This window comes from Ruegeria sp. CE12 (assembly GCF_056537525.1).
On sequence record NZ_JBQFRS010000003.1, the window covers coordinates 57672 to 115028 of the forward strand.

The window sequence follows — 57357 nt, forward strand, 5'->3', positions numbered from 1 at the left end:
TTCGGGATCTATCGAGATCGACGGGGCAGATGCCACGGATGTACCGCCCGCAAAGCGCGGGCTTGCCATGGTATTCCAATCCTATGCACTTTATCCGCACATGACGGTCCGTAAGAACATCGCCTTTCCACTGCGTATGGCGAAGCTGGATCAGGCCGAAATCGATAAACGGGTCGAAGGTGCGGCGCAGGTCTTGAACCTGAGCGATTATCTGGATCGAAGACCCGGTCAACTATCTGGTGGTCAGCGCCAGCGTGTGGCCATCGGTCGTGCTATTGTGCGCGAGCCAGCCGCGTTCCTGTTCGACGAACCGCTGTCAAACCTTGATGCTGCTTTGCGAGTCGGGATGCGATTGGAAATCAGCGAACTACATGAACGTCTGGCGACCACCATGATCTACGTTACCCACGATCAGGTTGAAGCCATGACCATGGCTGACAAGATTGTGGTACTGCAGGCCGGCGTGATCGAACAGGTTGGCACCCCGCTGGAGCTGTATCGCACACCCCGGAACCTGTTTGTCGCCGGATTTATCGGGTCGCCGAAAATGAACTTTATCGAGGGTGAAGAGGCCGCGAAACATGGTGCCCATACAATCGGTGTGCGCCCCGAGCATATCGCGGTTTCTGACAGTGAGGGGGCATGGTCCGGCGTCGTTGGTGTATCGGAGCACCTCGGATCAGACACGTTCTTCCATATCCATGAAACTGGTCTGGCCGATACGATCACCGTCCGCGCAGATGGCGAAGTTGGGTTCCGCCACGGGGACCGCATTCATCTGACACCACGTACAGACGTGATCCACCGGTTTGACGCGAAAGGTTTGCGGATCGAATGACACGTCTGACAGGCAAAACCGCCCTGATCACTGGGGCCGCGCGAGGCATCGGGTTGGCCTTTGCCAAAACCTATGTGGCCGAGGGCGCTCGTGTCGCCATCGCCGATATCGACATCCAGCGCGCACAGGATGCGGCCGCCGAGATTGGTGAGGCTGCTATCGCCATCGAGATAGACGTGACCAAGCAGCAGAGCATAGACGAAGCTATCGCAAATACCGTCAGCCGTTTCGGTAACATCGACATTCTTATCAACAACGCAGCCATCTTCACTGCTGCACCAATCGTTGAGATTGATCGGGCCGACTACAACCGTGTGTTTGACATCAACGTCGCTGGCACGTTGTTCACGATGCAGGCCGTCGCTCGCCACATGATCGAACACGGAACCAAAGGCCGGATCATCAACATGGCCTCGCAGGCTGGACGAAGGGGAGAGCCTTTGGTCGCTGTATACTGCGCCAGTAAGGCTGCAATCATATCCCTGACTCAATCGGCAGGCCTGAATCTGATTTCTCATGGGATCAATGTGAACGCGATTGCCCCAGGCGTTGTTGATGGCGAGCACTGGGACGGCGTTGATGCGTTCTTCGCTGAGCACGAAGGCAAACCACTCGGACAGAAAAAACGGGAAGTGGCTGCTGCTGTCCCCTACGGTCGAATGGGCCGCGCCGAGGATCTGACCGGGATGGCGGTTTTTCTGGCTTCTGATGATGCCAAATACATCGTCGCGCAAACCTACAATGTCGATGGCGGAAATTGGATGAGCTGATGGGTCCTGTGGTGAACTCAAAATCTCCGGTTCGGCTGCGGCGCGATAGTTTTTCAGACCTGCCGCCGACTGTAACGACTCCGACCTATATGTCCTCAGACTTGTCACCCGGTATTGTCCATATCGGAGTTGGCAATTTTCACCGCGCGCATCAGGCTTGGTATATACACCAACTGATGCAGCAGGGTCTGGCTCATGATTGGGCGATCATCGGAGCAGGTGTGCGAGCCTATGACGCCGAGATGCGAGAGAGGCTGCTTGAGCAGGACTGTCTGACAACACTGATCGAACTGGATCCAAATGGGATATCCGCCGAGGTGATTGGTTCGATGACAGACTACCTGCCGATAGAGGAGGATAATGCCACGCTGATCCTCAGAATGGCCGATCCATCCATCCGAATTGTATCGCTAACCGTAACCGAGGGCGGGTATTATCTGGATGCCAACACTGGCGCTATCAACTTAGCTCATGAAGATATCCGTCATGACGCGGAAAACCCTAACCAGTCTCGCACAGTGTTTGGTGCTATTGTTGCGGCGCTTAGGCAGCGTCGGGCGAATGGGGCGAAACCGTTTACTGCTTTGAGTTGTGATAATCTTCAGGGCAACGGGGAGATTCTGCGAAACTGCGTTGTTGGGTTGGCACGTTTCTCAGACCCTGAACTGGCTGATTGGATTGACCAGAACGGAGCCTTCCCCAACTCGATGGTAGATTGCATTGTGCCCGCAACGACTGATCAAGTGGTCTCGCAATGTGATGCACTTGGCATCGATGACCGTGCCCCGGTCTCGCACGAGAACTTTCGCCAATGGGTGATCGAGGATGATTTCAGCGCAGGGCGGCCGCGGCTCGAACAGGTTGGAGTAACCCTGACCGACGATGTTCATAGCTATGAGACTATGAAACTGCGCATTTTGAATGGGGGTCACCAACTGCTCGCCAATGTCGGGGAAATACTGAATGTCCCGACGATTGCAGACTGTATGCAGGACCAGGATATCGTAGCATTTTTCAGGAAAGTTCAGACTGAAGAAATATTGCCTCATGTCGAAGCCGTCCCTGGAACCTCGGCGGAGCAATACCTAGGGTTGGTTGAGAAGCGATTTGCAAACACAGCGATTCACGACACGACTCGCAGGGTCGCGTTCGACGGATCCGCGCGTCATCCAGGTTTTCTAATTCCGTCGCTGCGCGATGCACTTGAGGCGGGCTCTTCGGTAAATGGGCTCGCGTTGGCCGAAGCGTTCTGGTGCCGGATGTGCGCAGGTGTTCGTGAAGATGGTTCTGAAATCGCTCCCAACGACCCCCAATGGGAGAGCTTGCGAAAAGCAGCGTTGGCATCGAAAACTGACCCAGAGCTTTGGCTCGAGCAGCGCCGATATTACGGAGATTTTTGCCGTAGCACACAATTTTCCGCTGCCTTTGCGTCCTGGCTGACCGCAATATGGCAAAATGGCAGCCGGGTAGTCATCGCTGATTATGCCCCTAACCGCCTGAAATCACGATAATCAAATATGCAAAGCGCAATCAATCATGGGTTCATCCAACGTATTCGACAATCAAAACAATAAAGTTCTCGGCCACAACCAATGCGCTTGTAGTAGGCCTTTGCATACCGACCACTGAGCTTGTTCTCAGCGCTACAAGCACCTGGCACACCTAAACCGGCCATTCGCACCGTGAGCAATGACCATTGGGGACCAAACAACAAAGTCTCATAACAACGCGAGCGTTTCTGTCCGATACAATTTTGCCAAGGCCACATCAGAGTTGCCTCCGTTTGCTTTTACCAGCCTCAAACCGCTACTGGAACTTCCTGGAAATCGATCCTCTTAAATTCTGGCAATTGCGAGGATCGGCCCAGGGACTTTCCTTCGTGCATATCTCTCAGGCTTCACTCTTGGGGTTGCGCCGACCAAATTTCGAATTGTTCCGAGCGCCATCCAATCAATGATCATTTAGATACGATCTGTTGCGTGTGGCGGGCCAAGTTCATGGCGGTGGAAAACTTGGCAAATCAGGTCTATTCTTTGGGTATTATAAAAATCGCGCGCGCTCGTGATGGATAAGGCCCGACAGCGCCAAGTGCGAAGCAGTCAATCTATGAGAGACCGGCAAAAACATGGCGCTTGAGGACCCCTTCACAGACCTCAAAATAGAAACGCAACGAGCTGGATTTTATAAAGGATACAGCTTGCCGATTGCATTGGTGAGCAAGTTTTCGGTTTCGCTGCTGGTGCTTTGGGCACTGGTGTGGCCATTGTCAGCAAACGATACATTGCGATCGTGGAAGTCCGGCTTGCTGGCCGAATTCAATACCTTCTACAACCTTTCGGTCGGCCTGTTTGTAGTTTTCCTTTTACTTGTCGCGCTCATTCCTGCAACCGGGCGAAAGCGGCTCGGAGCCGAAGGAGATATGCCCGAATTCTCGAACTTCTCCTGGTTTTCAATGATGTTTGGTGCGGGTCTTGGCGTGGGTCTTATGGTTTATGCAACCGCTGAACCGCTTGGGCTGTGGGAAACCAATCCATTGACTGTATCCGGGTCAGTCACACCCAAGAGCGAAGAAGCGATTGAAGGAGCTTACCGCTACACGTTTTTGCACACCGGTTTTCACGCATGGGCAATATATGTGGTCACCGGTTTGAGCCTTGCCTACTACGCCTATACCCGCGGAATGCCTCTGACTATCCGCACCGCACTGACTCCGTTGCTCGGAGAGTATTCCAACGGTTTTGCAGGTCATGTGATCGATATACTCGGCGTCGTGGCGACGATACTCGGCGTGGCGGTAACCATCGGCTATGGCGTTTCGCAACTGGTGGACGGAGCCTTTCTGATTACCGGCGCGAGTTGGCTCGTGGAAAATCCGCTAACTACAATGAAACCCTCGACCGCCGGCCTGATCACGGCGTTGTTGGTGGTCATGATCATGTCGACACTGTCTGCCGTCTCTGGCGTGGGACGCGGTGTCAAATACCTGTCGAATATTAACCTCTTGTTGTCTTTGGTTTTGTTGGCCGTATTCATTGTTTTTGGCTCATTTGGATTTGCCGCAACAACCTACGCTGCGGCTCTGGTCGACTACATCAAAAACTTCATCCCAATGAGCTTTCAAGCCTACCGCCCGATTTCGGAGGTTGAGTTTGCATCAGTATTACCGGCTGAGGTGGCCCCATTTGTCGGAGAGTTATTCGCTGGTGCCACAGATGCCTGGGGAACGAAGGCAGCCTTTCTTGAAGGTCTGAGCAACGATGCCGCTGCTCTTTCCGACGCGGCCAAAGCTGCGGCTTACGACGCGGGCACGCAAGGACGATTGTTTGAATGGCAAGCCGGATGGACAACTTTTTACTGGGCTTGGTGGATCGCGTTTTCACCCTTCGTGGGTCTTTTTCTGGCGCGTATCTCTAAGGGCCGAACAGTGCGCGAGTTCATTTTTGGCGCGGTCATTGCGCCATCGCTGGTTTGCTTCGCGTGGATGGCCATTCTGGGCGGTGCCGCCATCGATATGGAGCTAAATGGGGATGCGAATGGGGCAATCCTTGCCGCATCGACGACATCGAAACTGTTTGTTACGCTGGGTGAAATGATCTCGGGCAACTTTCTCACGGTCATGAGTGTCATGTGTGTGCTGTTGACAATGACATTTCTGGTTACGTCAGCCGACTCTGGCATCCTAGTGATGAACACGATCATGTCCGGTGGGTCTGAAGACACCGGCTTGATTCATCGTATTATCTGGGGTGTTCTTCTGACCCTTGTCATTGGAACTTTGCTTATCGCGGGCGGCGGCGGACTAGAGGCTTTGACCAATTCGATGATCATTGGCGCGCTACCGTTCAGCGTTGTGTTGCTGCTCATGTGCGTCTCTCTGGCCAAAGCGATGATCAACGACCTGCGTCGGCTGAACTACGAGGCGCAATCAGAGGGGTCGCCGGGCTCACAATAGCCCGTGGTTAGTCCTTGAGACTTCCGGTTTAGTTCATCCAAGGATCGACCGGATTTCAAAGTGTTTTGGAAACACTGACTGCAGTACAAACAGGCAGATTTTCAAAGCCTCCTCGGGATTGAAAATCTCAGAGTGCAAATGATAGTCGGTCCAGAGCCCTTCCAACAAAGCAATCAATGCGTCTGTTGCAAGTTTAGCGTCGACGTCCTCGTATTCACCGTCGCGCTTTATTTGCTCCAACAGCTCCAGGATCACCGTGCGGAAGCGTTTATCTCGCGAGTCGATAAATGGAAATATGTGGGGGTTCGATAGCGCTTCGGCCCGGAACGAAAACCAGATCGCAACGTCCCGCGCATTTAGGACCAACGGGTCGAAATCAGCCTTTAAGATAGAAATCAATTTCTCAGTAGGGCCCAACTCTGGATTATCAGCGATTGCCTTCCACTGTCCCGCATAGCGCGCCGATAGCTCCTCTGCTACCGCAAGCAGCAGCTTCTCTTTCGAGCCAAAGTGCAGGTTCACCATTCCCCGCGACAACCCTGACAGCTCCTGGATTCTTGCCGAAGTTGTCCCGCGAATTCCGTATTTATGGATGGCGTCTGCTGCCGCCTGGATCAGCTGCTTTCGGTTCTGCAGCTTGCTCAGATCTCGGGCATTGGTTGGGATATCGGGCTCGGCAGAAATGTCAGTTTCCTTTGGTGATGTACTTGCCTTTTGCTTTTCGCATCTAGCGAAGCAGGAGTTCAAGGATTGACATTGAATGAATGTTTGTTCATTTTGTGAATTGTGTTACATTGTGGTGCCGCATGACCCTTTTGAACTCGGACTTTCAGTCTGTACGTGACTGGGACAACAGACATTTCCTGCATCCATGGGAGGGGATGTCGTACCTAGGCCAAAATGAACGAACCTTTGCCGAAAGCGGTCGTGGTATCTACGTCGTGACGGAGGACGGCAATCGCCTGATAGATGGACCTGCAGGCATGTGGTGCGTTCAATTGGGTTATGGAAACACCGAGATTGCCGATGCGATGGCCCAACAGGCGAAAGAGATGGCGTATTTCTCGCCTTTCAATAACGCAAACTCAGCGCCGGCCAGGCTAGCACATGAGATTGCCAAACGAACGCCGGGCGACCTGAACCATGTGTTTTTCACAACTGGCGGCTCTACTGCAGTGGATAGCGCGTTAAGGTTTGTGCAGTTCCGCAATAACGTGCTGGGAAAACCTGAAAAGAAAATCGTGATCTCACGCCAAAAAGCGTATCACGGTTCGACGTATTTGGCCGCCTCGGTATCTGGCAAAGAGCGCGACAAAGGGTGGTTGGATCAGGCAAGCCATCTGGTGCGATTCCTGCCGAACGTAAACCCGTATATACGCAATCCAGCTCAGACGGTTGATGACTTTCTGAACGAGAAAGTTGCTGATCTAGAGAACACGATCCTGCAGACCGGGGCAGACAAGGTCGCTGCTTTCATCGCCGAACCAATCCTGTGTTCGGGTGGGGTCATTGTACCTCCGAAAGGGTATCACCAGCGTTGTCTTGAAATCTGTCGGAAGTACGATGTCCTGTATATCTCAGACGAGGTCGTGACCGGATTTGGGCGGCTTGGACATTGGTTCGCATCTGAAGATGTCTTTGGAATTCAACCCGATATCATTACCTGCGCCAAGGGGATGACGTCTGGCTATGTCCCCATGGGGGCCTGTATTATCTCTGACCGTCTGATTGCAGATGTGAGCGGAGAAAACGCACAGGACGCTACGTTTTCAAACGGTTTCACCTATTCAGGCCACCCAGTAAGCGCAGCTGCAGGTTTGAAGACCATCGAAATCATGGAGCGTGACGGCGTTCTGGAGCATGTCCGCGCGATCACGCCGCTGTTCGAAGAGCGTCTTCAAGCTCTGTCAAACTTACCGCTGGTCGGCGACGTCCGTGGTATGGGTCTGGTTGGCTGCGTTGAGTGCGTTGCGGACGCTGAGGCGGACAACCTTTTGGATCTGGATAAATCCGTTGGCGCATTGATTGATCGGCATTGTCAGGAGAACGGGCTGATCTTGCGGCCGATCATCAATATGTGTGTGTTTTCTCCGCCGCTGATCATCAAGGAAGCCGAGTTGAATCAGATGTTTGACATCCTTGAAAAAGGCATCCGGCTGGCAACCGAAGACCTGACGCGCCAAGGCGCATTCACAAACTAGAGACGTTGTTGAAGCCGCTTCGCAACCTTATTCGTTGCGAAGCCTTTCCTTTGCACGGCAACTTTTACTCAGCGCGCATCGCTTCACGCGGCAATTTGATCGGGAACCTGGACCGAACCTCTTCATCCATCTTGCTGCCAAAGTAATTCGGATAGTGATTGGATAGGATATCGTCCACAACGGACCGGCTCCGCTCGAACATGTCCTGACGACCGGCCTTCTCCCAGGTGTCGGTCAGTTCTCGGTCCATGAGGGTTGGATAGACGTACTCGGTTTCCATGTATTGCAAGGTCTGCGCGTTACCGAGGAAATGGCCCGGGTCGATTGCACATTCATGGATAACGTCAACCGAAAGCGTGTCATCGCTCACCTCAATCCCGCGAAGCGTTCGCGAGATCATGCCCGCAGCCTCGTTGTCGATGACCATTGACTCAAAGCTACAGCCCATCAGGCTGCCAAGCATCCCGCCAAATTCGCAGAGCCGGTTGGCCCCCGCATGAGCCGCCAAAGCGAAAGTTAACGCCTTTTCCAGACCATACTGTGCATCAGGTATCTTGGAATCCGTCATGCCGCATCCGACGCTGGTCGGTAGGTTGTAAAAATTGCCCATCTGGATCGCCGCCGCCGAGATCAACGCCTGCTCACCACTGCCACCTGTAAATGAACCAGTGCGCAGGTCAGTAATAAATGGCCAGGCTGCAAAGACCACCGGAGTCCCCGGATTGATCAGGTTGGCGATGGCGACACAAGACAGGGTCTCGGCCACAGCTTGCGCCAGAGTACCAGCCAACGGCGCAGGAGATGTCGCCCCTGCCTGTGGCGGAACGGCCAGATCGCAGACAAGGCCCATCTTTGCCGTATCAATCAGAATTTCCAGATTTTCGCGCCCGAATCGAAGCGGTGAGACGATGGGACAGCCTCCAAAAATCACAGAGGGCTTTTCAAGGAACTTGCCCTCCCCACCCGATGCCAGATCGAACAGATGAATAGCGTCTTTAATATGCTCACGCGTGCGGAATGTCAGACAGGATGGTTTCTCACTGCCCGCAAGAATGGCATAGAGCATGCTCATGTCATGCTCGTAGTCCTGAGGCACATCCGTTGCCAGAACCGTATCACCGGTCATGTGAATGTTGTCGAGCCGGTCAACCAGACGAGTGAAATCGTAGATGTCCTTGAGGGTTGATGGTCGGTAACTGCGCGTTTCCGCGTCAAACGTTGTCACTGCCGTGCCGGAGTTTGCGTAATACACCTTGTCCTTGGTGCAGTGCATGTCGTCCTTACCAGCTCGCGATCCGCGTGCATGGACATAAAATTCGCTGGCGGCCTTGGCCAACAGGTCTTCCATCAATGCCCGAGGAAAGCACAACCTGCCATGCTCATTCACTATCGCCCCTTTGGGCAACACGAGATCAAGAACTTCCGGCGTGGGATCCCCTACCCCAGTACGTTCCAATATGCTGAGGGCAGCCTCGTGAATGCGCGACATGTCCGCGTCTGAAAGTGGCCTGTATCGCCCACCAGAAATGCCCGGCCAGATTGCTTGCGAGGCGGCGTTACTGTTCCGCACTGCGGCTCGTGCTTCGCGCCCGCCCCCGCGCCGTCGTGATCTGCGCTGAGTTAACTCTGTCATGTTTAGTCTCCGAATTCTGAGCGTGTCAGATCATGCTGAAATAGTTGCGATAGAAACCGGGAATGCTCCATTCCATCTCGGACAGCGGTCCCGGGACGAAATGGTATGAATTCACGCCTTCCTGATTGTGCCGGATGATCCGTTCGTCATCGAGCGATGTGACATGCCAGAGCCACGTCAGCGCATCCTTATCATAATCCCGACCCTCTTCTGCGTCGCCGCGCACGTACCAGACGATCTGAATATCCGTTTCCTGCAGGGCACGCGGGATGAACCGATACCCAACCACGTGATCTGCGTAGACGAGGAAATAGTTGAGCGTCCCGATCCCCAAATCGGTGGCGCCGCCATCGTGACCTTTCAGTTCACCCAATGGCGGTGACAAGGGTGCGCCATCTTTACTGCCTGTCGAATAGCCGGGGAACAGCGGGTAGCGCCGCCAATAAACATCAGCTCCTGGCGCGACCGCGTTTTCTCCGGTCAGGTCCAGCTCCTCAGAAGGTATTCCAGCTTCTTCCATCCGCTCATGAAGCGCCCCGCTGAACTCCAGAACCTGCGCAGGGTCTTTCAGGGAGTGGCTGCGTGAATAATCCTGATGTGACGGCGCGCAGTGGTAGCATTCCAGATAGTTCTCAAGGGCCAGTTTCCAGTTCGCTGGAACCGGGTATGACGCCTCATGCGCGACCTTCAGGTTTTCAAAATCGAACGGCTTTGAAAGCGGAGACAGCCTCTCCAAGGCAGTATCCAGCGGCGGGGCGTTTTCAGCCGCGCAAACAAAAATCAGGCCCTGGAAGATCTTTACTTGAACTGGGAACAAACCGTACTGGCCTGGGTCAAAATCCGGCCCCATTGACCGCCCGTTTCGCAGTTTGCCGTTCAGGTCAAAGGTCCACGCGTGATAGGGGCAAATGAAATTGCGCGCTTTGCCTTTCTGTTCAATGCAAACGCGCGATCCCCGGTGGCGACACACGTTCTGATGCGCGCGCACTTCACCCTCGCGATCCCGAACAATGATCACGGACTCTGGCCCGTAGTCGAAAAGAAAATAATCACCCGGTTCAGCGACCTGGCTGACATGGCCGACCCAGATCCAGTTGCGGTTCCAGAATGTACTGATATCGTTTTCGTATACCGCCTGCGACGTATAGAAATAACGCGGTAAGGCGAACCCTTCCCGCTGCGCTTCCATCAAGTCGCGCATTACTTGCAAGTCATCCTTTGGCATAGCGCACCTCACACAGGTTCAAGGGAAACGAGTTCCCGGCGGAAAAATTCGCGGTCGATAGCGACCGCATCGCGTTCGAAGTTCCGGGCAGCCATGTGACCCGAATATACTGCGTCCGCGATCAAGCCGGGGTTTGCGGCATCTCCGATCAATTCCAACGTAGTCAGCGGGTTGTCGGCCAAGCTTCGCAGCTCATCGTAAAGGGTGGTTTCGCGCGCGCGCTGCGTCACTAAGACCACAGAACCACATCCTTTGGTCTGTTCTCGTCCTGTGTAGACACATTGCAAAGTCGCCTGACTCGGCGTCACTCGGTCCAAGGTATGAGACAGAACCAGTCGAACGCCTTTTTGCAGCAGGCTACGTTGTACTCTGGCTTGTTCCAACGTCAGTTCAGTAAACGGCGAAACCAATGAGGCCGGGGTTACAAAGACGACCTCACGTCCAGCCTGGGCCAAATGATCCGCCAATACGCCACCGAGGTAGGCCTGATCATCATCATAGATCAAAATTGGACCGCCCTCCGGCATTACCCCTGACATGATGTCATCCGGAGTAAAAATCTGAGACCCGGAACCAACTGATATGCCCTGAAACGCAGACTTCCCGCGGCCATCTCGCCGCCACGATGCACCAGTTGCCACAAACACATTCGGAATGCCCAGCTCGACAACCTCGTTTGCTGACAAACGACTGTCGGTGAACAGCTGCACGTTCCCGCGTTGCTGAAGGTCAAAAACCCTGTGATCAGTAACGCGTTTCCACGCGGATAGCCCGGTCAGGCTGGATTCTTGCAACACACGCCCGCCAAGCTCTTGCTTAGTTTCCGCCAGAGTTACCTCATATCCCCGGCGCGCCAGTTGCATGGCGCATTCAAGCCCCGCGGGACCACTGCCAACAACAAGCGCGGTTTCCTCTTTCCCCCGGCTTTCTATGATCTCAGGATGCCAATTCCGCCGCCACTCTTCGCCCATCGTCGGATTTTGGGTGCACCGGATGGGGACACCCAAAGAGTCGGATGAAACGCAGATATTGCAGCCGATGCACTCTCGGATTTCTTCGATGCGACCTTCCTTGATTTTGTTGGGAAGAAACGGGTCAGCAATGGATGGTCGCGCCGCGCCGATAAAATCAAGAATGCCTTTTTTGACCAATGACACCATCAAATCCGGAGAGGTAAGGCGCCCGACGCCCACCACTGGCTTGGAAGTCACCTGTTTGACGAATTCGATGTATGAGGTTTGAAATCCGTCTCGAGGTTCAAAGCGGGTCGTTGCGGAGTCATTGCTCCAATCCGCGACGTTTACATCCCAGAGATCTGGCAGTTCTGCCAGCAATTCGACGACGGCACGACCTTCTTCCTGCGCTTGCATCCCATCGGGCCCGAGCATTTCATCAACCGCAAACCGAAGAGCTATGGCACAATCATCTCCGACTTCTTCTTTGGTCTCTTCAAGAAGTTCTCGTGTTAGCCGCACTCGGTTCTCTAACGAGCCGCCGTATTCATCCGTCCGGTCATTGAACTGCGGCAGCAGAAAGTGATGCGGCAGGGTCATGTGATGGCCGGCATAGACATACACAATGTCAAAACCCGCCTCACGTGATCGTCGTGCTGCCGCGCGGTGCCACATACGGAACTCGCGAATATCAGACTTGTCCATAGCCCGAGCCTGTTTGGGATACGCGGTCTGCAGGGCGAGTTCTGATGGTGCCAACAGGGGCGCCCGGCTCAGGTGGTTTTGGGCATGATGACCATTATGCGCCAGTTCAATCGCCGCCAATGACCCTTTCTCGTGTACTGCTTCTGTCATCAGGCGCAGCGCCGGAACGTCCCGCTCATCCCAAATCCGGTTTTCAGCGTAAGGGGACAGGTCAGACGTAGGGTGAATCTCCGTCTCTTGATTAGACACAACAGCCCAACCACCTTCGGCCTTCATCGCCCGCATGGCCGCTTCGGCCTGAGGTCGTAAATGCCCCAAACCGTTGCAGTGGGGAACCTGATAGAACCGGTTTCGGGCCGTCACTGGCCCGATCTGAACCGGTTCGAAGAGAACAGAGTATCCGTCAGCGCCTGACATTGCCGCGCATCCTCCAGAAATTCGGAAATCGTTTCGAGGGAATGGAAGAAACTCTGCGCTCCCACCATTCCCGGTTTTGTCGTTAAGGTGCCCTTAGAAGCCCGCTTTGATACGTTCGAATTCTTTCAGCATCTTGGCTTCCAGCTCGGGGTTTACCGCGTCAAAGAAGAGGCTTCCTTCAAAGAAGCTGTCCACGTCTGAAAACCCATAGGTTTCGATTAGTGCCGGATCGGCCTGCGCAAACGCATCCTCATTGGCGTGAGCGTATCCCCAGCTTTCGATGATGTACTTGCCGCTGGCAGCCGAACTCAGTGCGTTCAACATGTCATAGACCTGTTCATCCGACTGTTTGGCAGATTTCAGATGCACATAGCCGCAAACCCAGGTGGCGATGCCCTTGTCAACATCACGCATCATAACTGCGGGGGTTTCGTTCCAGATCAGGTTCAGCTCCGATTGGTTCCAACCCCAACCGAGTGTCACTTCTCCACTGGCAATTGCCTGATCCAGCTGCCCTGCGTCAGACCAATAAAAGCGCACATTTGGATGAATCGCGCGTAGGTAGTCTGCGGCTTTCTGGAATTCTTTATCGCTCATATCCGTGTAGCTGGAAGCACCGGTCGCCAGTGCGGCCATGGCAAACGCGCTGGAGGCGGCGTCCGGAATAGCAACCTTGCCCTGATAGGCTGGATCCATCAGCAATTGCAGCGATACATCGTCAGCCGAGATCATATCGGTGCGATAGATAAGGCCGGTGTTGCCCCATTCGAAAGGCACCATGTAGGTCTGCCCGTCGATTGTGATGCCATCGACCTCTTTGATCTTGGGCATCAGCTTGTCCCAATTCTCCAGCTTACTGGTGTCGATCGGCTTGATCATGTCTGCCGCCACCCATTTCCTGAGGGCGTCCGTGCAGGGGTGGGCCAAATCGGCTTCAAACCCGGACTGAAGCTTGGTGAACGCTTCTTCTACGCTGCCGAAATAAGTGTAGCTGGGCGGGCCGCCGTACTTTTCGACATAGTCGCCGTAAAAGCCCTGATCCTCATATCCCGACCAGTCAAAAACGGTCAGATCAGCTGCGTTGGCCAAAGCCTGGCTGGCCGTAAAGGTGGCAACCACTGCTGCCGTAAGTGATGCTGTTTTATTCATTTGTCTCCTCCCACAGATTCATGACTCACGTTTACCCAGATCGATCACCGAGGCGCTTTGAACGCCAAGCCAGACGGTATCGCCCCGGCTGTGATCGACTGTGTGAAAGTAGTTCGGTACTGCGACGGCGATGCTGTCCTTCAGACCATCGACACGCACATAGTAGTGGACGCTCTCACCATAGAAGGCGACGTCCGACACCTCGCCCTGAACAAGAGCATCGTAGCCATCCGGTTTATCTGCGCTGATCTCCAATTGCTCGGGCCGAACGCCGACAAGAAGTTTCCTGTCATGCATCTGAACGTTTGGATTCACCCCAATCGTCATCTGCCCAAACCCCTGAACAGTTACCTCCAGCGTTTCAGAATTTTCAGCCGTTACCTCGGCATCCAGAAAGTTCATCCCGCCGATGAAAGACGCCACCTCCCGGTTGCACGGTTGGGAATACAGAACTTCGGGCTTGTCGACCTGCTTGAGTTGCCCAGCAAACATGACACCTATGCGATCGGACATGGTCATCGCCTCGTATTGGTCATGAGTGACCATGACGAAAGTAATTCCAAGCTTTTGCTGCAGACGGCGCATTTCCAGCTGCATGGCTTCGCGCAAGTTCTTGTCCAGCGCGGAAAGAGGCTCATCCAACAGCAGCACTTTCGGCCGCATAACCAACGCACGAGCGAGCGCCACGCGTTGACGCTGACCGCCCGACAACTCATTGGCCTTGCGGTCCTGCAAGCCTCCAAGCTCGACCATCTCAAGCGCTTCGGCAACGCGCTCCTTGATTTCCTTGCGCGAGAGCTTTGTCTTGCGCAAACCGAACCCGACATTGTCGCCAACATTCAGGTGAGGAAAGATCGCGTAACTTTGAAACACCATATTGGTGGGGCGTTTGTTGGCAGGCACCTCGCCCATTATGCGCCCATCAATCCGGATCTCCCCTTCTTCGTGATCCTGAAACCCTGCGATGATACGGAGAGCCGTAGTCTTGCCGCAGCCCGACGGCCCAAGCAGCGAAAAAAACTCACCCTCTTTCAAGGTTAGGTTCAGATCAGACACAGCCACAAAGGACCCAAAGCGTTTTTCAACACCCTGAATTTCGATGATGTTCTGTTCGCTCATCTTGTTCATTTCCTTTGGCTTCAATCCGAGGACTGGGTGGAACGGCGGCGGAAATACTCGGCAATCAACAGCAGCAGGACCGAGGACATCAGAAGCAGAGACCCCAATGCCAACGTGTTGGGCAGTTTTGCCGGGAAGCGGATCTGGCTCCAGATATAGACCGGCAGCGTCGGGCTGTTTCCGGACAGGAAAAAGGCCAGAACGAATTCGTCAAACGACACGGTAAAGGTGACCAGAAGGCTGGCGATTATGCCGGGTGCAACAATGGGCAGAGTGACCCGCCGAAACGTACCCACAACGCTTTCTCCAAGGTCAAAGGCGGCCTCTTCCAACGACTGGTCGAAATCATCAAAGGCGGATTTCATGATCGATACAGCGAAGGGCAAGGCCACAAATACATGGCCTAGTATAACGGTGGTCAGAGAGGGCTTCAGTCCAATGCTGATGAACAAAACCAGCATTGAGCTGGCGACAATGATGCCGGGAATGACCAGCGGAAGCATGACCAATCCTTCAGACACTTCCCGCCCCTTGAACCGATACCGGACATAGGCACGCGCTGCGAACAGACCCAGCGAAGTTGCCATAACAGCGGTTACGCTGCCGACGATCAGCGAGTTTACCATCGCCTGCAGCAGCGTATCCTGCTGTCCAAGTTGCGCGTACCACTTCAACGTGAACCCCTTGAGAGGGAAGGCCACAATAGTTCCATCGTTGAACGAAAACAGCGGCAGTAGCAGCACTGGCAGATAGAGGAACACCAAATACGCAACAGCATAAACAAGAAGCCAGGGAAACCTGATAACTTTGGTCATCTGATCCTCCTGCCCAGTGCCGTGACGATGACCACAAAAAGGATTGCCACACAGCCCACAGACAACATCGCCAGAAGTGAAAGAGTTGCACCGAGTGGCCAGTCATTAGCCGCGCCAAACTGCACCTGTATCAGGTTCGCGACCATCTTGCCTTGTGAGCCACCGACCAGAGCCGGAGTGACGTAGTCCCCAACCGTGGGTATGAAGATTATTAAACATGCTGCAATGACCCCCGGCACGGTCAAAGGCAGCGTCACGCGGACAAACCGCTCCAATTTACTGCAACCCAGATCAGTGGCCGCTTCCAGCAGGCTCCGATCAATCTTTTGCAAAGAAACGTAAATTGGCAGGATCGCAAACGGTGCCCATGCATGTGCTAGGGTGAGAACCACGGCAAACTCATTATACAGAAGAAAAGTCAGTGGCTCCTGAATCAGGCCCAGAGAAATCAGGGCCGAATTCATCACACCATTAAAGCCGAGGATCAGTTTCCAGCTGAATACGCGCAGCAGATAGCTGCTCCAGAACGGAATGGTGATCAGCAAAAGCCACAGCGTTTTCTTCTGCGTCCTGAACGCTATGAAATAGGCGATAGGATACGCCAAACAAACCGTTGCAAGCGTCACAGCACCCGCAATGACTATTGAACGGATCATCAGGTGGCGCACCAGCGGATCAGTAAGTGCTTCCTGATAATTTGCCCAGGTCAGCGTTCGATCAATTTCAACGTAGTTTTGCGTCCAAAAACTATAGGCAACCAAAATGCAAAGCGGGACGGCAACCAGCAAGCCAACGTAAAGCGTCGCAGGCGCGCTTAGTGCAAGGCCTTTGCCCGTCTCACTTCTTATGACTCCAGCCATGCTTCCCTGCTGACTTAACTTTCGGTGGCGCGGTGATCTCGATCACAAAATGGACAATCGTCCATTTAAATCTGGAGTTTTCAGGTAAGCTGTGTCAACTGATATTTTCACAAGCGGCACTGGCCAAACTGCCAAGAGACGCTAGAACGCGCTGCAAGAGGCTGAAAACAAACAAGATCACCGGAAGAAATGACTGGAAAACGCCAACAGATACGTGAACGAAATCGCCTTACTCTTATCGAGGCCGTGCTCGACTCAGTTGCGGAAAAAGGAATCTCCGAGACGTCAGTCAGCGAAATTATTCAACGCGCCGACCTGTCCCGCGGCATGATCCACCTACATTTTGGCGGCAAGGACAACCTTGTTGACGAGGCTGCCCGGCACTCGTCCGAGCAGTATTACAACGGTATATATGCCCTGCTGGAAACAACCGGACAAACGGGTCAAGAACACATTGAGATGATCGTCAGAGGAGACTTAAGTGAAGCCATCCTCAACAAAAAGAACGTTTCAATTTGGTACGCATTTCGCGGGGAAGCCCGAAACAGAGCAGCGATAGCAGCCTTTTCAGATACACGCGATGCAAAGCTTCGGAATCTGGTCTTCAATGCATTCGCGCGAATTGCGAAAGAAGCCGAAATCGAACATGCCAATCAGGTTGCACGGGATGCAACCCACGGCACACTCGCCATGTTGGAAGGCATGTGGACCGACTATCTGCTCCACCCGGATTCATTTGATCGCACCGAGGCAATGAGAATTGTTTTTCGATTTCTGCAGGCAATGTTCCCCAAACACTTTGACCTAAGCGGTGCCCTCTTACTTGAGTGAGATTTGGGACCAGTTTCCTAACAGGCGCTTAGGAAGTGGATAATCTCCATCTTTAAATCAACACGATGACAGCATCGTACGCGCGCACGAAATTCATTTGAACCGACAGCAATGGGCAACTTTTTCGTCACGCCGAGCCGGTCTCGTTCCGATCCCGATGAAGCGGTTTGTGTTTCACACCCAGTTGCCCCACCTCTCATCGAGATAAACCTTCATATCAAAATCGGGACCTTTCTGACCCAACCCGGTCTGCTTCAATGATGAGCAAACTAACAACTACCTCATCACCGGACCATTGATCACCAAAGACTGCATGTTGAGATGTGCGTCGACCAAAAAATGCTCCATCAGGTTCTGGCGTGACAGGACATCTGCCGGTTTTCCTTGGTCGACGATGATTCCGTTGCTCATCAAATGCACATGATCGCAATATCGTGCCACTAAATTCAAATCATGCAGGGTCATAAGAACCGTCCGGCCTCGCCGTTTAACCTCGTTCAACAGCACCAATTGGTAGTGGAGATCAAGATGGTTGGTCGGCTCATCCAGAATGTAGATTTCCGGGTCACAGGCCAGCAACTGAGCAAAGTAACACCGCTGAAGTTCTCCGCCAGACAGGCGATCGGCAGGCTGGTTCCGCTTTTGGATTAGCCCCACCAGCTTAAGTGCTTCATCTCTGCATAGAACCAGATCAACTCCGTCCAGGCCAAGAGCGGACAGACCAATTTCAATGATATCCGATGGGGTCAACCCGGCCAGCAAACCAGAGCTTTGCACCAACGCACCGCATTTCCGCGCCCATTCGTGATAGGCATAGTCTTCAATATCGCGACCATCTGCAGCGATTTCACCTGCTGCAGGGCACTCAGCGCGGTAGATCGTACGAAGAACAGTGGTCTTACCCGCCCCGTTAGGACCAAGCAAACAATGCACCTCTCCTTTGGGGACGGCCAGAGAAACGCCCTGAACATATGGCCTGCCACCGACGTCAACCGACAGGTTGCGGATATCGAGTGCGGGATCAGACTGCACGGCGCAACCCTCTCAGTATCAGGATAAAAGGCGGTGCCGCAAACAGCGCCAGGAGCACACCAAGCGGCAGTTCCTCGGGCGCCAGCAGGGTTCTACATAGAAGGTCGACAGCAATCAAAACAATCGCCCCCAGCACCATCGACAGGGGTAGTAGAACCTTGTGCCGCGCACCAACCAACAGCCGCGCCATATGTGGCACAATCAGGCCGATAAAGCCGACGATACCGGCGACGGAAACCGCCAAACCGGTCAGCACAACCGTTGCCACGAATATCATGACACGCAGACGCCCTGTGCGAATTCCCAGTGCCTGAGCGCGCTCTTCCCCCAACAAGGTCGCGTCCAGAGCATTTGCGCGCATCAGGAACATGCCAGCAATCACCACAAGTGCCAGCGCAAGCAAGGGCAACTCTCGCCACTCTGTGCCCGCCGCCGTACCCATGAGCCAGCCCAGAGCGTTACGGGTAACATGTGGGTCCCCAATATATAGGAAAAAGGCCGTCACCGACTGGAACATCAGCGAGACTGCAACGCCCGCCAGTATAACAATCAGCGGATCAAGCTGACGCCCACGTTGCTGAGACAGTCCAAGCGTCATCAGAAACGCCAGCGCTGCACCTGAAAACGCGATCAGGGGGACACCGACGGTTTCGGTCACTTCGGACGGCAACCAGATGATCGCCGCGACCGCTGCCGCAGAAGCACCGGATGACAGACCCATCAGATAGGGGTCTGCCATCGGGTTGCGCAGGGCCGTTTGCATCAAAGCGCCAGCAAGGGCGAGCCCGGCCCCGATCAGTCCAACTGCCAATACGCGCGGGATGCGCCACTGCCACACAATCAGGGACAGCCCCCGCGGGGCATCCTCATTGCGCATCAGAATGGCTACACGATCCGACCAGCTTATGTCGGCTGTCCCCCACAGAATGCCCGCAATGGCGACAAGCACCATTACGACCATAGCCGTGGGAAACAGGACCAGGAACCGGGATTGCATTTACTCGAGTTCCGCCAGTTGGGCGTTCAGGTTCTCAACACCATCGGCAAAACGCATCCCGAGAAGGGTTTCAGAGAACGGAACTGTGACGAAGCGACCCTCTTTAACAGCGGTCAATTCGGACAAGACCGGATCGCTTTCCATATAAGCACGCTTTTCGTCCGCCGAAGACCAGCCCGCGTCGATCAGCAGGATCACATCGGGGTCTGCCTCGACCACGCGTTCCCATGCCAGATCGACCCATGTGCCTTCGACATCGTCACTGATGCTTTTCAGCCCGGCGGTTCTTGCGACCAAAGCAGGCCCTCCGCAGCAACCGATCGAGTAAGGTGTCTCATCGCCACTGTCGTAGATAAACGCCGTACGGCCAGCCCCTTCCGGGTCAGTCTGAACCGCCTCGATACGCACACGGGTCTCAGCGATCAGCTTGCCCGCGCGATCTTCAACATCGAAAATCTGCCCGATCTTTTCGATGTCGTTCAGGATCGGTTCGATGGTCAAAGGTACATCCTTCGGATGCGCTTCCTTGCAGGATGCGTCAACCAGGTAGGTACCGATTGCCAGATCATGCCATTTCTGCGCTGATCCAAGATTGTCTTCGGAAAATGCGGACCCAAAACCCGCGAACAGAAAATCCGGCTCATTGGCCAGTACCACCTCTCCAGCCGGGTATTTCTCGGCCAGGACCGGGACGGACTCAAACGCCGCTTTCCACTGGGCTGGCATTTCATCGTCCAGATAAGCGGTACCAACCATCGAACCTTCAAGCCCAAGCGCCAGCATCACTTCGGTCGCTTGCTGGTTCAGGGTAATCGCCCGTGTTGGCGCCTTGTCGAAGGTGTAATCGATCCCGCAGCTTTGTACGGTGACCGGATCGGCCTGGGCTGTAGCCGCGACAAATCCAAGCGGCATGATGAATTTAAGCAGGTTCATGGGTATCTCCTGTTTGATGAATAAGCAGTGATCGAGGAGTGGTTCCGGCGCAAAGCGCCTGAGAAACAAAGGTCCGGATGTCGTCCAGGCTCTCCACGCGATACCAATCGCCGTGTGGATAGTGGACGATCACTGGCCCGGCATTACTGGGAAACAGGCAGCCGGTTGTGGTCACCAGACATTCAGAACTTTTACCTGCATGGCCGATTTCTTTTTTGAGCGCATCCACCAGATTGGGGGCGTCTTTCAGGTGACATCGCGGGCCTGCACAAACGAGTAGATGGTGGCGAAAGGCAGGAGGGCTGTCCCACCCTTTGCCGAGCTCACCGGAAGGTTTCGGCCTAATCGGTTTCAGCAGAACATCTGCATTTGCGGCAGCCCGAATGACGTCTGAATCCATTTGCAGCGGTTTGGCGAAGAACAGCTTGGGTGTGTTTTTTGTCCGCCTGTGCAACCAGCTTGCTGCCGCATTTGGCAACCAGTTTTCGAGGCTCTGGGAAAACGGCAAGCCAATTGGACGCAACTCGATGCGCTTGGCTCCCTGCTCCGTGAGATCATCTAGAGCATGCCAAAGCCCATCACCGGATGCCTCCAACCTGACAGCGCGGGCTTCTGTAGGCGCGGCCTCAATCAGAGCGTTTGCAAGGTGGCAGAACCGGGATTGGCTGACGTAATTTGCCGAAATCAAATAGATAAATGCGTCCATCTCTGCCCCGAAACAGGAGGCAGGTCGGCACAATGCACTGGCCCGAAGATATCCATCATCTCATCCTCCTCGGGCCCTCCGCCCGGTTGGTTACATCCAGATGATGGCAGGTCTCCTGACTTGCGGATCAAAGCTTGCCGTCCCTTCCCGGATCTTGGGCGATCCAGTGGCTCTGACGGGTTGCTCACCGCTTACAGTTGCGGGGGCAGTTTCGGATTTGGACAAACGTCCGCACCGAATTCCCTTTTATCCTTGCGGCAATCACCTCAAGGAACCATCACGGCGAAAAAACACAAGCAAAGTTGATTCGACAAGAGTACGTGCTTGCTGATCGCTGGTATTTTGCCAGAACCTGCACGAGCGGACAAAGAAGTTCGCCACACTTCACTCTATATATTGACAACTTGCCCTGGTGAAACCCAATATAGTGTTGCTTCGGTTCTTTCGATTCCTGTCGAAAGCTAAGAGGGAAACCGGTGAAAAACCGGCGCTGCCCCCGCAACTGTGAGCGGAGAGTTCGGCTGAACACGCCACTGAAAGCACGCTTTTGGGAAGGCCAGACCGAACGATGATCCGCGAGCCAGGAGACCTGCCGCAAGCTCGAATGATAACCACGAACGGAGGGTTCGGGGGCGTTTGACGGGCCTGTTTGCCCATGGCGTCCTCGGCTTTGATTAAAAGGACAGAGGATAAATGAGCATTACCGTATATTCCAAACCCGCCTGCGTACAATGCACCGCGACCACCCGAGCGCTGGATGCAAAAGGCATCAATTATGATGTCGTGGACCTGACGCAGGACGACAGCGCCATGACCCATGTGACCGAGCTGGGCTATCGCCAGGCACCAGTCGTTGTGGCCGGCAGTGACCACTGGTCGGGCTTTCGCCCGGACATGATCGCCCAACTGGTTTGATCTATGACTGCGCCGATCCCGGCGCTGGTCTATTTCTCATCGAAATCCGGAAACACCCACCGCTTTATCTCGCGGCTGGGCCTGACCTCTTTCCGCATTCCAACTGGGATGGACCCGCTGCCGGACCCTGAAGATCCTTATGTTCTGATCTGCCCGACCTATTCCGACGGCGAAGGACGCGGGGCGGTTCCGAAACAGGTGATCCGCTTTTTGAACGACCCGGCCCGCCGCGCCGGGATCATCGGGGTGATCGGTACAGGCAACCGTAACTTTGGTGCGACATACGCCTTGGCTGGTCGCATCATCGCCCAGAAATGCAAAGTGCCGCTGCTGTATTCGTTCGAGCTGGCGGGCACTGACACAGACATCGCCCGCGTCCGCGCAGGGCTGGAAAAATTAGGGAGACACCAATGCTCGACAGCAGCGTAAACGAGCAGGACTATCACGCGCTGAACGCGATGCTGAACCTCTATGATGGTGAGGGGAAGATCCGCTTTGACGCGGACCGCATGGCCGCGCGGCAGTATTTCCTGCAGCACGTGAACCAGAATACCGTGTTCTTCCATTCGCTGGACGAAAAGCTGGGATACCTGGTGTCCGAAGGCTACTATGAAGAGGCCGTGCTGGACCAGTATTCCAAGAACTTCATGCGCAAGATCTGGGATGCGGCCTATGCCAAGAAGTTCCGTTTCCCGACCTTTCTGGGCGCGTTCAAGTATTACACTTCGTACACGCTGAAAACCCGAGATGGGCAGCGCTATCTTGAACGCTACGAAGACCGCGTCGTCATGACCGCTCTGGCGCTGGCGCGCGGAGATGAGGCGCTGGCCATGTCTTTCATGGAAGAGATCCTCGAAGGCCGCTTCCAACCTGCCACACCGACTTTCCTGAACGCAGGCAAAGCCTCACGTGGTGAGCTGATTTCATGCTTCCTGCTGCGGCTTGAGGACAACATGGAGAGCATCGGTCGCGGCATCAACTCGGCCCTGCAACTGTCCAAGCGCGGCGGAGGTGTTGCGCTGCTGCTGACAAACATTCGCGAACATGGCGCGCCGATTAAGGGCATTGAAAACCAGTCCTCGGGCGTAATACCGGTGATGAAACTTCTGGAAGATAGTTTCTCCTACGCCAACCAGCTGGGCGCGCGTCAGGGCGCTGGGGCCGTCTATCTGAACGCGCATCACCCGGACATCATGCGCTTCCTCGACACCAAGCGCGAAAACGCGGACGAGAAAATCCGCATCAAGACGCTGAGCCTTGGCGTGGTGATCCCTGACATCACTTTCGAACTGGCGAAGAAGAACGCCGATATGTACCTGTTCTCGCCCCATGACGTGGAAAAGGTCTATGGCGTGCCGCTCTCGGAAATCTCGGTGACCGAGAAGTATCACGAGATGGTCGATGACAAGCGAATCCGTAAATCCAAAGTCAACGCGCGGGAATTCTTCCAGACCATTGCTGAGATTCAGTTCGAATCCGGTTACCCCTACGTGATGTTCGAAGACACGGTGAACCGGATGAACCCTATCGCGGGCCGGATCAACATGTCGAACCTGTGCTCAGAGATTCTGCAGGTCAATGAGGCGTCCGAGTTCAACGATGACCTCAGCTACTCCTATCTGGGGACGGATATCTCGTGCAATCTCGGTTCGCTGAACATCGCCAAAGCGATGGATGGCGGCGATCTGGGTCGTACCGTCGGAGCCGCGATCCGGGCGCTGACGGCGGTGTCCGAGATGTCGGCAATTGACTCGGTACCGTCTGTGCGCCGTGGCAACGATGAAAGCCACGCGATTGGTCTGGGTCAGATGAACCTGCACGGATTTCTAGCGCGCGAACATATCCACTATGGCTCGCCCGAAGGTGTTGAATTCACATCCGTTTATTTTGCCACCGTGGCCTATCACGCCATTCGCACCTCCTGCGATCTGGCGCAGGAGCGCAAGACATCGTTCAAGGGGTTCGAGGACTCTGACTATGCCTCAGGCACCTTCTTCGACAAATACACCACCCGCGACTGGCTGCCTGAAAGTGATCGGGTGAAGGCGTTGTTTGACGGCATGACCCTACCCACGCGTGATGACTGGGTGGCGCTGAAGGCTGATGTGATGAAGCATGGCCTCTATAACCGCAACCTTCAGGCGGTGCCGCCGACCGGGTCGATCAGCTATATCAACAACTCGACCTCTTCGATTCACCCGATCGTGTCCAAGATCGAAATCCGCAAAGAGGGCAAGATCGGCCGCGTCTACTACCCAGCTGCGTTCATGAACAATGACAACCTCGAATACTACCGCGATGCCTATGAGATCGGCCCCGAAGCGTTGATCGACACTTATGCGGCGGCGACCGAACATGTGGATCAGGGCCTGTCGCTGACCCTGTTCTTCCCGGCCGAGGCCACGACCCGCGATATCAACCGCGCTCAGATCTACGCATGGAAGAAAGGCATCAAAACCATCTACTACGTGCGTCTGCGCCAGGAGGCCCTTGAAGGGACCGAGGTGCAGGGCTGCGTATCCTGCTCGTTGTAAGGGGAAACGATATGAAAGATATGATCCAAACCAATATCCCCCGCGCCATCAACTGGAACCGGCTCGAGGATGACAAGGACCTTGAGGTCTGGAACCGTCTAACGGTGAATTTCTGGCTGCCCGAGAAGGTGCCTCTGTCCAACGATATCCAAAGCTGGGCCACCCTGACCGACCACGAAAAGCAACTGACTATTCGTGTCTTCACCGGCCTGACCCTGCTGGACACGATCCAGAACACGGTCGGCGCCCCTGCCCTGATGCCCGATGCCGTCACTCCGCATGAAGAGGCCGTACTGACCAACATCGCCTTCATGGAGGCGGTGCATGCGCGAAGCTATTCTTCGATCTTCTCAACGCTCTGTTCGACCAAGGAAATCGACGAGGCGTTCCGCTGGTCCGAAGAAAACCCGCATCTGCAGGCCAAGGCCGAGGCGATCCTGAACACCTACGCGCCCGGAAACGATCCTTTGAAACGCAAGATCGCGTCGGTGTTTCTGGAAAGCTTCCTGTTTTACTCCGGCTTCTACCTTCCAATGTATTGGTCCAGCCGTGCAAAGCTGACCAACACCGCCGACCTGATCCGGCTGATTATCCGGGATGAGGCGGTCCATGGTTATTACATCGGGTATAAGTTCCAGCGCGGGTATGAGAAGCTGTCCGAGGTGGAACAGCAGGAGCTGAAGGACTATGCCTTTGGTCTGATGTTCGAACTCTACGGCATCGAAAACCAGTACACCGAAGAGCTGTATGACGAGATCGGCCTGACCGAGGATGTGAAAGTGTTCCTGCATTACAATGCCAACAAGGCGTTGCAGAACCTGGGTTTCGAAGCCCTGTTCCCGCCCGAAGTCTCCGAAGTGAACCCGGCCATTCTGGCGGCACTTAGCCCCGACAGTGAAAACCACGACTTCTTTTCGGGCTCAGGCTCGTCTTATGTCATTGGCAAGGCTGTCGCCACTGAAGACGAGGATTGGGACTTCTGATGCCGAAAGACACGTTAGCAATCGTAAAGGAATGGCACGAGGCGTTCGACGTACCGGTCGTTGACGCCCCGTCGATTCCCAATGAGCGCGCGCAGATGCGGCTCGCGATCCTCGAAGAGGAAGTGGCCGAGCTGCGTACTGCAGTCGAGGCTGGTGATATGATTGAAGTTCTGGATGCGCTTTGCGACATTCAATACGTGCTTGACGGAACGTTTCTCGAGTTTGGCCTGCACGGCTTCAAGCAGGAAGCGATGGATGAGGTTCATGCCTCAAACATGTCCAAACTCGGGGCCGATGGACGGCCCGTACTCCGCGAGGACGGCAAAGTACTGAAAGGGCCGGACTTCCGGCGGCCCGATCTGGCCCGCGTTCTGCGGCGGACATAGTCAACGCATCGAAACCGCAGCTGGTGTCAGCTAAACTGCGGTTTCGAATTTGATACCAATCAGAGAAACCTCGACTTCGACCTTGCTGATGGGGTTCGAACAACATGTCAGAAAGTTACCCGCCTCGATATCGCCTTCTGAGAACCGCCATTGTGAACCATGGGAGCCTCTCCAGCGGCCTTCTTAACCTTGCAGGTGCCACGCACTCCGAAGGTGCAGACCGAAAACCAGTTTGAACAAACTGGGTTCTTGCCATCCGCCAAGAGTCACAACGGTTCGCCCTAGCTTAAAGCGATCGTCTCCTACTTTCCCCACGGGATATGTCTTTGAAGTTGACTAGCGATTGCGTGCTGAGGTTACTGATGCGTACTTCCCGAAACTTGATTTAAAGCGGCAAGAGTTGACTTAACGTCGGCAACTCCGACCGCGCAAACTGGTTTGTGAACAACAAAGCTCCAACGGGTTCCGACAGGGTTCAGAATGGTGACGTGAGTGGCGGGTCCAGGGCAATTGGGGTCATCACATTCCACTTCAACAACGGTAATCAGAGTTAGCGGTCCAATCTCGATCCATTCTCGAACCAGTTTCTTTACTCGTTGGACATGCCAAAGCGTGGCCGCCCTTCCTTTGATCTGACCCGCAAAGCTCACAGCTGTGTCGGATTTGGCGCATCGCCGTAGACCGCTGTGGGGTCAAATGTCTTTCTATCTTCCGTGAAAACCAGCGATGTGCCCGCATCGCCCTCTGTCGGAATGGCCCGATAGAAACAGGACCGATACCCCACGTGACAAGATGCGCCAGATCCAGCGACCGACACGCGGAGCCAGATGGCATCCTGATCGTCATCAATGCGCGCTTCCACGACCCGTTGAATGAGTCCAGATGTTGCGCCTTTGTGCCAAGGCACCTGACGAGCACGGCTGAAGTAATGTGCCTCACCAGTTTCAAGAGTCAGCCGCAGAGCATCAGCGTTCATCCAGCCCAACATCAAAACTTCACCGCTTTCGGCATCGGTGGTGATACAGGGCATAAGCCCATCAGCGCCGAATTTGGGCGACAGCGCCGTGCCCTCTTCTACTTCCTCAACCGAATGGCGGGGGGAGAATGAAATGTTGTCCACTTGGACATCCTTATTTCTATTATGTTATTTCATAACAAGCATGATCAGTATTATTTCGCAACCTGTAAGAGCGACACGACGTTCACAATCTTATCTCTCTCACATTTTTCGATTTTAGTTTGAGACGGGAAGTCTATCTCCGGGAAAAAGACACTCAAGGCTGCAAAAAGTTACGATGCCGCGTAAATAGACGATCCGGGTTTATACGCTGGGGTCGCCAATTGCTTATCCGAAGCCCACAATGATCTTTGGTTGGATCGAAACATATTGCTCAAATGATATTGAAGCCTTGTTTTCACTCTATCCCAAAATACGCGGTCCATGTGCCCACTATGCAGTACGAGTTTTTTGAAACGTCCGTGATAGATGCGCGGATTGTTAGATATTACCGGCGAACTTGGGTTTGACCTGCCGGGTCGACAGTTCACTCGATCACGCGGACCGCACCCTCGGGACCATAATTACTGGTGGGCACTACACGGTTACATTCAGAAACACTAGCGAGGTTCAGATTCTTCCCGCGCCTTTCCAATTCATGTTCATCGATGTGGAAGGTGGGTGGCGAATATTGGGCAAGCTTTGAGCGTACTCTATACAACTACTTCCAGCGGATCGTGGTCGTCGCAATGGCCATCATGCGGGTGCTGCAGCCGACTATCAACCAAATAGCAGGTGTGGCCCACAAGAGGCACAGCCTCGTGTCCGCTACCGGATCCATGCACATGACTTTCCTCATAGCCAAGATGGTCAGAGGAGATGGAGGGCGCACGCCCTGAACATATTTCCAGAAAAACTTAGGGCTGCAGAAGAGCAGGCCAACAGGCGGAAGCTGTTGGTACGGACGCCTTTTCAGCCGATCTTCGCAAGCTTGTAACGTCCGGCCTTGCACGCCTTACGGACAGCCTTGATCCGCCCTGCGTCAATTGCCAGGCCAGTCATCTCGTTTTCCTCTAATTCGAGATTGGGGTTTCTAATCTCTGCGCTGGGCCTGCCACCCGACGAGGCTGAAACACGCAAACAAAATTGCGGCTACGCAGACGATTGAAGGACCGGCCGGTGTGTCAAAAACATAGGCTGCGCGCAGCCCTGCTACGGCGGAAAACGCGCCGATCGCCGCTGCAATCAAGGCCATCGTTTCTGGTGAACGTGCCAAATTGCGTGCGGCTGCGGCGGGAATGATCAGCATTGCTGCAATCAGCAAGACCCCCACGACTTTGATCGCTACCGCAACAGTTACTGCCAGGGCCAAGGTCAGGATCAACTGCTCGCGCTTGGGATCAAAGCCGCTGGCATAGGCCAGTTCTTCATTCAGCGTCGCTGTCAACAGTTGGGACCACCGCCATGCGATCAGCGCCACGACCAGCGCGGCGCCACCCCAAATCACGATAAGATCCGAGCGAGATACCGCAAGGATATCGCCAAAGAGATACGCCATAAGGTCAATACGAACACCTGACAGAAACGAGACAGCAACAAGACCGAAGGCAAGCGCGGAATGCGCCAAAACCCCCAACAATGTGTCCATCGCATACCCCCGGCCAGCCAACAGCGTTACCGTCAGCGCCATGACAAGCGCAACCGCCAATGCCCCGGTAAAGACCGACATCTGAAACGTCAGAGACAGCGCAACACCGAGGATCGCAGCATGTGCTGTGGCATCTCCAAAATAGGCCATCCGTCGCCAGACGACGAAGCAGCCAAGCGGAGCTGCTGCAAATGCAACACCAACACCCGCGAGTGTTGCGCGCGTCATAAAATCATCAAGCATTATTCTGCTGCTTCCTGAGAGTTTTCACAGTGGTCGTGATTGTGGTCATGATCATGACGGTAAAGGGCCAGCGCGCCACCTGTTCCTGTTCCAAACAGGGCTCGGTATTCCGGGGCTGACGCGACAACAGCCGGAGATCCTTCGCAGCATACATGACCATTCAGGCAAATCACCCTGTCCGAAGCACTCATGACCACGTGCAACTCATGACTGATCATCAGAATTGCACAGCCGGTTTCGCGTCGCACATCCTCAATCTGACGATAAAATGCCGCCGATCCCGGTTGGTCGAGCCCCTGGGTCGCTTCGTCCAGAAGCAAAACATCTGGCCGATTGATCAAAGCACGGGCCAGCAATACGCGCTGGAACTGCCCCCCGGACAATTGTGACATCTGGCGTTTCAGAAGGTGCGGCACGCCTGCGGATTCAAGAGCATCCTCGCATTGTTTTCCGGAAACGCGGTCGGTCAGACGCATGAACCGTTCGACAGATATCGGCAAAGTCGGATCAATATGCAGTTTTTGAGGTACATAGCCGATTTTCAGGCCCGGCCTCAAAGACACTTTCCCCGCAGATGGCTTGGTCGCGCCGATGATGGCCCGCAACAGGCTGGTCTTGCCTGATCCGTTTGGACCTACAATTGTGACAATCTCTCCGGGCTCGATGCTCATGTCTACATGGCGCAGAACATTGTTGGCACCATAGCGTACGCCGAGATTTTCAACGGTGATAAGGGTCATCTCTACGCCTTTTTGGTGCAGTCCGGACAGATTCCCTCGGCTTCTACTACCGTTCGCTCAATCTCGAAACCCGCCGCGCGTGCAGCCGCGCCCAAAACACCTTTGGCCGGCGCGGAATGCGCCTCGGCCACGGCATCGCATTTTCTGCAGATCATGAAGGCTGGCGAGTGGGCAGCGCCAGGGTGCGAGCAGGCGACAAACGCATTCAACCGTTCGATCTTGTGAACGAACCCATTTTGCACGAGGAAATCAAGCGCCCTATAAGCCACCGGCGGTTGAGATCCGAACCCCTCCTCGCGCAGGCGATCAAGAATGGCATAGGCACCAAGCGCCCGATGCTCCTGCAACAGCAACTCCAGAACTTTCCGGCGAACAGGGGTTAGGCGTAGACCCTCTTCTTTGCACCGCGCTTCCGCCGTCGACAAAGCGGTCTCAACACAACTCTCGTGGTCGTGTTTCTGGAATCCAACCGTGGCCGTTTCGTCGACCGGAACAGGGTGCGTATCGCTTGTCATGTTATTCCATATCATGTATGCCGCTCGTAACGTTATAAAATCACATAGAGGTTCTGATGTCCAGAAAGCTTCTCCCACTATCGATCACGGCTGCTCTCATGGGTGGGACGGCTATGGCGGATGTTCCGAATGTAGCGGTCGATATCGCACCAGTCCATTCGCTGGTAGCACGGGTTATGGAGGGGGTTGGAACACCTGAACTTATTGTACCACCCGGCGCATCTCCGCATGAGTATAACCTGCGTCCTTCTGAAGCTTCGGCATTGCAAGAGGCCAATCTGGTATTCTGGATTGGTGAGGACCTGACGCCGTGGATGGAGGGTGCGATAGACACCCTTGCAGATGGCGCAACCGTCACGACTTTATTGGAGTCTGACGGCACAGTTCTTCTCGATTTCCGTGAGGGTGCATTGTTCGAGGCCCATGACCACGGAGAAGAAGATGATCATGGGCATGATGAACATGCTGAAAACAAGAGTCATGATGATCACGACCATGGTGACGAGCATGCAGAAGAGGGCGAGCACGATCACGAAGCGCATGGGGAAGATGATGACCACGATCACGAGGAACATGCCGAAGATGAAGGTCACGACCATGATCACAAAGATCATACGGAAGGCGATGACCATGATCATGAAGAGCATGCCGACCACGAAGGGCATGATGACCATGACGGACACGCACACGGCGAACACGACCCCCACGCCTGGCTTTCTCCGGCAAACGCTGAAATCTGGTTAAACCTGATCGCAGCACAGCTTTCGTCAGCTGATCCCGACAATGCAGGCACCTACTTTGCGAACGCTGCAGCTGCGCGTGAAGAAATGGCTGCGCTGTCTGCCGAAGTGGCCGAAACGCTTGAACCTGTCCGTGGCGGCAGCTTTATCGTCTTCCATGACGCTTACCAGTACTTCGAAGATGCGTTCGACTTCCCGGCCTCGGGTGCAATCTCGATCGGTGACGCAACTGACCCAAGCCCGGCTCGCATTGCCGAGATTCAGGCGCGCATCAAAAACGAAGGCATTGATTGCGTTATGACCGAACCGCAGTTCAACCCGGGCATCGTCGCAACCGTTCTGGATGGAACCGAAGCCAAAACCGGCGTTATTGATCCTTTGGGATCTGATCTGGAACCCGGAGCGGCGCTGTATCCTCAAGTTATCCGCAACATGGCCAAAACACTGGCGGAATGTCTTTAACCTCCAGCCCGGTCGGTGCTTAAACATTGGCCGGGCTTAACAACGTCAGGGGCGACACAGAGTATTGGTGCATATGTTGTAAGTGATCGTGTTACCCCTGATGCATTAGGACAGAGCGCTTTAGTTAACTCCCTGCCAACACATTCCCGCCAAAACCACGATAATGTCTTGCTCTGCTTGAACTTTCATTTCGTGATGTTATCACGTATTTAAACAAGGAGAGAGCAGTGATTTCGCAAGCAGCATATGGTGCTGAACCCAACAAGGACCGGCGAATACCTGTCACCGTTCTGACTGGCTTTCTTGGCGCTGGGAAAACCACCTTGCTGAACGCGGTGTTGGCAGAGACATCTTCCGGAAAAGTCGCAGTAATCGTGAATGAGTTTGGTGAAGCCGGCCTGGATCACGATCTGATCGAGTCTGTCGAGGATGAAATCATCCTGATGCAATCCGGGTGCCTGTGCTGTTCAATTCGAGGAGATTTGGCAGGGACAATTGCGGATCTGATCGAACGGCGTGACGACGGCTTTCTTAGATTTGAGCGGATCATCATAGAAACCACCGGACTTGCCGACCCTGCCCCAATTCTGCAGACACTTTTGATCGACCCCGAATTGGCACGCACAACTCGCATGGACGGATTGGTAACAGTCGTCGATGCGGCCAACGGGTCCAAAACCTTGGATGCACAGTTCGAAGCCGTCTCACAGGTCGCGATGGCCGATCTGATCCTGCTCAGCAAAACAGATCTGGTATCTGCCAAGGTCACAGATGCTTTGTCCATGCGACTGAACGGGTTGAACCCTACAGCCCGGATCGAACGGCCGGTCGCTGGGCAGTTCGACCCGAAGCAAATGTGGGGATTGAGCGGCCTGCGTAAGGGTGTGCGTCAAGAAGATGCGATTGCATGGACAACATCGGCGCCTGAACCAAAGATTGACCCGCTCGCAAACCTTTCGGGTTTATCCAAACCCAAGCCGGTGTCGTTTGCACCGACACCTCATAATACCCGGATCAGTTCTGCTTCGATCGTTCTGGACACGCCAATCAAGGATTCAGCCTTTGATTACTGGCTGGACACGCTGATCACCCTCAAGGGCCCAGACATCCTGCGTGTCAAAGGGATCGTGTTTCTCGAGGGTATCGACGTGCCGTTTGTCTTTCACGGCGTCCAACACATTTTCGACCCGCCGGTCCCTTTGAAGAACTGGATCGGAGACGACCGCCGCTCTCGCATCGTGGTCATCGCGCGCGATCTGACCCGCCCGGAATTGCAACGCAGCCTCGACATGCTGCGGGCGCATCAACCCAAAACTGGGACAAAAAGAAGAAGTGTTTCTAGGCCATGACTGATACCCGACTTCCCGTCACCGTCCTGTCCGGCTTTCTTGGCGCCGGTAAAGCCACCCTGCTAAACCACGCCCTAAACAGCGCGTCGCCGTCGTGAAAGCGGTAAACCTGCTCAAAGATTATTTCAGCCATGAATTCCTGTGTAACCGCAGCGAGACAAACCATTCCGTGGTCGATAGCGAGACCATTCTAGCTCTGCGGCGCGGCGATCTACCTGGTGTGATCCGCGCGAAAGGGCATTTCTGGATTGCTATGCGGCCTGAGTGGGTCGCCAAGTTTTCCCTCGCCGGCGCTTTATCGAGCGTGCAGCCGATTGGAACATGGGGGTATCTGTCCCTGACACCCGATGGCCCGAATGCGCGACCACAATATGGCGACGCCGACAGTCTTCGAATTTCCAGTGTTGGATCGACGCGCTCGAACCGACATTTAACCTGAACGAGGCCGACTGATGAGCCGCAATCTTGGCCAGACGAAAATCCGAAAACGACGGCGCAGCGAGAACCCAATGCGCGAATTTGACAATCTTCCGCCGATTTTGCGCGCCTGGGTTTCGCAAGCGGCTTTGCCCTGGCGGCCACGCTCAGTCCTACGCGCCTACAACACTGCGCTTGCGCGGACCGGGGATCAAAGCCGGGCTCTGGAAGAGTTGAGGCGTCTCGAAGCTGCACAACTGGCAAAAGACGACCGATTTGCAGCCAGCGTGTATGGCTAGCATGGAGCGGAGAAGGTCAGATCAATATGTCTTTCATCTCTTGATCACGAACAAACTGAACGAGGCAGGTTTCAGCTCCCAAAGCTGCAACTTTTTCCTTAACAGGCATTGGCCGTACTGTTGATGTCGCCTCGCTCCGTCCCGCTAGTTCAAGCGCAACCGCAAAAGCTGCGGGCAATGGCAAGCAGTCTGTTTTTCATAAACAACGTTTGGCTACGTGCTGCAAATCCCTCAAGAGTGTAGTTTTCTCGTCGCTCCATTCCTGCGAAGAGCAATTTTGAATGTCATTGAGCTTGGACCAAAGATTATCTTGACCAAGTATCGCAGCAGAACCACAAAGCTTATGTGCCCTTTGTTTAAGCGCTCTGCTTAACTCATCGGAAGCCTTCAGATCCTCAATGAGTTCAACAAGTTCACTGTTCAACTCTTCGCAGGCTTCACGATACTTATCGTCCCCAAATCGGGTCTTAAAGTCATTCTCAGAGTCGTTGATACCGGTTCCGTTGGCATTTAAGACCCTCGCCAATTCTGATTGCAGCGCAGCCAATGAAACCGGCTTAACCAACAGCCCTCGAAATTCTGCTGCTCGTATGACTTCGTGATCTTTTGGGGCTGCATGAGCCGTAACTGCTATCGCTGGCAAATTGCCCCACTCGATATTCAGTTCGCGAACTTTTCCGAGTGTTTCGATACCATCGATACCGGGCATGCTGATATCCAACAAAAGTACATCAAATCGCTCGGACCCAAGACGTTCTAAGGCGGCGTAACCAGTATCAGCCTCAGCAACCGAAAAGCCAAGATCTTCAAGCATATCGGTCAAGATCATTCGATTGATTTCATTGTCGTCTACCACCAGCGTTTTCAAACCCTGATAAAGCTCTGCCCGTGGCGCGTCTGTGGAATCCGGTTCGCTCGTGACATCAGATCTTGAGGTTGGCAGAGGCAGTCGCATTGTAAACAGGCTGCCTTCTCCAAGCACACTATCCGCCGTGATGTCGCCACCCATCGCTTCGACTAGTCTTTTGGTAATAGCGAGCCCTAATCCAGTTCCGCTCGTCTCACGTGCAAAGGCGGTATCGATCGTGACAAATTCATCGAAGATAACGTCCAGATAGTCAGGTGATATCCCGACCCCGGTATCTGCAATCCGAAACTCAACCAGATCGTCATGCCGAAGCCTTTCGACTTCGATCGTGACTGATCCATCCCGCGTAAATTCGATTGCGTTACCTAGCAGGTTCACTAAGCATTGCTGCAGCGCAGTTCTGTATCCAAGAACGTCGATAAGTTCTTCAGATAGAACATCGACCTTCAGGTTGTTGCCACGCGCATCTGCGTTCGCCGACAGGCTGTCGGCTACCTCGTGGACAACCTCCATTACGTCAAAGCTTGATCTGTCACGCAAGGCATTGCCTGAACCCAGTCTGGAAAAATCCAAAACATCAGTCACATGCGACAGCAGCAACTTCCCCGACACTTCGATAGAATGAAGATACCGCTTTTGCCTATCCGTCAGGTTGCTCTGATCAATCAATGCGGCAGAACCGAGTATTCCGTTCAACGGTGTACGCATCTCATGGCTCATCACGGTTAGCAGATCGGATTTGGCCTGTTCGCTTTCCCGCGCCTTGTCTCTTGCAGTGCGTAAGTCTTCCTCAGCTTTGAGTTCCTCAGTTATATCCCGAAGGAATGAGACAAAGACTTGCTCTCCGTCGGTTTCGGCGAGCGATATGGAAAGCTCCACTGGAAAAGTTTCCTGCGATTTGCGCAGACCCTCTAACCTGACACGCCCAGCGCCGATTACCTTTTGCTCGCCGGTCTCGAGAAATCGCGTCATGCCTTTTCGGTGCAGGGCGCGCAGGTGTTCTGGAACGATAAGTTCAGCCATATCGGCACCGATTGCCTCGGCCTGACTGTACCCAAAGACATCTTCGGCGGCGCCGTTGAATTCAAGAATTCTTCCAGAAGTATCGACCACCAACACCGCATCCAGTGACGAGGTAATGGCCGCTTCAAATCGGTTGCGAGCCGACTGGCTTTGCCGGGCAAACAACTGCCCCTGCCGGAATAATTTGATGAGAACTGCAAAAGCTAAAAGCAATGCAACAAAAAGTACAACAAGCAATGATGCCATTCGAGTTAGTGTGCTGGCCAACTCAGCACGTCGGGTTGCATTTTCCTGCGCAAATCCCTGAATACCGCCCAGCGCAAGCTCGCGCACTTCAGGTCGCAGTGTTTGAATCTGCGCCCGCAGATCAGGAAGTGCCGCGCGCAGCTGGTCATCCGGCCCATCAATCAATGGTGTCAGCCTGGATAAGAAGTCTTCAGTGGCTTGCAAGGCTGGTTGCGCGGCGGCACCCCCTCGCAGAAATGAAAACAGCTCGCTATTAAACAGCGTATCCGCTCGGCTAAAAAAGATATCGAAACGGTTGCGTACAGCGGACAAGTCACCATTGGAACGTGATGAAGCATCAATGACCGAGACTTCGAACCTAAGCAGCTCGACTTCGAGCTGAGACATCAACCAGCTGACGTTGTCTGTTTTTGCGGTCGAGAGCGCGTCGAGATCTGATTTCACCTCGCGCCCAAGGGAAAGCACGATAGCCAGACTCACAACCAGCAAGCCTACAAAGGCAAAAATGGGCCATCTCTTCATGCTCATGAAAGGCGCTTTAGTGTCGATGGCCTTCTCCTCGGTACTTACTGTGCAACGACTTCCAATCGATTGAGTTGCCAAATGCTGCGGGCATAAATTTCTTCGGACTGATAGGCCTCGTTAGCATCGTAAGGGTAAATTATCCACAAAGGTCCTTTGTCGCGTACTGACATCGCCTTGCCATCGCGCAAGTAGGCAACGATCGGGCCAACATCTGTTGCATCACTGGTGGGAATGGTGACGGCGTAGTCATTCAAAGCCACCGCTCGTATGATCCCCTGCTCTGCCTGGACATGGTCCAGAAGCACATCAAGGGAAACTCCTTCAAAGCTCTGCGTACCCTCTGTCCAGATCGTTGTGGTATCGATTGACTTACTGGGCAATGCCTCAAGGGCTTTCCTGTCGAATGTCCAAGTGTTCTTGTTTCCTTTGAGACCGACATCGCCCGACACCGTAAGAAGTACTTCATCCGCATATGCCGCACTCGCAAATGAAATGGCGAGTGTGGCGCAAAGTGATTTTAAAGTTCTAAGCATGCGAGATTGTGTCCGTGAGTAGGTGAACCTTTGTCAAAACGTTTTTGACACAGCCCCGCAAAACGTTCTCAGACGCAATAGAATAGCTCGCTATACTTTAGGATAGTTCAGCGCACCAAAGGTCACACCATCAGCCTAATTTGCGAACTTTCGACATCCCAAACCATGCAATCAAAGTTGTCGCTGAGTGCGATAATGAGGCTTTGGCAGCCAGCGTCAAAGAGTAATAGTTTAGGAAAACAACATGAATTTGCAAAGTTCGTCAAATAGTAACCCTTTTGGTGGTTCAACTATTCCGGGTGCGATAAAATCGGATCAAAGCATTTGTTCAAGGTCACCGATATCGATGCGAATTCTATTGGCTGATGATCACGGTTTGGTCCGTGACACGATCTCATCCTACCTCGAAACCGAGGGGCGCGCGGCAGTTGTTGCCGTACCCGACTACATGGCTGCGATGAAATTGCTGTCATCCGAAGATCCATTCGACTTGGTCCTGTTAGACTTTGAAATGCCGGGCATGAACGGGATCGAAGGGCTTTCAGACGCAATTCGCCAATTCCCTGAACAGGCTTTTGCGATATTGAGCGGGACGGCACCAAACAAGATCGCACAGGAAGCAGTCGAAATGGGCGCCGTTGGTTTCTTGCCCAAAACCATGGGCGCCAAATCCCTGGTCAACGCGGTGCGATTTATGATCGCCGGCGAAACCTTCGTCCCGGCCAGTGTTCTAAGTATGGATGGCGATGTCAAAGAAAGCGACTTTTCCCGTCAGCTCAGCCAGCGGGAAAAACAGGTTCTACGCGGATTGTGCCGTGGGCAGTCCAACAAGGAGATCGCGCGAGAGCTGGATCTTCAGGAAGTCACGATCAAGCTGCATGTTCGGACCCTTTGCAAGAAACTCAATGCAAAAAACCGGACCCAGGCCGCTCTGATCGCTCGGGATGCAGGATTCGAGTGACCCGGGTCCGCAGGGGGGGACTTCAGAATAGAAAGTGATCGTAGAGTTGGTCGAAATCCGACGCTACGCCTTCAAGGATCAATGTCGTATCCGGTGACAAAGTTACGTAGACATCGGTCCCGCCCACGATTTCAGCGTTGGCATTAAACCAGTCAGATGTATCAGCTCCGCCACTATCGATGTTGAGCGCACGTAGATCGAGTAAATCGCCATCGCTGAGCGAAAAGTCTGTGATCGTATCGGTCGACCCGTCCAGATCCTCATCGCGGAAAATGAACCTGTCCGCATCTGCGCCACCGGTGGCTTGATCATCTCCTGCGCCAAGGTAAAGCCGATCTTTCCCTGAACCTCCGTCCAGAACGTCGTCACCGCTGGAGCCATTCAGATAATCGTTGCCAGCACCCCCATTCAACTCGTCATCGTCAGAACCACCCTTCAGCGTGTCGGAGCCCTCACCGCCAGCTAATGTGTCGTTTCCGGATCCGCCATCCAGAGTATCCGCACCGAGACCGCCTATCGCGGTATCATCACCGGAGCCCCCAGAGAGGCTGTCGTCGCCCGCACCGCCATCTAGGTCATCGTTGCCAGATCCTCCGGTTAGCGTGTCTTTTCCGTCGTCCCCGGACAGAAAATCATCACCGGATCCACCTGACAAATTATCACTGCCATCGCCACCGTTCAGGACATCCGCGCCAGACCCGCCATCGAGTTGGTCATCGCCTGTGCCACCGAACATCTCATCATTGCCCGAGCCACCGTCCATAACGTCTTGGCCGTCTTCACCTCGCAATGTGTCAGCTTCGGATCCACCGCGGAGTGTGTCATCGCCCTGACCGCCGATGAGAATGTCAAAGCCTGAACCGCCATCCAAAATGTCGTTGCCGATCCCACCATCCAGCATGTCGTGCCCAGCTGAGCCCATCAGTTGATCGTCGCCCTGACCGCCGAACAACGAGTCATCGTCTTCTGTAAGAACATTGCCAAACTGGTCATACCGCACACCGTCTTCGTCATATTGCGAGACAATGCCGCTAGCGGCACCGACGCCCGCTCCACCGTGCAGCAGATCGTTGCCGTCATCCCCTTCAAGCACGTCGCCTGAACTACCACCCGTCAGGGTGTCTGTGCCAATCCCACCGTATAGGGCATCGCTACCAGCATTGCCCGAAAGGTCATCATCGTAGCTCAAAGCGCCTTCGGTAGTCGCAACAAGTGTCAGATCCTTGACCAAAACGCTTGCATCCAAATCGACGGGCGCAAACGGACTGGTTGCTGTCGGGTCGGCGGCACCATCATTCGAATACGATTTCGGCGCCTCTTCGATAAGGTGCAAACTAGCCTCGCCGGTCACATCATCTACGATGACCTGGAAAATCGCGCCTGTTGCAAGTGTCGAGTCATCCATGTCGTGGTCGCCTGAGTTGCCACCAACAAACAGGTTTCCGTCTGCGTCAATGATTGCAGCTCCAAACGTCATTAGCGGGACCCCATTCAGGACTTCACCGTTAATCACTGTCGATGTGACTGAAACCGTTCGAAACTCTGGTTCGCCCGAAGAGATATCAACGATCAACATAACCGTAGCTGCACCTTCGAAACTTGGGCGAGAGACACCGTAGAACGACTGTGAGGCCGCGTCGAACGCAACATCGTAGACTTTGAAATCCACAAGATCGGATGGCAACTTGTATACTGTGGTTACCGGGTTTCCATCCGCATCGAACTGATCGACATCAATGACTGCGATACGGTCCATGCTGGATTGGAAAGACCAAAGATTGCCCTGATCGTCAAAGTCTCCAGTCCAAGACCGATATGGTGTGCTGCCAACACGGTAACTGTTTCCTTCGGCATCCAGCATCACCAAATCAGAGCGGCTAACCACCTGCCCCAGTGAATCCACTCCGTCGCCTACTGCGATGGCATACAGAAGGTCGTCTTCCGTATTGTAACCCATTGAGTTCACATTGACCGTGCCCTCGACGCCCGCCATTTCATATGCTTGGGTTTCGACATCAAACACATGCAGTGTTCCATTTAGAACCTGATAGAGATTTGATTGCCCATCGGCGAATGCGGAAACCGTCACGGTTTGTCCGCCAATCTCGACATCCTTGTCATAATGAAACGCAGGACCGGACGTATCAATTTCTGGACCGTTGCCTGACACATCAATCGATCTGATCGTTATGGTCGAGCTGTCATCGTCAGCCGTGAATTGAACGGAATGAGATCCGAAAGCACCGCTTTGAGAAGAAAACTCGGCGACCACCTCACCATCGACCAGCACTTCGACGGCAGCCCCGGAACGACCTGCAGCAAAATTTGTCGCAAGATCCAGGTGCAGTTCATAGACCCCGCCCGCTTCGGTCGTAATCTGCTGCTCCATCTGCTGGTGGCCGTTTGGAAGATCAACCAATCCCCATTCGCCGTTCTCAGCGTAGTCGGAAAAACTGACAGCACCTTCTGTGCCTTCCAACAAGTTTGCCTCGGCATAGTCGCCGTGCAACACATCATCGCCGGCTTGCCCTTGGATCTCATCGTTTCCGGCAAGCCCTATCAGGGTCTCCTGCTCACTTCCGCCAACAAGTTGATCGGACAAACCCGTTCCTGAAATTACATTTGAAGATACCGCAGGCATCATTTCACCTCTTACTTTCAGCTTATTGGAGTAAAAATTTACCAACCGATGCCGTCGATCCGACGGTTCACCGGGTTCTCGGGGAACAAGCGCACCACATCCACGACAGGCATCTCCGGTTTACTGGAAACGGCGTTCTGATAAGCGGGGTTGCGGTGGCAAACGATGACAGCCTCGGCCTGTTCCATTACGTCTTCTATGCTGTCGCAGAGCATCGATTTGATGGATCCCGCGAGGCTTCGAATGCCAGAGCCAGCGTGATGCATGTAGGCTTGCAACCCACTCAGAGGGGTTTCTTTTGTCACCGCCGGATCATGCAGGACCAACTCCACCCCCTCGGCATGGAGCTCGGCCATGACTTCCAGAATAGGGCTTTCGCGCAGATCGTCGGTGCCAGGTTTGAAAGCCAGCCCCAGAACCCCAACACGCTTGGCCCCCGTCTTTCGCAGCATCTCGGTCGCTTGATCGATCTGCTCTCGATTTGAGCGGTCAAGGTTGCCGATCATGGGCAGTTCGACACCCAGTTCTTCGGCTATATGTGTTACCGCCCGCACCTCTTTCGGCAGGCATGAGCCGCCATAGGCAAAGCCCGGCTTCAGATAGTAAGGTGACAGGTTCAGCTTTGTATCTTGGGTAAAGACATCCATGACCGCGTGGCTGTCCACACCCAGCGGCTTGCACAAGCGTCCGACTTCGTTGGCAAAGCAAACCTTGGTCGCGTGCCATACATTGTCGACATATTTGATCGTCTCAGCCACTTCGACCGTTGTCAAAATGGGATTTGGGTCAACCGGCGTGAAGATGCGCTTCATGACTTCCGCCGTGCGAAAATCGTTGGTGCCAAGCACTGTTTTCGGAGGGTTATGGAAGTCATCTATGGCGACGCCTTCCCGCAGAAACTCAGGATTGAAGCACACCCCAAAGTCCTGGCCCATCTTCTTTTCTGAAAGCCGCTCAAGGATCGGAACCAATACGTTCATCGTGGTTCCGGGCGGGATCGAACACCGCATGGCAAAGATGTGGAATCCATCCTTTTGGCGAAGGCCAACTGCCATCGAGCGGGCTGCCTGTTCTATATAGCTATAGTCGCAGCCTCCATCCGGAGCGGTTGGTGTTCCTACCGATACAAAGGTAACGTCGGTTTCGCGTACAGCTGCGCTCAGATCGTCCGTCGCAGAGATCAGCCCCTTTTGAACGCCTTTTTTGAGCGTTGTGCCGAGATTTTCTTCGTGGATCGGGCTCTCACCGCGCGCAATCTGACCCACTTTATCGGGGTCGATATCAACGCCTATGACCTCGTGTCCAAGCGACGCCAAACATGCAGTTGATACGGCCCCAACATACCCCAGCCCTACAACACTGATCCGTGATTTTTGCGAAGACACCGGGATTACTATTTCGGCGTCGTTCTGCGCAATCTTTCTGAGTTCCATAGAAATACCTCCGATTTGAATTCAAGTTAACGCACTGATAAAATTGCAAAAACATATCGAGGGACTATGCGAAGTGCTCAAATGATGCCGGACCTATACGAATGGTCACCGATCCCATACGAGAGAAAAAACCCGCGTGGGGTTCCACGCGGGCCAGTTTTCAGGAGGGAAGGTATTTGGCGTTTCAAGCTACGGCGACACGGTCATAGACATCCTCGTATCTGACAATATCGTCTTCACCCAGATAACATCCTGATTGAACCTCAATCAGATTCAGTGGCAGCTTTCCCGGATTCTCCAAACGGTGCACGGCACCCAGCGGAATGAAGGTCGATTCATTCTCGGAAAGCAGGCTGACATTGTCACCGACAGTCACGCGCGCAGAACCACTTACAACAACCCAGTGTTCTGCACGGTGTACATGGCTTTGTAGTGAAAGCTTGGCACCAGGTAAGACCATAATCCGTTTGACCTGAAACCGAGGACCCAGCGAAAGGGTTTCATAATAGCCCCACGGTCGATGACACCTGCGGAACATCTCGGCCTGGTCAGACCCTTCGTTGCGCAATTCGTCCACGACCTTGCCGACTTCGGCGCTGTGCGACATGTCCGCGACCAAAATTCCATCGTCGGTTGCGACTGCGACTATGTCTTTCAAACCCAGCCCGACCAACTTGATATCCGGGTTTTCCGACCTCAGCAGGCTATCGCGGCAATCAATGGCGGTCGAGTTTCCAGAAGTGACATTCGCCCCCTCATCGAGCTGCCCCTGATCCTTCACCGATTTCCAACTGCCCAGATCGGACCATCCGCAGTCCAATTCAAAAGCCACAACACCAGTTTCGACATGCTCCATCACCGCATGATCAAACGAGAGGCTCGGACACTTGGAAAAGGCGTTTTGGTCCATTCGGTAGAAACCAAGATCCCTTTGACCAAGCGCCAATGCAGCCTCGACCGGTGCAGACATTTCAGGGGCATGAGCTTCGAAAGCCTTTAGCACAGTATCGACCCTAAACATGAAGATCCCGGCATTCCACAACCAGTCACCGCTTTCCAACATGCCATTCGCGGTTTCGACATCGGGCTTTTCCGCAAAAGTAGATATCAGCAGTGCACCTTGGTACCCTCCTGCGACTCTCAGGTAGCCGTAGCCCGTCGCGGCATGATCGGGTTTGATGCCGAACGTGACGATCTTACCGCGCTTGGCTGTTTTCTCCGCCCGCACCATAGTTCGACGGAACGCGGATACATCCTCAATTGCGTGATCGCTGGGCAAGACAAGCAGGACCGTTTCCGGCTCTTCCTTGTAGCGCAAAGCTGCGGCCAAAACCGCGGCGGAGGTATTGCGACCAACTGGTTCAATGATCAGTTCAGATTTTTCGGCATCAATATCTGCCAACTGTTGCTGTGCAATAAACCTGTAGTCTTCGCCCGTCACGATCAGCGGTGCAGAAAATCCGGGCTCGGATACACGTTCGATTGTTCTCTGAAACAGGCTCTGCTCACCTGCCAGCTCCACGAACTGCTTAGGATAACTCTTACGAGAAACGGGCCAGAGACGGGTGCCGGAACCACCAGCAAGGATAATCGGCTGAATCATTTGAAACCTCTTCATTACAAGTCTGATCTCAGGTTACCGACCCTTGTGTTTAACATTGTGTTTCATAGGCTTAATTCACCTATCGAAAGGATAGGTCTGCTAGCCGAACGGCATCTCGATCAGACCAACATAGATCAGGATCGCGGTTAGAAACGTCAGGATTGCAGTGGCCATCTGGAACTTGGCAAAACCGCTTTTGAGCGTTTCGACAAAGCCCGACCCACCGCCTGAGCTTTGATTGCCTCTGTTCGACCATTTCTGTTTGGACAAATGAAAGATCATGTAGATTTTGACCGTCGCATTGATCACTTGGTTGAGATACAGGATGAACGGCCAACTCATGTCCGCGCGCCTGCTGTAGCCGAACAGGAACAGACACAGCACGATCCGTGAAAACAGCACCCAGATGATGCAGTTCCAGAAATAGCCCGGCGCGATCATGCTGCCGACTACGGCCATGACCGGACTGACCATCATGGTCCACATGGCGATCCGTTGATCAACGACACACCACCAGATGAAAAATGGCATTGCAGTTGGTCCAAGAGCGATCGCGCGGCTTCCGTTCCGCAGCATGTTGCCCGACCAGCGGCGGAAGTTCTGAACCATCCGCATGAGGCCGTTTTCTTTGATGACCTCGATTGTGTACACAGTTGCATCCGGCACGTAGGTCATTTTCGCGCCTACGCTCAGCAGCCGATACCAGGTTGATTTGTCGTCCCCGGACAGAAACCGGAAGTTGCCCCATAGCCAGTGATGCAGATGGTCTGCTTCGATCGTGCGAATGAACTTCTCGTCCAGAATATGCCTGGCTCGAAAGACGCTCATTCGACCCGTCAGTGTCAAAACGCGGCCCGACAAAGCATGGCTTTGCATCGCGAGACGGCGTTGAGCAAATCGCATGTCCAGCCATTTAGCGATCCAAACCGGGCCATAGCAGATGACCTCTTCATCTGTCGTCAGCGCCTGCAGCTCTGGATCACTTGCAAACATTGGCAGGGTTTTGCGTAAAACATCCCCGCCAAACAGGGCGTCTCCGTCCATGAAGATCACCAGATCATCAGGGTGTGCGCCAGAGCGGCAAATGGCCCGAAGGATCAGGCCAATCGCCATCCTTTTGCCCGGCTGGTTCTGACGGACAAATACAAGTGTGGCCAATTCGTCCGGAATATCCTGCGCATAGGTTTCAACAAAGTCGCGGATAATCTGCTCGTCATATGCGCTGCCCGTGCCGATATAGATCGTTGTCGGAATCCGTTCGCGCCGGATTTGCCCAAGTATCGACCCAACGACGCGTTTGGTGATCGAGGGTTCCTCAAAATACGTTGTCATCTGGATGTGGAGACGCTTGGGCCGCCATCCTGCATCCCAAAGCGCGTCGGCGCGACGCCGCATTCCCGGCCATTTGGCTTTAGCGTAAATTTGGGCCCTCAACGCATGGGTAAACCACCAGCCAAATCGCCAGAACCCGAGTGTTCCAAGGACCATCGTGACATGCAAAACGCTTGGGTTGAAAAACCGGTTCGGCACATTCGCCAATAGCCAAAGCAGCCCCATGAACAACAACAGAAACAGCGTGAATTGCGGTAGAGACCACTTGCAAAAATAGTTGGGAACATCTGATTGCAGTTGCCTCAATCGCCGCGCCAGATCCTTGTCGAACTCATACTCAGTCATGGGGTTGGCCACTACGAGGGTCCATAGACTTTATCCAAGTGGTAAACCGTGTTCCCAACTGTCTTTTCGCTTCCAGATTGACCGGGGCTCCCAATCGCAATTGGGTTTTGGTTTGTCGTGACGACAGGCCGGTTGGACGAACAGTAACAATAATCCCGAACTCTCCGGGTCGCTCAGGGTTGTCCCCGGCGCGCACATCCCAGACCTCTCCGGGGATACTGATCCTCTCACCCTTTTCGTTGAAACCGATCGTTGCAGGCATTCCGATGTAAATTGTCTCGGCAAACCGCTCAGACACCCATCCGATAGTCATGCGGGGCTCAGCAGTTTCGAAAATCAGTTCTTCCGGAGTGCCGCGAAACGGTTGTCCCGCGCTGACAGTGAAATCCTGAACCACCCCGTCTGTGGTCGCACGAACATGGTTGCTTTCTATTATCTGTTGCTGTGCTTCTTTGGTCGCTTCCAACGCCTTTACTGCAGACGAGCGGTTTCGCTCTTCGGCTTTCAGCAGGTTCGTCACAATAAGAACGGGGTCTACAGACTGCGCCAGATCCGGATTGCGTTCGCGAAGGCTGAGCCATTGGCGTCGCATATCGTCAAACCCACCATCCTGCACAAACTCAGCGTAAAAGCGCATGGCGGTAGCAACCCTTTCGGCCAGAATTTCAGAGCTGGATTGGGACTGAAGGTTCTTTAGGGCGTCATTGACATTTGAGAGCTCTGCGCGCGCCAAAGCCAATTCCGCTTCTGTTCGTTTGAGTGCCGCCTCTGCTTCCGCGTCGTCCATTAGGAATAGAAGATCGCCCTCCAGCACCTCCTGCCCGGGTGTCACCGCAATTTGCTTGATGTAACCTTTGGCCGGAGGGAAAGAGGGGATCATGGGTGCCAACACCCGACCATGTTGAATGTCGATCCGATCCAGGTTGGTAAAGATGTTGTTGCCTATGACGCCGACAACCGCCGCAGCGATCAGAAGGTAGGTCGCCACATTGAAAGCAACACGTAAAGAACGTGGAAGTAGCCTCACGGGTTTTCGGGATTGCTCGCCTTCAGTTTCCTCCATCGGCACCAAATCAACCGGAGTATCGAGGCTGGTTATCACGTCGCCGCTGCTGGCCATTCGCCCAGACAAAAGCGAGCGATAGAAGAGCGCCAGAGTCTCGCGTTGTCGACCGCTCAGGCCTTCCAACTGTACTGTGGAATTCGAGTTTGGCTTGGATAGGCGTACCGGGAAACGGATATCGACTCCCTGAAATGGTACGCTGAGTGTAGCAGCCTTGGGACATTCTGGCGCATCGTCGGGCCATTCCAATCCCGCAAGCGACCAGCGTTCAATCGTGACCACGGCACCAGAGGGTGTCTCCACGATCAGCGGTGCTTTTACCTTCCAATCCAGGTCCGACCCTGGCGTTTCGTGTAATACTCGCAATGTCGCCTCAGAACGCTGTTGATAGACCTGAGCTAGCAACAGATCACGGCTTCTGACGGACACACGGACGCATATCTCTGCGCAAAAAAGATAACTTCCCATACTAAAGTATGTTGTGAAAAATCTTCTTAGGTCGGATCAGAACCTCTCACGGCGTTACCTCAAGCGAGCTATCAACGGTCAAGCGGGTGGCAAGTGAAGCGATCAGTGATTGAGTGGTCAGATCATCAGCGGATCCAACGCAACATCACTTCATCCGCCGATATAACAGCCATTGTTCCTGTATGCAGGGAACTTCAACGATGAGCCCAATGCCGCCGTTGGTCACACTTCGGTCTTTCGCTAGTGCAGCAAGTCGCGAACCGCAAAATTGCAGACGTCAAGTGTCAACTGGCAAAGACGGCTTACCGGGACAAAGCTCACTACTGCTATAGGTAATCTAGCGATCGCTCTCGCGGTGCTTCGATCAAAACCCCGATCTCAAATCGACATGAGCCACTTCTTGAAGATTCTCACCGTGGCTCGTTCCTGATCGCCAGGGCGGCAAACGAAGTAGAGGCCACGATCCAGTGGAACGCTGCTTTCATCGAGCCGGACTAGCCGGCCGAGCCTCAAATCCCTCTCTGCCAAGAGATGTCTCGCCAACGCTACGCCCTGTGCATCAATCGCGGCCTCCAAAAGAACAGCGCTATCCACATACTTGATACTTTGCGAGTTGATCTGATCAACGTTCAGTCCGACTTGCGCAGCCCAGCTTTCCCATCCGACGTTGAAGGCATCGTGCAATAGTGGGAGAGCAGCCACTTCCTCGGCCCGCATTGGTATCCGCGTTTTCTCAACAAGAGCGGGCGCGGCCACAACGATCAGTTCCTCTTGCCTTATTTGCTCATGATACAGGCCGTCCCATCGAGGTTCACCAAACCGCAGGGCCACATCGACCTCAGATGTGTCAAAATCTGCATAGGCATCATTGGTGTCCAGCAACAATGCGATACCCGGGTGCTCTTGCTGAAACGAACTAAGCAGCGGAACAAGCCATTTGAGCGCAAGCGACGTCGACAATGACACCGTAATCGACTGACGGTGATGTAACCGCTTCACCTCCATTACACCCAGTTGCAAAGCCGAAAACGCCCCGCGTGTTGATTGATACAGGCGCTCTCCGGCTTTGGTCAGTTCAACACCATTGGGGCGGCGATGAAAGAGCGTCACGCCAAGGTGCAGTTCCAGCAGCTTGATCTGACGACTGATCGCCCCGTGAGTGACGTTTAGAACATCCGCCGCCTTGGTCAGGCTGGAGCGGGTTGCGGTTTCATCAAAGGCCTGAAGGGCACGAAGGTGTCTGAGGTTTTCCGCCATGTGAGAAAATCTAACAGCGAACTGCCAAAAACTCGATAGGTTCCTTTGATTTTAGAAGGTTAGAGTACTTTCGGCTCAACAAACCTCACACAATTGGCACTCATTGAAAGGAAAGATCATGGCTGAAACCAAAGTCGCACTCATGTCAGGTACAGGACAGGGCATTGGCCGGGGATGCGCTATTGAAATGGCAAAGGCTGGCTACAAGGTTTCACTGATGTCACCGTCAAATCGCTCGGTCGAACTGGCGGAGGAACTCGGCGGCATCGGCCGGCGCGGATCTGTGCTGGATGTTGATGATCTTCAGGCGATGATCGACAACACGATGAGCAAATATGGGCGGATCGACGCTATCGTCAGCAACATGGGGCACGGCGGATCGGTGCCAGAAGCCATCAAGACAGTCGGGTTCGATCCCGATTTTGACGGGCCGCTTTTGGAACTCAGCGACGAGTTGTGGCACGAAAGCCTGGACATGTATGTGCTGAACGTTGTGAAGATCGCACGGATCGTCACACCCATTCTGATCGAACAAGGTGGGGGTGCATTCGTAAACATCTCGTCCATGAACGCCCTCGAGCCACGCGCGCCCTACCCCATGAGCATGCTGCGCGGCGCATTGCACAGTTTCTCAAAGCTTTACGGGGATCGTTATGCCCGGCACAACATCCGCATGAACAACCTGCTCCCCGGGTTCTGCGAGAACGTCAACCTTTCTGAAGAAGCCCGCAGGTCCATACCGGCGCAGCGGCCTGCGACATTCGAGGAAATAGGACAGGCTTGCGTGTTTCTCGCCAGCGATGGAGCCCGGTATATCAATGGTCAGAGCATCTTGTCCGACGGCGGGATGAACCGTGCGGTTAGGTAGAAATGAGACGGTGAAAGATGATTGTTAAGGCACTCAAAGATATCCTTGGAACAGATCGGGACGTTTCCGGCCCGGGTTGGAAAAGCAGAAGGTTGCTGCTTGCCTCAGATGGAATGGGATTTTCGCTGACGGATACGATCATCAAAGAGGGTGCGGTGCTTGAACTTGAATACACCCATCATCTAGAGGCTTGCTATTGTATCGAGGGCAAGGGTCAGATCAAAGCGTTTGGCGGAGAAGTCTGGCAACCCCTTGAGCCATTTACTCTCTATGCTTTGGATCAACATGACAGGCACCTGGTGCAAGCCATAGGCGCTGATCTTCGGCTTGTCTGCGTCTTCAACCCGCCTCTCAGCGGGCGTGAAGTACACCGCAAAGATGGAAGTTATGCGCCAACTGACGCTTGATAAGGACAGTGATGTCTGGGGCGGAAATGCAACTCTTTCAAGGTGAACTGGACTCTCTGCGCTTTTCACTGCCGCAGGTCGCAATCCGCATGTTCGGGACGTTCGGCGCGAGGTGACGAATGGTGGGTGAGTTTAAAAACCTGCCGTCCACGCGGTGTTTTTCCAATGCCCGATTTGAAGTTAGAAGTTCAAATCGAGACGCCGCCTCTTTCCCTTGCACACGTCGTCAAAGGTCGTCTCTACTTTTTTCCACGACCTCAATAAAAGCGACCGCTGCAGGCGATGGTGTTGCGTGAGGATGCATCGCGAGACCAATTTTTCGTGTCCTGACTGAATTCAGCGGTTTGCTGACCCAGCCCTCTTTACCGTTCGTTGGTGGCAAGGCCATCTCGGCCACTACCGACACGCCCTGATTGCGTGCAACCATGGTCAAAGTGCTGAGCATCTGCGATGTCCGGTACCGCACATTTGGGCTGAGACGTGACTGCGTGAACAGACGACGAATGATCCGGGCAGAACCAGATTCCGGCATGATAAATGGCATCTCGCACAGCTGCTCTAACCGGATAGAAGACTGCCCGGCCAAAGTGCTGTCAGCGGCAACCAAGGCGACAAACTGGTCCTGCGCCACAGGCCATGTCCGGAAGCGTTCATCTGGTAAAACAACAAAGCCGAGATCAATGCGCCGGTCTTCGATCCACCGAATGATCTCCTCATCAGCGGCTTCCTCAACCAGTACTTCAATGCCGGGATGGATTGCATGAAATGCTTCGAGAAGGCGCGGCAAAATCTGCAACGATGACGTCGCACCAAAAGACCCGATACGCAATCTGCCGGTCTGCACACCACGATATTCCGAAGCCTCCTGATGCATGGCATCAGCCAACCCCAGAATTTCGCGCGCACGAGATAGAAGTCGTTCGCCCAACGGTGTCAGTTCGATTGGCGATACGGTGCGATCAAATAGCCTGACGCCAAGCTCATCCTCGAGACCTTTAAGCGCATGGGACACTGCGGGCTGGCTGATGCCAAGCCGCAAGGCGGCAGCTGTAAATCCGCGCGTTTCTGCAAGAGTCGCGAAAATTTCAAGTTGACCAAAAGTCATAAGTAAATACTCATTTGACTATGACATAGTATAACTGAAATTCGACATGGGCAATCCGGTGTTTTAGGTGTCTCCATGTCCCATGCTTTGTCATATCCCATAGCCTCGCAGAACGCTTTGATTTACGTCCGGCTCACGATGGTGGCCTTCCTGTGGGGTGGCACATTTGTTGCTGGTCGCATCGTCTCGGGTGAACTGTCCCCGCTGGTCGCTGCAACGGCTCGGTTCGGCTTGGCAACGCTGGTCTTGCTTTTTCTCGTGTGGAAAGCGGAAGGTGGTTTGCCTCGCCTCACCTGGCGGCAGAGCGTGTTGATGGGGCTTCTCGGGCTATCCGGCGTCTGCCTTTACAACCTGTTCTTCTTTGCCGCTCTGACTGAGATGCCGGCTTCGCGAACAGCACTGTTTGTTGCATGCAATCCGATAGCCGTGTCTCTAGCCGGAGGGCTGCTTGCGCGGCGGCTTCTACCGATTGGGCAAGTTGCCGGGATTTGTGTGGCGCTAGCCGGGGCTGTGATCGTAATTAGCGGAGGGGACGTTGCCGGACTGATGACTGACGTCCAGCAGAGTTTTGGACGGGGAGAACTGTTCATGCTGGCTGCGGTAGGCAGCTGGGTGGGCTATACGCTTCTTGGACGCAAAGCGCTTGGAAGCCTCTCGCCACTGGCGGCAACCGCTTGGGCTGCATTATTTGGGTCTATGTTACTGGCATTGGGGTTGCCGCTGGCCGGGACCGCGCAAGTGCTGCAATTGCCCACATTCACCTGCACTTTGGCCATCATCTACCTGGCCATTGGTGGAACAGTCGTGCCATTTGTTTGGTACTATAGCGGGGTGCGCACGCTTGGGCCTGAGCGTACGGCAGTATTCACCAATCTTGTTCCCGTCTTCGGGGTGGCCCTTGGGGCAACAATCCTGCACGAACCGGTCGGGGCTTCCATGCTGATAGGTGGCACGCTGGTGATTGCCGGAGTTTCACTTGCTAACCGTGGATGATGTCTTATGCCATGAAACAGGCGGTTACCCACAATCTCTTTTTCGCTGCGCGTCACGGATAAGAGCAGCAAGTCGATAGAACCCGTGTGCCATCTTGGTGTAGGGTGTCAGCAGGAAAAATGTCAGGACCGACCCAAGGTGGATGGCAAGCAGCGCGGGCATTAGATCCGTTGATCCGAGGGCGTAGAGAGCAAGTCCGCTAAATCCGACAAATCCAAGCAGCAGTATGAAACCAATATCACCACCCCATGCAGAGGGATCACCGAGATTGCGATCGGACTTTTGCTTGAGAAGCGCCATGGCGCCGCAGCCCACTGTCAACAACACACCTCCGGAAATTCCTAACAGTTTGGGCAAAGACCAGAACCCATATGGCGCATGCATTCCGAAACCATAATGCATAACCGTTGCAACCGAGGTCGACGCAAAGCACAGCAGGAAGCCATACATGATCGCGTGGTGAATATGGCGCCGTGCCTGACTAAAACGATCGTCGTCTTCAAAATTGCAACCCTCACCATGCCCGGCTGCCAGATCCTGCATCTTGCCGGCACGTGAAAAGGCGGCCACCAGATCGGCAATCTTAATGGATTTGCCGCCAACTTCGGCCCAATAGCGCTTGAGACTGATGGTGATGCTGAAAACTGGTAACAGAAATGCCGGCGCAAAGATTGCTACCATCGCGTTATGCGACAAGACGGCGTAGAAACCTTCGCCTCCGTTCGACCCAATGGCACGAATTGCCCAGAACAAAAGGGCAAATCCGATCACGAGTGCCAGTGCAATCGCCCCGCCATGGGTGTGGAACCGGCGCGCCAGAGGTTGTGGCCATGCGAATCTTTCCCAGCTGTCGCGCCGAACCTCGGCCAACGCCTTGGGCAGGTTCAGGTCGAACTCGTGCGGGGCGGTATATTGGCAGGCGTAGTAGCAACCCCGACAATTGTGACAGAGGTTGGCGAGTTGCGTGATGGCTGCATCTGAAAACGCCCGTTCCGCGTGCAGCGACGGGAAGACTGAACAATATCCTTCGCAATACCGACACGCGTTGCAAATCTCGGCCTGTCGGCGGGCCTCTTGAATAAGTTCAGTTTGCATAAGCGGCGGCCTCACGTCCTGCGATACGTCCGAAAACGGTTCCGATGGTCATGCCGAAACCGGCCAGATACCCCTGCCCCAGGATTGATCCGGCCATTGTTTCACCTGCGGCCCAAAGATTTTTGATCTTACATTTGGGCGTCGAGCACTGCGCCGCATCGTCGACCTTGAGCCCAAGGTAAGTGAAGGTCACACCTGTGCGGAGCGAGTAACCATAGAATGGCGGCTCGGTGATAGGGCGGGCCCAGTTGGTCTTGGGCGGTGTCAGGCCAGAAGTAGAAACACCGTCCAATTCGGTAGGATGAAAGTGACTCGTATCACCGCAGGCTGCATTGAACTTTGCAACCGTCGCAGTCAGCTTATTTGCAGGCAGATCCATCATCGCAGCCAGTTCTTCTAACGTGTCAGCTTTCAACGGGGGAAAGACGGACGGCATGAACAGGTTCAGCGATTTAGCGTCGATGACCACGTAGCCAACTTGATCGGGTTGGGCCGCCACCAGACGCCCCCAAATCGCATAGCGCTTGGGCCAAACGTCTTCGCCCTCGTCATAAAACCGCTCGGCATTCTTGTTCACGACAATTGAAAAGGGAACGCAGTCCAGTCGGGTAACGATGCCACCGTCGAACTTTGGCGCGCGCCCGTCGATGGCAACGGCGTGACATTGGGTTGGATCGCCGACGCTCTCAACGCCCTGATCCAGCAGATCGGCCAGCACAACTCCTCGGTTGTAGGGAGTACCCCGGATCAGAAAGTTCTTTGCGGGCTCACCCCAAGCACGGGTAAGCCAATCTGTGTCTGCCTGAAACCCGCCCGAGGCAACGATGATCGCCTTGGGCGTGATGCGATGAGATTGGCCTTCATAGCTATAGTCGACCCATTCGATACGATCGTCATTCAACTCCAAATGCGTGACGGCGGCTTCGTACAATACATCGACACCCAAACCCGCAGCAGTTCGATAATAGGCGTTAACCAGAGATTTCCCGCCGCCCATGAAAAAGGCATTGGTGCGCGCCAGTGACAATGTTCCGGAGAGCGATGGTTGGAACCGGACCCCATGCTCTTCCATCCACGGCAAACACTCCTCAGAAGTACGGATTGCCAGTCGGGCAAGATGTTCGTCGGTTTTGCCACCAGTGACCTTCATTAGATCCGAAAAGTACTCGTCCTCTCCGTACTCTTCGACCAAAGGACCCAGAGGGGCACCGTGCATGCAGCGAAAGTTGCGTGTGTGACGCGAGTTCCCCCCGCGATAGGGTTTCGGAGCCGTTTCGAGGATAAGAACGCGTGCGCCTGCTTCGGCGGCTGTCATTGCGGCACAAAGGGCGGCGTTTCCGCCACCAATCACAGCGATATCGTAAGCTTCCTTTTGGGTGGCCATATCCTGTCTACCTACTGATTTTCGTCGATTGTCCGATCGCGTTCCTGCAACGCCCGGATGCGCATCCGTTGTGCGGCCTGAATATGCGCGCGCATCTCTGTCTCAGCCGCGGCACCATCCCGCGCCTTGAGCGCAGCCATGATACGCCGATGTTCAGCTACTGCCGCTTCGGCCCGATCCCCGTCCAGCAATTGCGACGGCCCAAGGATCAGCAGCGCCTTTTGAAGTGACAGCATGGATTTCGCAAGGAACCGGTTCTTGGCCGCATCCAATAGCGTGGCATGAAAAATCCGATTGATCCGAGCTGCATTTGGACCGGTGCCGGCCTCGGCCAAGCGATCATTCAAAACGTCCAACTCGTCCAATTCGACATCCGACGCCGCGCGAGCTGCTAAACGTGCCGCAGTGCCTTCGAGTACAGCGCGCATCTCATAGAGTTCCATTACTTCGGCGTAATCCAGGCTGCGGACGGTCGCGCCCTGTCGCGGAACGTGGGTGACCAAGCCGTCTGCCTCCAACTGCCGGATCGCTTCCCGCACCGGAGTTCGGCTGACGCCCAGCCGTTCCGACAGTTCGATTTCACGCAGGCGTTCGCCGGGCAGAAGTGTACCGTCATGAATCTCGTCCAGCAGGCGCTGATACGCGGAATTGCCTTGCGGGCCAGGCTGTAAGGTGTCGTCCTGAATGGTCATCGAGCGCTCACTTGTCTTCTTGCGTCCACTTGTATACATTTGGATACATAGCGAGTCAATATTGTCGGAAGCCGCACTTTGACAACCCAGAACAGAACACCTTCTCTCTTGAAAAAGCAGGCCGTAACACTGGGTCTTGCGCTTCTGGGTACGGGAGCATTCTGGGCATTAGATCTGCCACTGCCGTTTCTATTTGGCCCAATGTGTGCGTGTTTGATAGCAGCGCTGGCTCATGCCCCCATGGAAGGTTTTGGTCAGATCTCGGTTGCCGCACGCACCATTCTGGGCGTTGCGGTTGGGGCTTCGATTACACCGGCCCTTTTTGCAGAACTGCCAAAGATGGCTGCGTCCATCGCCCTGATCCCATTCTTCATCCTGCTGATCGCGCTGGTCGGAGTGCCCTTCTTTCGCAAAGTCTGGGGCTTTGACACAACAACTGCGTTTTACGCGGCCATGCCCGGTGGATTGCAGGACATGATCATCTTCGGAACCGAGGCAGGCGCCAATCCGCGGACGTTGTCCCTGATACACGGCACACGCGTTCTGATCATCGTGACGCTGGCACCGCTTTTTCTAACGGTGTTTTACGACGCCCAGCTCACCAATCCGATCGGAGAGCCTGCGCGCGACTTGCCGATAAATGAGTTGGTACTGATGGTTCTGGCCGCCCTTATCGGTTGGAAGGGCGGCGAGCGGATCGGTCTGTTTGGGGCGTCAATTCTGGGTCCAATGATCCTGACAGCAGCCTTGTCGCTGGGAGATTTCATTCACACCCGACCACCTCGCGAGGCCATCCTTGCAGCACAGTTCTTTATCGGCTGCGGGATCGGTGTGAAATTCGTAGGCGTCACCTGGGTCGAACTGCGCAGGGTTGTGGCAGCGGGTTTCGCCTATGTCATTGTCCTCGCGATACTGGCTGCTGCCTTCACCGCCGTTGTCACCACATTGGGCTTCGGTCGGCCGGTTGAGGCTTTCCTCGCCTTCGCCCCCGGCGGACAGGCAGAGATGACAGTTCTGGCCATCGTCTCGGGTGCGGATTTGGGTTTTGTTATCACGCACCACCTGACAAGGATCGTGCTGGTGATCATCGGTGCACCTATTGCGGCCAACCTCATCTTGCGTTGGTCCAAACCTCGCGGTTGATCATGTGAAACGGAGTGCCATCGGCATAGGCGTTCACCTGATCGAAAATGTCTGCGAATTGCAGGTCGAACTCGTCCTCGGTCACAAATCCAATATGTGGTGTCGCAATCAGGTTTGGATGCGATAGCAACGGGTCATTCGGATCAGAAAGCGGCTCTGTATCAAAGACATCAATGGCGGCTTTACCGGGGTGCCCGGCATTCAAAGCCTCAAGCAATGCACCCTTTGCGATTAGGCCCGCACGGGATGTATTCACAAACAGCGCCCCTGATTGCATCTGCGCGAAATCCGACGCGGTGATAATACCGCGAGTGTCTGGCTTCAGACGGACATGAACCGAGACAACATCGCTTTGGGCAAAGAATGCTTCACGGCTTTCAGCGACGTCAACTCCATCTGCCTCCGCGCGCGCGCGGCCTTCATCCGAGGACCACCAGACTACATTCATTCCGAATGCTTCGGCATAGCCCGCAACGGCGCGGGCGATACGGCCATATCCATAGAGACCCAGTTTCCGCCCCCTCAGAGTCTTGCCAACGCCGGCCTGCCAATGCCCCGCTTTGACCGAGGCCATCTGTGCGGGCAAATCACGCATCCCGGCCATGATTAGCGCCCATGTCAGTTCGGCAGCAGCATATGAGGGCGTCCCGCCATGCATGTTCGAACAAAGTAGCACTCCGTTATCCGAACATGCCTGAACATCGACATGGGGGTAGACGCTGCGTTGACTGATTAGTTTCAGATTAGGAAGTTTCTCAATCAAGTCGCGGGTGATTTTGGTGCGTTCGCGAAACAGCACCAGCGCCTCGGCCTCCTGCAACCGCGCGGCCAATTCGTCTGTTTCTTCGACATGATCTGTCCAGACCTTCACGTCATGGCCAGACAGTTTCTCAAAACAGGGAAGGCCCTGCAATGTATCAAACCAATCATCCAGAATGTGAATCTTCATCGGCTTTCTATACCCTGCCCTATGTTTAGTTTTCTTGGGGTCGGCACAAAGTGTAATGCGTCAAGTGCTGCAAGCGCATTGCGGACCCGTTCGCTTTGATCCAGCAAATGGTTAAACTGCTCATCGCACCCGGCAATCGGTGTTGGGTATTCCGCGATGTCCCGCCGTAGCACCGACTGTGCCAGCCTGAGTTCCTGACGCGCAATATCAAGGCATTCAGAATAGTCGTCCATCGTGGCACCTCCATAATGTATACCATAGTATACTTGTTGAGATTTACCATATCAACTCCCGTTCCACACAGACTCTGGTACGTAGACATGCCCATCCGCCAGCTTACGCGCGGTACGCACCAAACCGGCAGAATTTACATTGAAATCCCCGTCATGTGAGAAATCCACCAGCACGTCGATCTTGCCCGAGGCATGTTCCAGTATAACTTCCGCCGGACTTGCATCGGGGCGATCCAACAACCCGTCAGCTACGGTTCCGGGTGTCAAAGCGCAGGACGCCATGCACTGCGCACCGGTGACCGCCATTGTTGGATGGGTTTTCCACGGCATGAAGTACCGAACTGCAACGGTTCCACCTTCCTTGGCTGGTGCAAAGAGGCCGAATTTCGGGGTCACTGATTTTGATACATCCCCCATACCCATCAACTTCCCGGCTTCGATCCGCACCGCCTCCATACGATCGAAAAAGTCGCGGTTTGCATCCAGTTCATCAGCGCTTTCATACCCTGTCAGTCCGAATTCTGTGGCCTGCGCTATGACCATTGGCATGGCAACATCCATACAGGTCAACTCGATCCCCTGAACTGTATCGCGCAGGTTTCCAGTGGGTAGAAATGCACTTGTTGCCGAGCCTACAACACCCATGAAGCTCAGTTGCACAGGCGCAGATTGGCCAGGAACTCCGGCAATTTCCGCATCGCCCTCATAGACCAGTTCACCACCCGGGGTCTGCACTTTGGCGATGACCCGGGCACCCGTGTTGACAGCGCGAATTCGAATTTCGGTCTCATCACCCTGGGGGTTAAACAACCCCATTTCGATGGCA

The 57357-nt window shown here is 54.3% G+C and carries 52 protein-coding genes, 2 pseudogenes and 2 riboswitches (2 of these 56 running past the window's edge); of the genes and pseudogenes, 22 read left to right on the plus strand and 32 right to left on the minus strand.

Going from position 1 to position 57357, the window contains the following annotated elements; translation table 11 throughout:
* The 4 genes from ACR0IO_RS08965 to ACR0IO_RS08980 form a co-directional block, all read left to right on the plus strand.
* Positions 1–838, plus strand: the 3' portion of a protein-coding gene (locus ACR0IO_RS08965) for an ABC transporter ATP-binding protein (RefSeq protein WP_480740967.1). 167 nt of this gene lie to the left of the window's left edge; only the last 838 of its 1005 coding nucleotides appear in the window; its start codon lies off the left edge, out of view; the stop codon is at positions 836–838.
* Positions 835–1608 carry an L-iditol 2-dehydrogenase gene (locus ACR0IO_RS08970; RefSeq protein ID WP_480740969.1) on the plus strand — a complete coding sequence of 258 codons (774 nt, stop codon included), beginning with the start codon at positions 835–837 and terminating at the stop codon, positions 1606–1608. The genes ACR0IO_RS08965 and ACR0IO_RS08970 overlap by 4 nt, the downstream gene beginning before the upstream one ends.
* Positions 1608–3119 carry a mannitol dehydrogenase family protein gene (locus ACR0IO_RS08975; protein ID WP_480740971.1) on the plus strand — a complete coding sequence of 504 codons (1512 nt, stop codon included), beginning with the start codon at positions 1608–1610 and terminating at the stop codon, positions 3117–3119. Before ACR0IO_RS08970 ends, ACR0IO_RS08975 begins: the two co-directional genes overlap by 1 nt.
* A gap of 614 nt (positions 3120–3733) precedes the next feature.
* Positions 3734–5560, plus strand: a complete 1827-nt coding sequence (locus tag ACR0IO_RS08980) for a BCCT family transporter (RefSeq protein ID WP_480740972.1) — start codon at positions 3734–3736, stop codon at positions 5558–5560.
* Between the two features lie 33 nt (positions 5561–5593).
* Here ACR0IO_RS08980 and ACR0IO_RS08985 read toward each other — a convergent pair whose 3' ends face one another.
* On the minus strand, positions 5594–6244 hold the full coding sequence (locus ACR0IO_RS08985) for a TetR/AcrR family transcriptional regulator (RefSeq protein WP_480741639.1): 651 nt from the start codon (positions 6242–6244) through the stop codon (positions 5594–5596).
* A 122-nt stretch (positions 6245–6366) separates the two neighbouring features.
* On the opposite strand from ACR0IO_RS08985, the gene ACR0IO_RS08990 reads away from it, so the two are divergent.
* Positions 6367–7761 (plus strand): aminotransferase, encoded by a 1395-nt coding sequence (locus ACR0IO_RS08990; RefSeq protein WP_480740976.1) that lies wholly within the window; start codon positions 6367–6369, stop codon positions 7759–7761.
* A 64-nt stretch (positions 7762–7825) separates the two neighbouring features.
* Here the strand turns inward: ACR0IO_RS08990 and ACR0IO_RS08995 are convergent, their stop codons facing one another.
* From ACR0IO_RS08995 to ACR0IO_RS09025, 7 genes are all read right to left on the minus strand, one after another.
* The gene (locus tag ACR0IO_RS08995) at positions 7826–9394 is read right to left on the minus strand and encodes a trimethylamine methyltransferase family protein (RefSeq protein WP_480740978.1); all 1569 of its coding nucleotides are present in this window, start codon (positions 9392–9394) and stop codon (positions 7826–7828) included.
* A 25-nt stretch (positions 9395–9419) separates the two neighbouring features.
* Positions 9420–10619: an aromatic ring-hydroxylating oxygenase subunit alpha gene (locus tag ACR0IO_RS09000; protein ID WP_480740979.1), complete on the minus strand. Its 1200-nt coding sequence runs from the start codon at positions 10617–10619 to the stop codon at positions 9420–9422.
* An 8-nt stretch (positions 10620–10627) separates the two neighbouring features.
* Complete coding sequence (locus ACR0IO_RS09005; RefSeq protein WP_480740981.1) at positions 10628–12694, minus strand: oxidoreductase; 2067 nt, start codon at positions 12692–12694, stop codon at positions 10628–10630.
* 93 nt (positions 12695–12787) lie between these two features.
* Complete coding sequence (locus tag ACR0IO_RS09010) at positions 12788–13843, minus strand: ABC transporter substrate-binding protein (RefSeq protein ID WP_480740983.1); 1056 nt, start codon at positions 13841–13843, stop codon at positions 12788–12790.
* 18 nt (positions 13844–13861) lie between these two features.
* Positions 13862–14962, minus strand: coding sequence for an ABC transporter ATP-binding protein (locus ACR0IO_RS09015; RefSeq protein WP_480740985.1), 1101 nt, complete (start codon positions 14960–14962; stop codon positions 13862–13864).
* A gap of 20 nt (positions 14963–14982) precedes the next feature.
* A complete protein-coding gene (locus ACR0IO_RS09020; protein WP_480740987.1) occupies positions 14983–15777 on the minus strand; it encodes an ABC transporter permease in 795 nt (264 codons plus the stop codon).
* Positions 15774–16637, minus strand: coding sequence for an ABC transporter permease (locus ACR0IO_RS09025; RefSeq protein WP_170331949.1), 864 nt, complete (start codon positions 16635–16637; stop codon positions 15774–15776). Before ACR0IO_RS09025 ends, ACR0IO_RS09020 begins: the two co-directional genes overlap by 4 nt.
* 189 nt (positions 16638–16826) lie before the next feature.
* On the opposite strand from ACR0IO_RS09025, the gene ACR0IO_RS09030 reads away from it, so the two are divergent.
* Complete coding sequence (locus tag ACR0IO_RS09030) at positions 16827–17468, plus strand: TetR family transcriptional regulator C-terminal domain-containing protein (RefSeq protein WP_480740990.1); 642 nt, start codon at positions 16827–16829, stop codon at positions 17466–17468.
* A gap of 276 nt (positions 17469–17744) precedes the next feature.
* On the opposite strand, the gene ACR0IO_RS09035 is transcribed toward ACR0IO_RS09030, so the two are convergent.
* The 4 genes from ACR0IO_RS09035 to ACR0IO_RS09050 are packed head-to-tail and all read right to left on the minus strand — an operon-like array spanning position 17745 to position 21136.
* A complete protein-coding gene (locus ACR0IO_RS09035) occupies positions 17745–18500 on the minus strand; it encodes an ABC transporter ATP-binding protein (RefSeq protein WP_480740992.1) in 756 nt (251 codons plus the stop codon).
* A complete protein-coding gene (locus ACR0IO_RS09040; protein ID WP_480740994.1) occupies positions 18490–19497 on the minus strand; it encodes a FecCD family ABC transporter permease in 1008 nt (335 codons plus the stop codon). Before ACR0IO_RS09040 ends, ACR0IO_RS09035 begins: the two co-directional genes overlap by 11 nt.
* Positions 19498–20430: an ABC transporter substrate-binding protein gene (locus ACR0IO_RS09045; protein WP_480740996.1), complete on the minus strand. Its 933-nt coding sequence runs from the start codon at positions 20428–20430 to the stop codon at positions 19498–19500.
* Entirely contained in the window at positions 20417–21136 is a 720-nt protein-coding gene (locus ACR0IO_RS09050) for a (2Fe-2S) ferredoxin domain-containing protein (protein WP_480740998.1), read from the minus strand. Before ACR0IO_RS09050 ends, ACR0IO_RS09045 begins: the two co-directional genes overlap by 14 nt.
* 88 nt (positions 21137–21224) lie before the next feature.
* Positions 21225–21430: riboswitch (cobalamin riboswitch) on the minus strand.
* Positions 21431–21555: 125 nt separating this feature from the next.
* A riboswitch (cobalamin riboswitch) is annotated at positions 21556–21747 on the plus strand.
* Positions 21748–21829: 82 nt separating this feature from the next.
* Between ACR0IO_RS09050 and nrdH the strand changes: the two genes are divergently transcribed.
* The 5 genes from nrdH to ACR0IO_RS09075 are packed head-to-tail and all read left to right on the plus strand — an operon-like array spanning position 21830 to position 25954.
* Positions 21830–22051 (plus strand): glutaredoxin-like protein NrdH, encoded by a 222-nt coding sequence (gene nrdH / locus ACR0IO_RS09055; protein WP_155150352.1) that lies wholly within the window; start codon positions 21830–21832, stop codon positions 22049–22051.
* 15 nt (positions 22052–22066) lie between these two features.
* Positions 22067–22480: a class Ib ribonucleoside-diphosphate reductase assembly flavoprotein NrdI gene (gene nrdI, locus ACR0IO_RS09060; RefSeq protein WP_480741642.1), complete on the plus strand. Its 414-nt coding sequence runs from the start codon at positions 22067–22069 to the stop codon at positions 22478–22480.
* A complete protein-coding gene (gene nrdE, locus ACR0IO_RS09065) occupies positions 22462–24585 on the plus strand; it encodes a class 1b ribonucleoside-diphosphate reductase subunit alpha (protein ID WP_480741002.1) in 2124 nt (707 codons plus the stop codon). The genes nrdI and nrdE overlap by 19 nt, the downstream gene beginning before the upstream one ends.
* A gap of 11 nt (positions 24586–24596) precedes the next feature.
* The gene (gene nrdF, locus ACR0IO_RS09070) at positions 24597–25568 is read left to right on the plus strand and encodes a class 1b ribonucleoside-diphosphate reductase subunit beta (RefSeq protein WP_480741004.1); all 972 of its coding nucleotides are present in this window, start codon (positions 24597–24599) and stop codon (positions 25566–25568) included.
* Positions 25568–25954 (plus strand): pyrophosphohydrolase domain-containing protein, encoded by a 387-nt coding sequence (locus tag ACR0IO_RS09075; RefSeq protein WP_480741006.1) that lies wholly within the window; start codon positions 25568–25570, stop codon positions 25952–25954. The genes nrdF and ACR0IO_RS09075 overlap by 1 nt, the downstream gene beginning before the upstream one ends.
* A gap of 30 nt (positions 25955–25984) precedes the next feature.
* Here the strand turns inward: ACR0IO_RS09075 and ACR0IO_RS09080 are convergent.
* Positions 25985–26178: pseudogene (locus tag ACR0IO_RS09080) on the minus strand (2Fe-2S iron-sulfur cluster-binding protein); the annotation flags it as partial.
* Positions 26179–26600: 422 nt separating this feature from the next.
* The gene (gene hisI, locus ACR0IO_RS09085; RefSeq protein ID WP_480741008.1) at positions 26601–27074 is read right to left on the minus strand and encodes a phosphoribosyl-AMP cyclohydrolase; all 474 of its coding nucleotides are present in this window, start codon (positions 27072–27074) and stop codon (positions 26601–26603) included.
* Between the two features lie 545 nt (positions 27075–27619).
* Between hisI and ACR0IO_RS09090 the strand changes: the two genes are divergently transcribed.
* Positions 27620–27850, plus strand: a complete 231-nt coding sequence (locus tag ACR0IO_RS09090) for a hypothetical protein (protein ID WP_480741010.1) — start codon at positions 27620–27622, stop codon at positions 27848–27850.
* A gap of 194 nt (positions 27851–28044) precedes the next feature.
* On the opposite strand, the gene ACR0IO_RS09095 is transcribed toward ACR0IO_RS09090, so the two are convergent.
* Genes ACR0IO_RS09095 through ACR0IO_RS09105 form a run of 3 tightly spaced genes read right to left on the minus strand, consistent with a single transcriptional unit; the run spans position 28045 to position 30097 of the window.
* Entirely contained in the window at positions 28045–28842 is a 798-nt protein-coding gene (locus ACR0IO_RS09095; RefSeq protein ID WP_170331969.1) for an iron chelate uptake ABC transporter family permease subunit, read from the minus strand.
* Positions 28842–29582, minus strand: a complete 741-nt coding sequence (locus ACR0IO_RS09100) for a metal ABC transporter ATP-binding protein (RefSeq protein WP_480741014.1) — start codon at positions 29580–29582, stop codon at positions 28842–28844. Before ACR0IO_RS09100 ends, ACR0IO_RS09095 begins: the two co-directional genes overlap by 1 nt.
* A 2-nt stretch (positions 29583–29584) precedes the next feature.
* Entirely contained in the window at positions 29585–30097 is a 513-nt protein-coding gene (locus ACR0IO_RS09105) for a Fur family transcriptional regulator (protein WP_480741643.1), read from the minus strand.
* Positions 30098–30153: 56 nt separating this feature from the next.
* Between ACR0IO_RS09105 and ACR0IO_RS09110 the strand changes: the two genes are divergently transcribed.
* The 5 genes and pseudogenes from ACR0IO_RS09110 (at position 30154) to ACR0IO_RS09130 (ending at position 33364) form a co-directional block, all read left to right on the plus strand.
* Positions 30154–31299 (plus strand): zinc ABC transporter substrate-binding protein, encoded by a 1146-nt coding sequence (locus ACR0IO_RS09110; RefSeq protein WP_480741015.1) that lies wholly within the window; start codon positions 30154–30156, stop codon positions 31297–31299.
* 227 nt (positions 31300–31526) lie between these two features.
* Positions 31527–32648 carry a CobW family GTP-binding protein gene (locus ACR0IO_RS09115; protein WP_480741018.1) on the plus strand — a complete coding sequence of 374 codons (1122 nt, stop codon included), beginning with the start codon at positions 31527–31529 and terminating at the stop codon, positions 32646–32648.
* On the plus strand, positions 32645–32746 hold the full coding sequence (locus ACR0IO_RS09120) for a GTP-binding protein (protein WP_480741019.1): 102 nt from the start codon (positions 32645–32647) through the stop codon (positions 32744–32746). The genes ACR0IO_RS09115 and ACR0IO_RS09120 overlap by 4 nt, the downstream gene beginning before the upstream one ends.
* Positions 32747–32829: 83 nt before the next feature.
* Positions 32830–33002, plus strand: a pseudogene (locus ACR0IO_RS09125) (GTP-binding protein); the annotation flags it as partial.
* Positions 33003–33100: 98 nt separating this feature from the next.
* Positions 33101–33364 (plus strand): DUF6525 family protein, encoded by a 264-nt coding sequence (locus tag ACR0IO_RS09130; protein WP_480741022.1) that lies wholly within the window; start codon positions 33101–33103, stop codon positions 33362–33364.
* 196 nt (positions 33365–33560) lie between these two features.
* Here the strand turns inward: ACR0IO_RS09130 and ACR0IO_RS09135 are convergent, their stop codons facing one another.
* Together ACR0IO_RS09135 and ACR0IO_RS09140 are read right to left on the minus strand one after the other, a co-directional pair.
* Positions 33561–36029: a hybrid sensor histidine kinase/response regulator gene (locus tag ACR0IO_RS09135; protein ID WP_480741025.1), complete on the minus strand. Its 2469-nt coding sequence runs from the start codon at positions 36027–36029 to the stop codon at positions 33561–33563.
* A gap of 38 nt (positions 36030–36067) precedes the next feature.
* Positions 36068–36559: a putative pterin-binding protein gene (locus ACR0IO_RS09140; protein WP_480741028.1), complete on the minus strand. Its 492-nt coding sequence runs from the start codon at positions 36557–36559 to the stop codon at positions 36068–36070.
* A gap of 346 nt (positions 36560–36905) precedes the next feature.
* On the opposite strand from ACR0IO_RS09140, the gene ACR0IO_RS09145 reads away from it, so the two are divergent.
* Positions 36906–37520: a response regulator transcription factor gene (locus ACR0IO_RS09145; RefSeq protein ID WP_170424629.1), complete on the plus strand. Its 615-nt coding sequence runs from the start codon at positions 36906–36908 to the stop codon at positions 37518–37520.
* 22 nt (positions 37521–37542) lie between these two features.
* On the opposite strand, the gene ACR0IO_RS09150 is transcribed toward ACR0IO_RS09145, so the two are convergent.
* From ACR0IO_RS09150 to ACR0IO_RS09175, 6 genes are all read right to left on the minus strand, one after another.
* Entirely contained in the window at positions 37543–40122 is a 2580-nt protein-coding gene (locus ACR0IO_RS09150; protein WP_480741030.1) for a calcium-binding protein, read from the minus strand.
* Positions 40123–40199: 77 nt separating this feature from the next.
* Positions 40200–41594, minus strand: coding sequence for a nucleotide sugar dehydrogenase (locus tag ACR0IO_RS09155; RefSeq protein WP_480741032.1), 1395 nt, complete (start codon positions 41592–41594; stop codon positions 40200–40202).
* Between the two features lie 184 nt (positions 41595–41778).
* Positions 41779–43197: a mannose-1-phosphate guanylyltransferase/mannose-6-phosphate isomerase gene (locus ACR0IO_RS09160; RefSeq protein ID WP_480741033.1), complete on the minus strand. Its 1419-nt coding sequence runs from the start codon at positions 43195–43197 to the stop codon at positions 41779–41781.
* Positions 43198–43296: 99 nt separating this feature from the next.
* The gene (locus tag ACR0IO_RS09165) at positions 43297–44874 is read right to left on the minus strand and encodes a glycosyltransferase (RefSeq protein ID WP_480741034.1); all 1578 of its coding nucleotides are present in this window, start codon (positions 44872–44874) and stop codon (positions 43297–43299) included.
* Positions 44867–46366: an HlyD family secretion protein gene (locus ACR0IO_RS09170; RefSeq protein ID WP_480741036.1), complete on the minus strand. Its 1500-nt coding sequence runs from the start codon at positions 46364–46366 to the stop codon at positions 44867–44869. The genes ACR0IO_RS09165 and ACR0IO_RS09170 overlap by 8 nt, the downstream gene beginning before the upstream one ends.
* Before the next feature lie 417 nt (positions 46367–46783).
* Positions 46784–47662 (minus strand): LysR substrate-binding domain-containing protein, encoded by an 879-nt coding sequence (locus tag ACR0IO_RS09175; RefSeq protein WP_480741038.1) that lies wholly within the window; start codon positions 47660–47662, stop codon positions 46784–46786.
* A gap of 118 nt (positions 47663–47780) precedes the next feature.
* On the opposite strand from ACR0IO_RS09175, the gene ACR0IO_RS09180 reads away from it, so the two are divergent.
* A complete protein-coding gene (locus ACR0IO_RS09180) occupies positions 47781–48530 on the plus strand; it encodes an SDR family oxidoreductase (RefSeq protein ID WP_480741040.1) in 750 nt (249 codons plus the stop codon).
* 17 nt (positions 48531–48547) lie between these two features.
* A complete protein-coding gene (locus ACR0IO_RS09185) occupies positions 48548–48937 on the plus strand; it encodes an ectoine synthase (RefSeq protein ID WP_480741043.1) in 390 nt (129 codons plus the stop codon).
* A gap of 226 nt (positions 48938–49163) precedes the next feature.
* On the opposite strand, the gene ACR0IO_RS09190 is transcribed toward ACR0IO_RS09185, so the two are convergent.
* Positions 49164–50042, minus strand: coding sequence for a LysR family transcriptional regulator (locus ACR0IO_RS09190; protein WP_480741045.1), 879 nt, complete (start codon positions 50040–50042; stop codon positions 49164–49166).
* Between the two features lie 75 nt (positions 50043–50117).
* Between ACR0IO_RS09190 and ACR0IO_RS09195 the strand changes: the two genes are divergently transcribed.
* Entirely contained in the window at positions 50118–51035 is a 918-nt protein-coding gene (locus tag ACR0IO_RS09195) for a DMT family transporter (protein WP_480741047.1), read from the plus strand.
* 24 nt (positions 51036–51059) lie between these two features.
* On the opposite strand, the gene tcuB is transcribed toward ACR0IO_RS09195, so the two are convergent.
* From tcuB to ACR0IO_RS09210, 3 genes are read right to left on the minus strand one after another with little or no spacing between them, the layout of a single operon-like run.
* On the minus strand, positions 51060–52130 hold the full coding sequence (gene tcuB / locus ACR0IO_RS09200) for a tricarballylate utilization 4Fe-4S protein TcuB (RefSeq protein WP_480741049.1): 1071 nt from the start codon (positions 52128–52130) through the stop codon (positions 51060–51062).
* Positions 52120–53514 carry an FAD-dependent tricarballylate dehydrogenase TcuA gene (gene tcuA, locus ACR0IO_RS09205; protein ID WP_480741050.1) on the minus strand — a complete coding sequence of 465 codons (1395 nt, stop codon included), beginning with the start codon at positions 53512–53514 and terminating at the stop codon, positions 52120–52122. Before tcuA ends, tcuB begins: the two co-directional genes overlap by 11 nt.
* A gap of 11 nt (positions 53515–53525) precedes the next feature.
* Positions 53526–54206, minus strand: a complete 681-nt coding sequence (locus tag ACR0IO_RS09210) for a GntR family transcriptional regulator (protein WP_480741052.1) — start codon at positions 54204–54206, stop codon at positions 53526–53528.
* A 108-nt stretch (positions 54207–54314) separates the two neighbouring features.
* Between ACR0IO_RS09210 and ACR0IO_RS09215 the strand changes: the two genes are divergently transcribed.
* Positions 54315–55349 carry an AbrB family transcriptional regulator gene (locus ACR0IO_RS09215; protein WP_480741055.1) on the plus strand — a complete coding sequence of 345 codons (1035 nt, stop codon included), beginning with the start codon at positions 54315–54317 and terminating at the stop codon, positions 55347–55349.
* Here the strand turns inward: ACR0IO_RS09215 and ACR0IO_RS09220 are convergent.
* The 3 genes in view from ACR0IO_RS09220 to ACR0IO_RS09230 are tightly spaced (at most 51 nt apart) and all read right to left on the minus strand, a layout consistent with a single transcriptional unit that may run on beyond the window.
* The gene (locus ACR0IO_RS09220; RefSeq protein WP_480741056.1) at positions 55318–56298 is read right to left on the minus strand and encodes a D-2-hydroxyacid dehydrogenase family protein; all 981 of its coding nucleotides are present in this window, start codon (positions 56296–56298) and stop codon (positions 55318–55320) included. The two genes, ACR0IO_RS09215 and ACR0IO_RS09220, sit on opposite strands and share 32 nt — an antisense overlap.
* Positions 56295–56531, minus strand: coding sequence for a hypothetical protein (locus ACR0IO_RS09225; RefSeq protein ID WP_155150295.1), 237 nt, complete (start codon positions 56529–56531; stop codon positions 56295–56297). Before ACR0IO_RS09225 ends, ACR0IO_RS09220 begins: the two co-directional genes overlap by 4 nt.
* Positions 56532–56582: 51 nt before the next feature.
* A protein-coding gene (locus tag ACR0IO_RS09230) for a 4-oxalomesaconate tautomerase (RefSeq protein WP_480741059.1) crosses the window boundary here: on the minus strand, positions 56583–57357 show its 3' portion. Its footprint extends 314 nt past the window's final position; 775 of the gene's 1089 nt are visible here — the last part of the coding sequence; its start codon lies off the right edge, out of view; it ends in the stop codon at positions 56583–56585.

What these genes read in the sequence shown, in the direction of transcription:
- ACR0IO_RS09180 (WP_480741040.1), top strand. Translation starts at nt 47,781, where the DNA reads ATGGCTGAAACCAAAGTCGCACTCATGTCAGGTACAGGACAGGGCATT.
- ACR0IO_RS09045 (WP_480740996.1), bottom strand. Translation starts at nt 20,430, where the DNA reads ATGAACCTGCTTAAATTCATCATGCCGCTTGGATTTGTCGCGGCTACA.
- ACR0IO_RS09130 (WP_480741022.1), top strand. Translation starts at nt 33,101, where the DNA reads ATGAGCCGCAATCTTGGCCAGACGAAAATCCGAAAACGACGGCGCAGC.
- ACR0IO_RS09090 (WP_480741010.1), top strand. Translation starts at nt 27,620, where the DNA reads ATGTGGAAGGTGGGTGGCGAATATTGGGCAAGCTTTGAGCGTACTCTA.
- ACR0IO_RS08990 (WP_480740976.1), top strand. Translation starts at nt 6,367, where the DNA reads ATGACCCTTTTGAACTCGGACTTTCAGTCTGTACGTGACTGGGACAAC.
- ACR0IO_RS09000 (WP_480740979.1), bottom strand. Translation starts at nt 10,619, where the DNA reads ATGCCAAAGGATGACTTGCAAGTAATGCGCGACTTGATGGAAGCGCAG.
- ACR0IO_RS08970 (WP_480740969.1), top strand. Translation starts at nt 835, where the DNA reads ATGACACGTCTGACAGGCAAAACCGCCCTGATCACTGGGGCCGCGCGA.
- ACR0IO_RS09140 (WP_480741028.1), bottom strand. Translation starts at nt 36,559, where the DNA reads ATGCTTAGAACTTTAAAATCACTTTGCGCCACACTCGCCATTTCATTT.
- tcuA (WP_480741050.1), bottom strand. Translation starts at nt 53,514, where the DNA reads ATGGCCACCCAAAAGGAAGCTTACGATATCGCTGTGATTGGTGGCGGA.
- ACR0IO_RS09195 (WP_480741047.1), top strand. Translation starts at nt 50,118, where the DNA reads ATGTCCCATGCTTTGTCATATCCCATAGCCTCGCAGAACGCTTTGATT.
- ACR0IO_RS09100 (WP_480741014.1), bottom strand. Translation starts at nt 29,582, where the DNA reads ATGACCCTTATCACCGTTGAAAATCTCGGCGTACGCTATGGTGCCAAC.
- tcuB (WP_480741049.1), bottom strand. Translation starts at nt 52,130, where the DNA reads ATGCAAACTGAACTTATTCAAGAGGCCCGCCGACAGGCCGAGATTTGC.
- ACR0IO_RS09040 (WP_480740994.1), bottom strand. Translation starts at nt 19,497, where the DNA reads ATGCAATCCCGGTTCCTGGTCCTGTTTCCCACGGCTATGGTCGTAATG.
- ACR0IO_RS09120 (WP_480741019.1), top strand. Translation starts at nt 32,645, where the DNA reads ATGACTGATACCCGACTTCCCGTCACCGTCCTGTCCGGCTTTCTTGGC.
- ACR0IO_RS09095 (WP_170331969.1), bottom strand. Translation starts at nt 28,842, where the DNA reads ATGCTTGATGATTTTATGACGCGCGCAACACTCGCGGGTGTTGGTGTT.
- ACR0IO_RS09030 (WP_480740990.1), top strand. Translation starts at nt 16,827, where the DNA reads ATGACTGGAAAACGCCAACAGATACGTGAACGAAATCGCCTTACTCTT.
- nrdH (WP_155150352.1), top strand. Translation starts at nt 21,830, where the DNA reads ATGAGCATTACCGTATATTCCAAACCCGCCTGCGTACAATGCACCGCG.
- ACR0IO_RS09155 (WP_480741032.1), bottom strand. Translation starts at nt 41,594, where the DNA reads ATGGAACTCAGAAAGATTGCGCAGAACGACGCCGAAATAGTAATCCCG.
- ACR0IO_RS09160 (WP_480741033.1), bottom strand. Translation starts at nt 43,197, where the DNA reads ATGATTCAGCCGATTATCCTTGCTGGTGGTTCCGGCACCCGTCTCTGG.
- ACR0IO_RS08995 (WP_480740978.1), bottom strand. Translation starts at nt 9,394, where the DNA reads ATGACAGAGTTAACTCAGCGCAGATCACGACGGCGCGGGGGCGGGCGC.
- ACR0IO_RS09190 (WP_480741045.1), bottom strand. Translation starts at nt 50,042, where the DNA reads ATGACTTTTGGTCAACTTGAAATTTTCGCGACTCTTGCAGAAACGCGC.
- ACR0IO_RS09025 (WP_170331949.1), bottom strand. Translation starts at nt 16,637, where the DNA reads ATGGCTGGAGTCATAAGAAGTGAGACGGGCAAAGGCCTTGCACTAAGC.
- ACR0IO_RS09010 (WP_480740983.1), bottom strand. Translation starts at nt 13,843, where the DNA reads ATGAATAAAACAGCATCACTTACGGCAGCAGTGGTTGCCACCTTTACG.
- ACR0IO_RS09145 (WP_170424629.1), top strand. Translation starts at nt 36,906, where the DNA reads ATGCGAATTCTATTGGCTGATGATCACGGTTTGGTCCGTGACACGATC.
- ACR0IO_RS08975 (WP_480740971.1), top strand. Translation starts at nt 1,608, where the DNA reads ATGGGTCCTGTGGTGAACTCAAAATCTCCGGTTCGGCTGCGGCGCGAT.
- ACR0IO_RS09005 (WP_480740981.1), bottom strand. Translation starts at nt 12,694, where the DNA reads ATGTCAGGCGCTGACGGATACTCTGTTCTCTTCGAACCGGTTCAGATC.
- ACR0IO_RS09210 (WP_480741052.1), bottom strand. Translation starts at nt 54,206, where the DNA reads ATGACCATTCAGGACGACACCTTACAGCCTGGCCCGCAAGGCAATTCC.
- nrdE (WP_480741002.1), top strand. Translation starts at nt 22,462, where the DNA reads ATGCTCGACAGCAGCGTAAACGAGCAGGACTATCACGCGCTGAACGCG.
- ACR0IO_RS09225 (WP_155150295.1), bottom strand. Translation starts at nt 56,531, where the DNA reads ATGGACGACTATTCTGAATGCCTTGATATTGCGCGTCAGGAACTCAGG.
- nrdF (WP_480741004.1), top strand. Translation starts at nt 24,597, where the DNA reads ATGAAAGATATGATCCAAACCAATATCCCCCGCGCCATCAACTGGAAC.
- ACR0IO_RS08980 (WP_480740972.1), top strand. Translation starts at nt 3,734, where the DNA reads ATGGCGCTTGAGGACCCCTTCACAGACCTCAAAATAGAAACGCAACGA.
- ACR0IO_RS09015 (WP_480740985.1), bottom strand. Translation starts at nt 14,962, where the DNA reads ATGAGCGAACAGAACATCATCGAAATTCAGGGTGTTGAAAAACGCTTT.
- ACR0IO_RS09050 (WP_480740998.1), bottom strand. Translation starts at nt 21,136, where the DNA reads ATGGACGCATTTATCTATTTGATTTCGGCAAATTACGTCAGCCAATCC.
- ACR0IO_RS09165 (WP_480741034.1), bottom strand. Translation starts at nt 44,874, where the DNA reads ATGACTGAGTATGAGTTCGACAAGGATCTGGCGCGGCGATTGAGGCAA.
- ACR0IO_RS09175 (WP_480741038.1), bottom strand. Translation starts at nt 47,662, where the DNA reads ATGGCGGAAAACCTCAGACACCTTCGTGCCCTTCAGGCCTTTGATGAA.
- ACR0IO_RS09020 (WP_480740987.1), bottom strand. Translation starts at nt 15,777, where the DNA reads ATGACCAAAGTTATCAGGTTTCCCTGGCTTCTTGTTTATGCTGTTGCG.
- ACR0IO_RS09105 (WP_480741643.1), bottom strand. Translation starts at nt 30,097, where the DNA reads ATGACAAGCGATACGCACCCTGTTCCGGTCGACGAAACGGCCACGGTT.
- ACR0IO_RS09220 (WP_480741056.1), bottom strand. Translation starts at nt 56,298, where the DNA reads ATGAAGATTCACATTCTGGATGATTGGTTTGATACATTGCAGGGCCTT.
- ACR0IO_RS09185 (WP_480741043.1), top strand. Translation starts at nt 48,548, where the DNA reads ATGATTGTTAAGGCACTCAAAGATATCCTTGGAACAGATCGGGACGTT.
- ACR0IO_RS09135 (WP_480741025.1), bottom strand. Translation starts at nt 36,029, where the DNA reads ATGAGCATGAAGAGATGGCCCATTTTTGCCTTTGTAGGCTTGCTGGTT.
- ACR0IO_RS09075 (WP_480741006.1), top strand. Translation starts at nt 25,568, where the DNA reads ATGCCGAAAGACACGTTAGCAATCGTAAAGGAATGGCACGAGGCGTTC.
- ACR0IO_RS09110 (WP_480741015.1), top strand. Translation starts at nt 30,154, where the DNA reads ATGTCCAGAAAGCTTCTCCCACTATCGATCACGGCTGCTCTCATGGGT.